We start from the raw sequence: 56490 nt of genomic DNA, 5'->3' as shown, positions 1-56490 counted from the left end.
AAAGGCGCGTTTAATCCACGACAAGTGGCCTGGCCGGTCTTGATACCTGCCTGGCGTTTGGTCCCGCGGGAACAGCTTCGTATTCGGACCGGACGGCGCACTGTACGTGTCGGTGTTCTGCGCGCTAAACAGGACCTTTGCCCCATTCGACCCTATTCCGCGCCGCCGACTACCCCCGTTTGAAAGTCATGCCGTACTCGCGCTGGGTGCGCTCGGTTCCCTCTGACATTTTCGCTCTCCTTGGAATAAAGCACGTAAGTGGCAACCTATTCCAGGACGGGAGACAGCCAAAAAAAAGCTCCCTTGCGGGAGCTTTTTTTTTAATACTGGCGGAGACGGTGAGATTCGAACTCACGATACGGGTATAAGCCGTATGCATCCTTAGCAGGGATGTGCCTTCGGCCACTCGGCCACGTCTCCATTCCTGGTCCAGCAACGCCAGATCAAGAGACCGGAATGTTACAGTTCACCAGCAGGTTTGGTCAAGGGAACCCGCGAAGTTTTTTGAAAAAAATTATTCTTTTTCCAAATCAAAGGCCTTGTGCAGCGCGCGCACTGCCAATTCCATGTATTTCTCGTCGATCAGCACCGAAATCTTGATTTCAGACGTAGAAATCATCAGGATGTTGATACCCTCTTCCGACAGCGTGCGGAACATTTGCGAGGCCACGCCTACGTGGCTGCGCATGCCCACGCCGACCACGGACACCTTCGAGACCTTGGCGTCGCCGGACACGCTGGCCGCGCCGATCTCGCTCTTGACGCCTTCCAGCACGCCCATCGCCTTCTGGTACTCGCCGCGCGAGACGGTGAAGGTGAAGTCGGTCTTGCCTTCTACCGACTGGTTCTGGATGATCATGTCGACTTCGATATTGGCGTCAGCCACCGGTCCCAGGATGTGATACGCCACGCCTGGCTTGTCCGGCACGCCCAGGATGGTGATCTTGGCTTCGTCGCGGTTGAATGCGATTCCCGAAATGACTGCTTGTTCCATTTTTGTATCTTCCTCAAACGAGATCAGGGTGCCCGAGCTGGCTTCTTCTTCAAGCGGCATCAGGGGATCGGTCAGCGACGACAGCACGCGCGTCGGTACGCGGTAGTTGCCTGCGAATTCGACGGAACGGCTCTGCAGGACTTTCGAGCCCAGCGACGCCAGTTCCAGCATTTCTTCAAACGTGATCGTCTTCAGGCGGCGCGCTTCTTCCACCACCCGCGGATCGGTCGTGTACACGCCGTCAACGTCGGTGTAGATCAGGCATTCGTCGGCTTTCATCGCAGCTGCAATCGCCACGGCCGAGGTGTCCGAACCGCCGCGGCCAAGGGTGGCGATGTTGTCTTCGTCATCGACGCCCTGGAAGCCGGTGATGATGACGATCTTGCCAGCGTCGAGGTCGGCGCGCACTTTTTCGTCGTCGATCGACTGGATACGTGCTTTCGTGAACGACGAGTCGGTCTTGATGGCGACCTGCCAGCCAGCGTAGGAAACAGCTTGTTTGCCGATCGCCAGCAGCGCCATCGCCAGCAGGCCAACGGAAACCTGCTCGCCGGTCGAGGCGATCATGTCCAGTTCGCGCGGATCGGGCTGGTCCATGATCTGTTTGGCCAGGCCGATCAGGCGGTTGGTCTCGCCCGACATTGCTGATGGCACGACGACGATTTGGTGCCCTGCGTCATGCCATTTGGCGACGCGAGCAGCAACGTTCTTGATGCGATCCGTCGAGCCCATCGACGTACCGCCGTATTTGTGGACGATTAATGCCATAAGTGTGAGGAAATCCGCGCAAAAGGTGTAGAAATGAAGAGCTTTACTCTACATGTTGCGCTGCAAAATCTCAAGTCATTAGGCGAATATTCCTATAACAAACTGGAATATACATATTTCAAAATCCAATTACTGGGATGGCTGCCAGCGCAGTTTGATGAGTTTGCCCGGGCCTTGCCGGACGTGATGGCAGTCCATGCCGATGCCTGCCGCAAACAGCAGCTCGCGTCCGGCGCTCACGATCGGCAACCTTCCGCGCTCCCACGCCGGCACGTTGCATGCCTGGTAGTGGTACTTGAGTCCGCGTGTTGGCCGGTTGTGCGCCGGCTTCAGGCGCTCGCCGCCTTTACGGAAATCGATCGTCAGTTGTTGCCCGCGCAACCACTCGGCATCGAAACCCTCCTCCGCCTCATCGAAATGCAGGGTTCCGCCGTAATCGGGGAACTCGATCTGCGCCTCGCCGCTCCAACGGAACAGCTGCCCTGCCTTCACGATGATGCCTTCATCGTCCGGGTCGCGCATGCCTGCTAGATCTGGCAATTTCGGCGTGATGTAGAGGCGGTCGCGGTGGCGGCGGATGTAGCAGTCGGGGTGCGTAACCAGCAGCTGGGCGTCGTGGCGGGCTTCCACCAGTTGCGTCACCATCTCGGCAAGCCATGCTGTCGATGGCATGCGCAGCGCGCGCGTGTGGAACCAGTGGCGCAGCATGTTGTAGGCGCGGTCCTGGCTCATCGTGCGCAGCTTGGCCACGTCGATCGAGTCGCCTTCGAGGCACTGCGACAGGTCTTGCACGGCCAGTTCGTTCAGCAGGCGTTGTGCCGACTGGGCGTGGGACGCGCTGCGCGCGAAGCGTTCCTGGAATCCAGGGAAGGCTTGCGCCAGCGCTGGCATCACCTGGTGCCGCAAGGCGTTGCGCGCGTAGCGTGGATGGGTGTTGGATTCGTCTTCGACGTAGCTGATGGCGTGCCCGGAGACATAGGCCTCAAGCTCAGCGCGCGAGACAGGCAGCAGCGGACGCGCCATCACAAGGTCGGGGTTGCCGAGCAGTTCGGGCGCAGCGTTGGCGCTGTCCATGCCTGACAGACCTGCCGTGCCGGAACCGCGCAGCAGTTGCAGCAGAACGGTTTCGGCCTGGTCGTCGAGGTGGTGCGCCGTCAGCATCAGGCGCACGCCATGCTCGCGCGCCATGTCGCCGAGTGCGGCGTAACGCAGCTTGCGGGCTGCGGCTTCGACGCCGGATTTGGTCTTTGCCAGCGTGACGCGGCGGGTGGCGAACCGGACGCCCAACGCTGCGCAGGCCTGTTCGCAGTGCGCCAGCCATGCATCCGCGTTCTCGCTGATGCCGTGGTGGACATGGAAAGCGTGCAGCGCAATGCCGTGCTCGCGCGCATACGCATGCGCCACGTGCAGCAGCGCCGACGAATCGAGGCCGCCGCTGTAGGCGATTGCGATGGAGGGGGTAACGACATCCGCGCGCAGCGCATCGAGCGCCCGCGCGAACGTTAGCGGGAGAGTTCCCGTTTGCTGCCGGCTCACTCTTCTGCCGGCGTCGTTTCTTTGAATTTGCCGTAGCTCATCAGCTTCTGATGACGGGCTTCGATCAGGTCCTTGGTCTTCATGCCATGGAACTGGCGCAGCGAATCGGCCAGTGCGCGCTTGAGCAGCACGCCCATCTGCTTCGGATCGCGGTGCGCACCACCCAGCGGCTCGCTGACGATCTTGTCGATCAGGCCCATTGCCTTCAGGCGATGCGCGGTCAGGCCCAGCGCGTCGGCTGCGTCGGATGCGCGCTCGGAGGTTTTCCAGAGGATCGATGCGCAGCCTTCCGGCGAGATCACCGAATAGGTTGCGTATTGCAGCATCAGCACGGAGTCGCCCACGGCAATTGCCAGCGCGCCGCCGGAGCCGCCTTCGCCGATGATGGTGGCGATCAGCGGCACTTTCAGTTCAGCCATCACGTACAGGTTGTGGCCGATCGCTTCCGACTGGCCGCGCTCTTCCGCGTCGATGCCTGGGAATGCGCCGGGAGTGTCGACAAAGGTGAAGATCGGCAGGCCGAATTTTTCAGCCAGCTTCATCAGGCGCATCGCCTTGCGGTAGCCTTCCGGCTTCGGCATGCCGAAGTTGCGCATGGCGCGTTCTTTGGTGTCGCGGCCCTTCTGGTGACCGATGACCATGCAAGCCTGGCCGTTGAAGCGCGCCAGGCCGCCGACGATCGACAGGTCGTCCGCATAGGAGCGGTCGCCGTGCAGTTCGTGGAAGTCGGTGAAGATCTCGTTCACGTAGTCCATCGTGTACGGACGCTGCGGGTGACGGGCGATCTGCGAAACTTGCCACGGCGTAAGCTTGGCGTAAATGTCTTTGGTCAGCTGCTGGCTCTTCTTGGCCAGGCGGTCGATCTCTTCGGAGATGTCGACGGCCGAGTCGTCCTGGACGAAGCGCAGCTCTTCAATCTTTGAATCGAGCTCTGCGATTGGCTGTTCAAAATTGAGGAAAGTTGTTTTAGTCATTATTACTCCGTGTTATTTCCAGGCCGACGCCGATACCTCGGGCGGCCGATTTTTCGCTATTCTACCGGAACCGGATCCAAACTACGCCATAAATACCACGTAGCAACTGTCCGCCATGGCTCCCAGTTGGCCGACACTTCGCGCGCATCGCTGCGGGAAACCGGTTCACCCGAGAAATAGTTCTGGCTGATGCCCTGGATCAGGCCGGGGTCGTCGAGCGGCAGGACATTTGGCCGGAGCAGATTAAATATCAGGAACATCTCCGCTGTCCAGCGTCCGATGCCGCGAATCTGGACCAGCTCGGCAATGACAGCCTCGTCTTCCATCTGGTCCCACTGGTTGGCATGCACGCGCTTGGCCTTGAAATGGTCGGCCAGGTCGAGGATGTATTCGGTCTTGCGCTTGGACAGGCCGCAGGCCGACAGCTGCTCGGCGCCAGCCTTGATGACTTGCGCCGGGGTGATTTTCGGGCAGACGATCAGCAGCTTGTTCCAGGCCGCGTCGGCGGCGCGCGCGGTCACCTGCTGGCCGACGACAGAACGGGCCAGCGTGGTGAACGGGTCGCCATGGCCGACCAGGTGCAGGTCGCCAAACTGGGGAATCAGCTTCTTCATGATGCGGTCGCGCTTCATGAGTTCGGCTTTCGCTTCCTCCCAGTACGGCGGCACTTCGAGAATCAGCGAGGTCGTGCCCGCTGTGTCCTTATGTAGCGCCATCATGCGCGGCGCCAGTTGGTCGTGCCATCCGGCTTGTCTTCCAGGACGATGCCGGCCGCCAGCAAGTCGGCGCGGATCTTGTCGGACTCGGCGAAGTTGCGCGCCTTCTTGGCGGCGGCGCGTTGCTCGATCATGGCAGCGATGGCAGCTTCCTTCAGGCCGCCCTCTTCCGCCACGCCAGCCTGCAGGAACTGCTGCGCAGTACGGCCAAGCAGGCCGATCACGCCGGCAAGCGCCTTGAACTGGCGAGCCAGTGCTGGCGACTTCGACTTGTTAACTTCCGAAGCCAGGTCAAACAGCGCTGCCACCGCGAGCGGCGTATTGAAGTCGTCATCCATCGCTTCGCGGAAGCGGACGGCATGCGCCTCTTCCCAATCAACGATGCATTCGCCCGAACCGATATCGACATCCGACAGCGCGGTGTAGAGGCGCGTCAGCGCCATGCGCGCGTCGTCCAGATGGGCGTCGGAATAATTGAGCGGGCTGCGGTAATGCGCGCGCAGGATAAAGAAGCGCACCACTTCGGCGTCGTACTTTTTCAGCACATCGCGGATCGTGAAGAAGTTACCAAGCGACTTGGACATCTTCTCGTTATCGACGCGCACGAAGCCGTTATGGATCCAGTAATTGGTCATCGGCTGGCCGAACGCGCCTTCCGACTGGGCGATCTCGTTTTCGTGGTGCGGGAACTGCAGGTCGGCGCCGCCGCCATGGATGTCGAAATGCTGGCCGAGCGTCGCGCACGACATCGCCGAGCATTCGATATGCCAGCCCGGACGGCCGCTGCCCCATTTCGATGGCCATTTCACTTCGTCCGGTTCGGATTCCTTCGACGACTTCCACAGCACGAAGTCGAGCGGGTCGCGCTTGCCGGTGTTAACGTCAACGCGCTCGCCCGCGCGCAGGTCGTCGAGCGATTTGCCCGACAGCTTGCCGTAGCCTGGGAAATTGCGGACGGCGTAATTGACGTCGCCGTCTTCGCCCTGGTATGCCAGGCCTTTTTGTTCGAGCAGTTCGATAATGCCCAGCATTTGCGGGACATAGTCGGTCGCATGCGGGACGACGTCGGGCGGCAGGATGCCCAGCGCGGTCGTATCCTCGTCCATGAACTTCTCGAAGCGCGAGACCAGTTGGGTAATCGATTCGCCGTTTTCCACTGCGCGCTTGATGATCTTGTCGTCGATGTCGGTGACATTGCGTACGTACTTGACCTCATAACCGGAGGCCTTGAGCCAGCGATAAATCACGTCGAAGGCCATCATCATCCGCGCGTGGCCGATGTGGCAGTAGTCATAGACCGTCATGCCGCATACGTACATGTTGACCTTACCGGCCTCGATCGGGATGAAAATCTGCTTGTCACGCGCCAGCGTGTTATAGATCTTTAATTGGCTCATCGGACTTTGCTTTACCGTGCTGTTTGTCGAGAGTGCAGGACGTTCGGGCAATAACGAAACCGGGCGCAGTCACCGCATGGGCGTGCGCCGGTAAAACGTGGCTTGCGTCGAGATCGTCAGTACCCTCTGTATTGTTCTTCTTGATAGAATGGGACGTTCTGCGCAAAGTATAGCATTGATAAAATACCGACTGGCCGCAACCGGGGCAGGTTTATTTTTCCGTGAAAGGCTTGACAGCCCACACGCGCCGCTGCAGCCCGCACCTCAACTGAAGGAAAACAAAATGCAAAAGACCCTGATGTTCCGCACGCCACTGCTGTCGCGCCTTGCCTTGTTCTGCGCCGGTATCACGCTCGCCGGCGCCGCGCTGGCCGCACCGGCGCCGCAGGTATCGATCAAAACCACGATGGGCGAAATCGTGATTGAGCTGGACCAGGAAAAAGCGCCTAAGTCGGTCGCCAACTTCCTCGGCTATGTCAAAAGCGGCTTCTATAAAGGCACCATCTTCCACCGCGTGATCGACGGCTTCATGATCCAGGCCGGCGGCTACGACGCCAAGCTGCAGCCCAAGCGCACCCGCAATGCGATTCCGCTCGAATCGAAGAACGGCCTGTCGAACGTGACCTATTCGGTGGCGATGGCGCGCGGCGACCGTCCAAATTCGGCCACCTCGCAGTTCTTCATCAACGTGGCCGACAATACGGGACTCGACTATCCGGGCTCGGACGGCAATGGGTATGCCGTGTTCGGCAAGGTCGTCAAAGGACAGGAAGTGGTCGACAAGATCAAGGGCGTGCTGGTCGACGACAAGCCAGGCTTCGAGAACGTTCCGGTGATTCCGGTGGTTATCGAATCGGCCAAAGTCGTCAAGGCTGTAAAATAACGCCTCAGCGCAGTATTCACCGAATAATAATTCAACTCACAGGAAAAACATCATGGCCGTACTGATCAAGACCAACATGGGCAACATTACTGTCGAACTCGACGCGGAAAAAGCACCGAAATCGGTTGCCAACTTCCTCGACTACGCCAAGAAGGGCCACTACAACAACACGATCTTCCATCGCGTTATCGGCAACTTCATGATCCAGGGCGGCGGTTTCGAGCCAGGCATGAAGCAGAAGCCTGCCGACCAGACCGTCGAGAACGAAGCCAAGAACGGCCTGAAGAACGAAGCCTACACGCTGGCAATGGCCCGCACCTCCGACCCGCACTCGGCATCGGCGCAGTTCTTCATCAACGTCACCAACAACAGCTTCCTCGACTATCCAGGCCAGGACGGCTGGGGCTACGCCGTGTTCGGCAAAGTTACCGAAGGCAAGGAAGTCGTCGACCAGATCAAGAAGGTCAAGACCAGCCGCAGCGGCATGTTCTCGGACGTACCGGTCGAGCCAGTCATCATCGAAAGCGTAGAAGTCATCTAAATGAGGTTCGGGCATTTGAATCGGGCAGCGTCGCGATGACAATGCCCCGCACGCTAGCGCTGTTCGTTTCAGACCTGCACCTGCAGCCCTCGCACCCTCGCAACGCCGAAGCGTTCCACCGCTTTTTGGCCGAGCGTGCGATGGGCTCGCAATCGCTGTACCTGCTCGGCGATCTGTTCGAGTACTGGGCCGGCGACGACGACCTCGACGCCCCCTTCCATCAATCCATCATTGCCGCCCTGCGCGCCGTCAGCGACGCCGGCGTTGCCGTGTATTGGATAGCGGGCAACCGCGACTTCCTGGTCGGCCAGGCATTTGCCGAGGCAGCCGGCCTCACCTTGCTGCCCGAGCCGCATGTCACCGACATCGGCGGCCAGCGCATCACGCTCGTGCACGGCGACGCCGAATGCACGGCGGACACCAAATACATGGAATTCCGCGCCCAGGTAAGGCAGCCGGCGTGGCAACAGCAGTTCCTCGCAATGCCGCTGGCGCAGCGCAAAGCCATCATCGCGGGCCTTCGCGAAGGCAGCCGCGAAGCGCAAGGCGCCAAGTCGTACGAGATCATGGATGTCACGCCCGATGCCGTGAGCGACTTGTTCGACCGCACTGGCAGCAACGTCATCATCCACGGCCACACCCACCGCCCCGCCCTGCACCAGCAAGGCCAGCGCCGCCGCTTCGTGCTGCCGGACTGGGAAGTGGACGCCGAACCGCCGCGCGGAGGCTGGATTTCCATCGATAGCGAAGGCGCGATCAGGCGTCACGGACTGGACGGCAAGCCCCTGGATTGATCAAAAACCCCGTGCGATGATAATGATTATCATTTATCATTGAGGTTCGATACTTCATCCATCAGGGTTAGCCATGAACATGTTCCGACTCGGCGCCATCGCCGCCCTCTTTGCGGCCAGCGCAAACGCAGCCTTCGCACAGCAAAACGAACTCAACCTCTATTCGGCCCGTCACTACCAGACTGACGAAGCGCTGTACTCGAACTTCACCAAGCAGACCGGCATCAAGATCAACCGCATCGAAGCGGGCGAAAACGAACTGCTGGAACGGATCAAGACCGAAGGCGCCAACAGCCCGGCCGATGTGTTCATCACGGTGGACGCGGCGCGCCTGGCAAAGGCAGACGAACTGCAGCTGTTCACGCCGTGGAAATCGAAAGCGCTAGAATCGCGCATCCCAGCACACCTGCGTACCGAGGACTGGATCGCTTTTTCGACGCGTGCGCGGGTAATCGTCTACAACAAGGCCACGGTGAATCCGGCCGATGTGCAGACTTACGAGGACCTCGCCAATCCAAAGTTAAAGGGCAAGGTATGCGTGCGGTCCGGATCGCATCCATACAACCTGTCGCTGGGCGCAGCACTGATTGAACATATCGGCGCCGAGAAGACCGAGGCCTGGGCCAAGGGCCTGGTGGCCAACTTCGCGCGCTCGCCGAAGGGCGGCGACACCGACCAGATCAAATCCGTCGCTGCCGGTGAATGCGGCGTGGCGCTGGCCAACAGCTACTACGTCGCGCGCATGCTGCGCTCCGAGAAGCCAGAGGATAAAAAGATCGCCGCCAATTTCGGCGTCGTGTGGCCGAACCAGAAGAGCACTGGCGCGCATATCAATGTGTCGGGCGGCGGCATCCTGAAGCACGCTCCGCACAAGGAAGCAGCGATCAAGTTCCTTGAATACCTGGCGTCGGACCAGGCGCAGGTCTACTTCGCGGACGGGAATAACGAGTGGCCGGTCGTGCCGAACGTGAAGGTAAAAAATCCGGGGCTGGAAGCGATGGGCGCGTTCAAGGCAGACACGATCCACGTCGGCAAGCTGGCGAAGAACCAGGCCGCGGTGCAGAAGATCTTTGACCGGGCCGGCTGGAAGTAAAAACCGCCGCGGTTTTACCCAGGGCGGATAAGCGGAGGCTCGGCGCCCCCGCTTATCCGCCCTAAGTTTTCCTGCTCCGCGCGATCTGCCACGACATCAGGACCAGCGGCAGCACGCCCACCCCGACAATGGCCAGGGCCGCCGTCGACGCCTCCGCCAGGCGCTCGTCCGACGCCAGCGTAAAGGCCTGCGTGGCCAGCGTATCGAAGTTAAACGGCCGCATGACCAATGTGGCCGGCAGCTCCTTCATCACATCCACAAACACCAGCAGCCCCGCAGTCAGCAAGCTCCCGCGCAGCAGCGGCAGGTGAATCTTGCGCAGCGTGGCCGCGTGCCCGAAACCGAGCGAGCGCGAGGCATCGTCCATGGTCGGCGTGATCTTCGCCAGGCTGGTCTCCACGGTCTGCAGCGACACCGCCAGGAAACGCACCAGATACGCATACACCAGCGCTCCTATGCCGCCGGTCAGCAGCAAGCCCGGCGCGTACCCGGTCAGGGCCTGCACCTGTCCGGACAGCCATGTATCGAGCCGCGTCACCGGAATCAGAATCCCGACCGCGATCACCGATCCCGGCACCGCATAGCCAAGGCCGACAAAGCGGTTGATCACCTTCGGCAGCAAGGCGCCGGTCAGGCGCGCCGAATAGGCCAGCAGCACGGCCACCACCACCGCCGCAAATGCGGTTACCGCCGCCAGCACGAAGCTGTTGCGCGACAGCTGGATGAAGCGTTCGCCAAACTGCGCATCGCCCTCGGACAGCGCCATATGCAGCAAGGCGCCGCCGGGAATCAGGAATCCGAGCGCAAGCGGCAGCAGGCACACAAGCACGGCGCCTGCCGCCCGCATGCCATGCAGCCGGTAGCCCGGCATCGGCCGGTTGCGTCCAGTCGTGTTATGGAAGCGCGCGCGCCCGCGCGACAGCCGTTCGAAGAACAGCACCATCGCCACAAACCCGAGCAGCAGTGCCGCCAGCTGGGCCGCCGCAACGCGGTCGCCCAGCGAGAACCACGCGCGGTAGATACCGCTGGTGAAAGTCGGCACGCCGAAATAGGTGACCGCGCCGAAGTCGGCCAGTGTCTCCATCAGCGCCAGCGCGGCGCCGGCCGCAATCGCAGGCCGCGCCAGCGGCAGGGAAACGCGGAAGAAGTTCGCCCACGGCCCGAGCCCGAGCGAGCGCCCTGCTTCGAGCATGCCGCTTGCACGCTCAAGGAAGGCGGCGCGCGCCAGCAGGTAGACATACGGGTAAAGCACGAACACGAACACCAGGCAGGCGCCGCCAACGGTACGGATGTCGGGGAACCAGTACTGGCCGGGAACGAGCTCGAAGGTCTCGCGCAGCCATGTTTGCACGGGCCCGACAAACTGCAGCAGGTCGGTGTAGGCATACGCCATCACGTAGGCCGGCACGGCCAGCGGCAGCACCAGCGCCCATTCGAAAATGCGGCGCCCCGGAAAATCGTGGATGCTGACCAGCCAGGCGGTCGATACGCCCACCACGATCACGCCGATGCCGACGCCGGCGCACAGGATCAGGGTATTGACGATGTAATCGGGAAGGACAGTAGACGCCAGGTGGCTCCACGTGTCCCCGGCGCCTGCCAGCAGCAGGTTGGCGGTGACGCTCAGGATCGGCACCGCGATCAGCGCGGCAACGAGCATGGCAGCGACAACCAGCGCCGGAAATCCGCGGCGCATGTGACGCTTCATGTTGAAAAGCCCAGGTGTGTGCAAGGTCAATCCTGAAAATGAGAATTATAATTGATTACTCGCCAACACCGGACCCGCCATGCCCCTGCTCGAACTGAAAGACATCTCATATGCCCACGGCGCCCACGTGGTGGTCGACCACCTGTCGTTCCAGCTGGAGCCTGGGCAGATCGGCTGCCTGCTCGGCCCCTCGGGCTGCGGCAAGACCACGGTACTGCGCTGCATCGCCGGTTTCGAGCATGCCAGCGCGGGCGAGATCTTCCTGGCCGGCAGCCTGATTGGCAGTGTGGACAGGCATGTGCCGGCCGAGCAGCGTTGCATCGGCATGGTCTTCCAGGACTATGCGCTGTTCCCGCACCTGAGCGTCGCGGCCAACGTCGGATTCGGACTGAGCGAGCTGGGCGCAGAGGCGCGGAGCGAGCGCGTCGCCGGACTGCTTGAAACGGTCGGCCTTGCGGGACAGGACCAGAAGTACCCGCACGAACTGTCCGGTGGCCAGCAGCAGCGCGTGGCGCTGGCGCGCGCGCTGGCGCCGCGTCCGCGCTTGCTGCTGCTGGACGAGCCGTTTTCGAACCTCGACGTCGACCTGCGCGAGCGCCTGGCGATCGAGGTGCGCGACATCCTGAAGGCCGAGGGCACCACGGCCATCCTCGTCACGCACGACCAACACGAAGCGTTTGCCCTGGCCGACCAGATCGGGGTGATGTACGAGGGCCGCATCCAGCAGTGGGACGCGCCGTACAACCTGTATCACCGGCCGGTAAACCGCTTTGTCGCCGACTTTGTCGGCCAAGGCGTGTTTTTGCCGGGCACCGTCGTTGAACCCGGCAAGATCCAGGTTGAACTTGGGGTGCTGCCATCGGATACCGGCACGGCCGAAGTCGGCGCGATGGTCAGGGTGCTGCTGCGGCCTGACGATGTGGTGCATGACGACGCCAGCGAGCAGAAGGCCGAGGTGGTCGCCAAGGCCTTCCGCGGCGCCGAGTTCATGTACACCCTCAAACTGCCGAGCGGCGAGCAGTTGCTGTCGCTGGTGCCGAGCCATCATAACCACGCCATCGGCGAGCAGATCGGCATCCGCCTCGCCATCGACCACGTGGTCGCCTTCCCTGCGCCGCCGCTGGACTAGTCGCGAGGTCACAGACAGCAATCGGCGGATGACGCTGCGCTCTTCCGCCCTACGTGATCGTGGACCGTAGGGCGGAAGAGCGAAGCGTCATCCGCCGAATTTGCGCATTCCTCCTGTTCAAAAATAAGTTGACAAGCTTTTTTCTAGTGTTATAGTTCACTACAACACCACTTAATCACAACACCTCAGCACTGGAGGAATCATGGTTCACCAAGCTGCAACCCCACCAAGGAGAGTCGGCAATGACTATCGGCTGGAATGACAACACACCTATCTACCGCCAGCTCAAGGAGCGGGTCGTCGGCATGATGCTTGACGGCGTCCTCAAGGCTGGCGACGCCCTGCCCTCCGTGCGCCAGATCGCCGCGGAATACCAGCTCAACCCAATCACCGTTTCGAAGGCATACCAGGAACTGGTGGACGATAACCTAGTAGAAAAAAGAAGGGGAATTGGCATGTACGTTACCGAAGGTGCAAGTGAAAAACTGCTCGCCAGCGAGCGTGAACGCTTCCTGAGCGAAGAATGGCCAGCCATGGTCGAGCGCATCCGCCGCCTTGGCCTGAACCTGGAGCAGTTGCTGCTGCCAACAGCGCCGGGAGGTGCGGCATGACTGCCGTGATGTCGGCGCGCGGCATGACCAAGCGCTACGGCAAGCGGGTGGCGGTCGATGACATCAGCTTCGACATTCCAGCCGGCCGCATCGTCGGCCTGATCGGCCCTAACGGCTCAGGCAAAACCACCACCCTGAAGGCGGCGCTGGGCCTGGTGCCGTTCGAAGGCCAGCTGTCGGTCCTCGGCCTCGACCCGCGCACCCAGCGCGATGAACTGATGCAGGACGTGTGCTTCATCGCCGACGTGGCGATCCTGCCGAAGTGGCTGCGAGTGCGCGAAGCGATCGACTTTGTGGAAGGCGTGCACCCGCGCTTCAACCGCGAGAAGGCCGAACGCTACATCGCCGCCACCAAGCTGACGCCCGACATGAAGGTCAAATCCATGTCGAAAGGGATGATCGTCCAGCTGCACCTGGCGCTGGTGATGGCGATCGACGCCAAGCTGCTGGTGCTCGATGAGCCGACCCTGGGCCTGGACATCATGTACCGCAAGCAGTTCTACCAGAACCTGCTGGAAGATTACTTCGACGAGCACAAGACGATCGTCATCACGACGCACCAGGTGGAAGAAGTCGAGCACATCCTGACCGACCTGATGTTCATCCGCGAAGGGAAGATCGTGCTGGCAGCGTCGATGGACGAAGTTGGCGAGCGCTATACCGAAGTGATGGTCCCCGGCGACAAGCTCAATGCGGCCAACGCGCTGCAGCCGATCGACCAGCGCACCGTGTTCGGCAAGTCGGTGATGCTGTTCGACGGCGTGCCGCGCCAGCAGCTCGCCGCCCTCGGTGAAACCCGTAACCCAAGCGTCGCCGACCTGTTCGTAGCGACCATGAAAGGAAGCTACGCATGAAAACGATGAAATGGCTGGTCCAGCGCGAGTTCTGGGAACATAAAGGCGCGATCTTCTGGGCGCCGATCGTGGTCGCCGGCGCGATCGTGCTGTTCATCGGGGGCACCATCATGTACGCCATCAGCATGGGCAAGTTTGGCGGCGAGATCACCATCAACGGCCGCGAGGCCAACATGACGATGGCGTTCAACAGCTTGTCGCCGCAGGACCAGGAGATGTTTGTCAACGCGATGTCGACCGGGTACATGGCCGCAGCCGCGCCGCTCTACATCATGCTGAGTGTGGTGGTCTTCTTCTACTGCCTGAGCGCGATGTTCGAGGAACGCCGCGACCGCAGCATCCTGTTCTGGAAATCGCTGCCGGTGTCGGACCAGCAGACCGTGCTGTCGAAGGTCGCGACCGCCCTGATCGTCGCCCCGCTGATCACGATTGGCGTCGCCAGCTTCGCGTCGGTACTGATCCTGCTGATCACCTGCGCTGCGATGGGCTTCAACGGCATCAACCTGTTCGGTGCGGTCTTGTCTTCCCCGCAGGTCTACCTGGCGCCGCTGCAGGTGCTCGGGATGCTGCCGGTGTATGCGCTGTGGGCGCTGCCGACAGTCGGCTGGCTGCTGATGGTGTCGGCCTGGGCGAAATCGAAGGTTTTCCTGTGGGCGGTCGGTACGCCGGTCATCGCGATCATCATCGTCAAATGGGCTGAGAAGCTGCTTGGCACGGGGATGAATGCCGACTGGTTCATCCAGAACGTGGTCGCCCGCGGCCTGCTTGGCCTGCTGCCTGGCGCATGGTTCGGCTTCGAACAGGTTCAGCCTGAGCTGCTGACCGCTGGCCGCACGATGAGCTTCGGTAACGTCTTTGCGCAGTCGTGGACGACGCTGGCCGCACCGAGCGTCTGGATCGGCGTCCTCGTAGGTGGCTTGATGATCTTCGCAGCGATGCGCCTGCGCCGCTGGAAGGACGAAGGCTAAGCCGTCTGCCAAAAACGCGTCGTTCCCGCGTATGCGGGAACCCATACCAGGCCGGCCTGGTGGCTTGAGTCGCTTCCTGACTGGTCGTCCGAGCTATGGGTTCCCGCTTACGCGGGAACGACGTTGTACAGGTTTTTTTATTCGAACTGGCGTTTGAAGTTTTCGAACTGTGCCTTCAACTCGTCCACCTCGCTGCGCAAGGCGGCCACTTCCTGCTCAAGCTGCGCGGTCCGGCCTCCCGATGCGGGCGCCGAGATCGAGCCGAACGCCGACTCCTCCCGCGCAAGCGCAGCTTCCCCACCGAGCAGCTGGCCATAGCGCGGCTCCTTGGTTCCAGGCGCCAGCGCGAGGCGCGCGACGACCGGCGGGTATTTATCGATCAGGAACTGCAGCGCCGATTCGACTTCCGCCACAGATTTGAATTCGTGGATACGGCCGCTGCGGGTTCGGATTTCGCCCGCCGTTTGCGGCCCGCGCAGCATCAGGATCGTCAGCACGGCAAGCTTGTCCTGCTCCAGCGTCCACTTGATGCGCATGCGGTGCTCATACTTGGTCACGCGCGCACCGGCCTGGGTGATGCCGTTGACGTACTTGCGCTGCATGAGCCGCTGCAGCACTTCGGCCACCGTCTCTTCCGACAAGTGCATCACCGGGTCGCGGCTGGACAGCTGGTTGCAGCCGTTGGTCAGCGCATTGAGCGACATCGGGTAGTTGTCAGGCGTGAGGGCTTCTTTTTCGGCGAGTACCGCCAGGACGCGGATCTCGAACGGATCCAGCTCGGCGGCGCTGTCCGCGCCGCCAGTTGATTCTTCAGTAGTCATCGATGTCCTTATTCGACCAGTTTGTTCAACTCTGCCGAATCCAATTTATCACACTCGGGCATCTGTGGGCAGGCGATCCCGGCCGCCTTCAGGGTCGCCATCATGCGTTCCATCAGGTCGTCCTGGCGTGCGGCGTGGTTGATCAGGCCGTGCAAGGCCTTGGACAGCGGGTCGTCGCCATTCGGCGTGACGCCGTAGGCCGAGAACATGTGGGCGCTGCGCACGTTGTCGTCCTTGCGCACGATGTGTGCCGGATTGCCCACCGCGGTCGCGCCTGGCGGCACCGGCTTGATGACCACCGCGTTCGACCCGACCTTGGCGTATTCGCCGACGGTGAACGCGCCCAGCACCTTGGCGCCGGCGCCAATGATCACGCCGCGCTCAAGCGTCGGGTGGCGCTTGGTTCCGCTGTGCAGCGAGGTGCCGCCCAGCGTGACGCCCTGGTAGATGGTGCAGTCGTCGCCGATGACTGCGGTCTCGCCGATCACCACGCCGAAGCCATGGTCGATGAAGACGCGGCGGCCGATAGTGGCGCCGGGGTGGATCTCAATGCCGGTGATGATCCGCGCCAGGTAGGACGTGAAACGGCCCAGCCACTTGAGGTTGGCGCGCCAGAAAGCGTGTGCCCAGCCGTGCATCATGATGGCCTGGAAGCCCGGATAACAAGTGATCACTTCCCATGCGTTGCGGGCGGCAGGGTCACGTTCAATGATGCTCTTGATATCGTCGCGGAGCTTGGAAAACATAGGAGGAAGGACAGAAAATGTTGCGATGCAATCATGGTAGCGCATTCGCTCCATGCTTGCTTACGAGGGGTCAAGAATGGCCGCCCCGTCACTCCCGCGCAGGCGGGAATGACGCTCAGGGCAGCGGGCGCGGCGCGATTGCCTAGCCTTCTTTGCCCATCCGCTGGCGGCGTGCCTCGTACAGGCAGACGCCCGAAGCGACAGACACGTTCAGGCTCTCGACCGAGCCGAACATCGGGATGCTGACGAGAACGTCGCAGGTCTCGCGGGTCAGGCGGCGCATGCCCTCGCCTTCCGAACCCATCACCAGCGCCGCAGGGCCGGTGAAGTCGGCTTCGTACAGGCCGCGGTCCGCATCGTCGGACGTGCCGATCAGCAAGATGTCGCGCTCTTTCAGCTCACGCATGGTGCGCGCGAGGTTGGTAACGGTGATGTAAGGCACGGTTTCGGCAGCGCCGCTGGCGACTTTGGCCGCGGTGGCGTTCAGTCCGACCGCGCGGTCTTTCGGCACGATCACCGCGTGCGCGCCGACGCCGTCGGCAACGCGCAGGCAGGCGCCCAGGTTGTGCGGGTCGGTGATGCCGTCGAGGATCAGCAGCAGCGGCGGACCTTCGATGGCATCGAGCAGTTCGTCCAGGTTGCGCGCGAGCGCCAGCTGGCTGGCGAACGCGATCACGCCCTGGTGGCGGCGGGTTCCGACGATCTTGTCGAGGCGTGCCGAATCAACCGGCATCACGCGCACGCCGGCCGCCTTGGCGCCGGCGATCAGGTCGTGCATGCGGCGGTCATTGCGGCCCGCATCGACAAAGATCTCTTCCACCGATGAAGCCTCGTGACGCAAACGCGAGGTCACCGCATGGAACCCGAAAATCATTTTGTTTTTCATTTCTTGTTATCGCTTCTTATTGCTAGTTTTGGATGCTGCTTTTTTTGCTGGACGCTCTGCTGCCTTCTTTGCCGCCGGCGCTGCTGCTTTCGCGCGCTTCTTTGGCTTGGCTGGCGCCTGTTCTGGTTCTTCTGCTTCAACGAGCTGGTAGCGCGACGAATTATCGCCGCCCTGCTTGCGCGACTTGGCCGGCTTGGCGTCAAGCGCCTTGTGCGCGGCGCTCTTCGGCTTGCCCACCCCCGTGTCGGCAGTGGCGCTCGAACCTGCGAGCACCAGGTCGATCTTGCGAGCCTCAAGGTCAACGCGCGAGACCTGCACGGTGACGCGGTCGGTCAACTGGAAGCGCTTGCCGGTGCGTTCACCGCGCAGCTCATGGCGCGCTTCGTCGTACTGGAAGTAGTCGCCACCGAGTTCGGTGATGTGCACCAGCCCTTCAACGTACAGCGCATCGAGCTGCACGAAGATGCCGAAGGTGGTCACGCCCGAGACGACGCCGGTGAATTCCTCGCCCAGCTTGTCCTTGATGAAGAAGCACTTGAGCCATGCTTCGACATCGCGCGAGGCTTCGTCGGCGCGGCGTTCGTTGGCCGAGCAGTGCACGCCAAGGGCGTCCCAGATGGTCAGGTCTTTTTCCTGCTTCTGCGTGCCGGCCGCCTTGTCCTTGGCCTGCTGCTTGCGCGTGGCGTTCGATACGGTGGTGTTCAGGCCGGCCAGGTCGATGCCTTTCGGCTCGTACTTCTTGCCGAGCAAAATGGCCTTGATGGCGCGGTGCGTCAGCAAGTCCGGGTAGCGGCGGATCGGGCTGGTGAAGTGGGCGTAAGCCTCGTACGCCAGGCCGAAATGGCCGATGTTGTCGGGGCTGTAGACCGCCTGCTGCATCGAGCGCAGCAGCATGGTTTGCAGCAGCGGCGCGTCCGGGCGCTCCTTCACCTGCTTCATCAGTTCGGCGTAGTCGTTCGCGGTCGGCTTGTCGCCGCCATTCAGGTTCAGGCCAACCTGCTTGAGGAAGGTGCGGACCTGGGTCAGCTTCTCTTTGGTCGGCGACGCGTGGATGCGGTAGGTGCCCGGATGCTTGTGGCGTTCCAGCAGGTCCGCCGCGCAGACGTTCGCCGCCAGCATGCATTCTTCGATCAGGCGGTGCGCATCGTTGCGGGTGCGCGGGATGATCTTTTCGATCTTGCCCAGCGAGTTGCAGACGATGTAGGTTTCTGTGGTCTCGAAATCGATCGCGCCGCGTGCGGTACGTGCCTTGAGCAGCGCGTGGAACACGTCGTTCAGGTTCAGCAGGTGCGGCACGATGGCCGGACGGCGCGCCGCCTCGGGGCCAGCGGTATTGCCGAGGATGTCCGCGACTTCGTTGTACGTCAGGCGTGCAGCCGAGTGAATGACCGCCGGGTAGAACTGGTAAGCCTGGATCTCGCCCTGGCTCGAAATGACCGCGTCGCACACGAGCGTCAGGCGGTCGACCGCAGGGTTCAGCGAGCACAGGCCGTTCGACAGCTTCTCGGGCAGCATCGGGATCACGCGGCGCGGGAAGTACACCGAGGTGCTGCGCTCAAGCGCATCGGCATCGAGTGCATCGTTCGGCTTGACGTAGTGGCTGACGTCGGCAATCGCGACGATCAGGCGGAAGCCGTTGTCTTTGCCCAGCTGGACCGGCTCGCAGTAGACCGCATCGTCGAAGTCGCGCGCGTCTTCGCCGTCGATGGTCACCATCGGCACGTCGCGCAGGTCGACACGGTCGGCCAGGTCGGCGTCGCGCACTTCGGATGGCAGCTTGTTGGCGGACTTCAGCGCGGCGGCCGAGAAGATGTGCGGCACGCCGAACTTGCGCACGGCGATTTCGATTTCCATGCCGGGGTCGTCAAGCTCACCCAGCACTTCAACGATTTTGCCGACCGGCTGCTTGAAGCGGGCCGGCTGTTCCAGCAATTCGACGCTGACGACCTGCCCTGCCTTGGCCTTGCCAGTCGAGCCCGATACCAGGATGTCCTGGCCGATGCGCTTGTCTTCCGGCGCGACGACCCAGGCATCGTTCTCCTTGAGCAGGCGGCCGATGACGTGGGTGTTGGCGCGGGTGACGACTTCGACGATGGTGCCTTCAAGGCGGCCGCGGCGGTCAGTGCCGGTGACTTTCGCGAGTACGCGGTCGCCGTGCAGGACCTTCTGCATTTCTTTGTCGCTCAGGAACAGGTCTTCGCCCGGGGCATCCGGGATCACGAAACCGTAACCGTCGCGGTGCGCGCTGACCTTGCCGCTGATGAAGCCGGACTGGTCTGCCAGCACATAAGTGCCGTCTTCTGAAGAGCGGATCTGGCCGTCGCGTTCCATTGCGTTGAGGCGGCGCGAAAGCACGCCCAGTGCGGACGACTTTACCTTGAGCATGCTGGCGATCGAATCGACGTCGAGCGCGGCAACTGCGGAACGGAAAATGCCGAGAATTTCCTCGCGGCTAGGAATGGTATGTGTAGGTTGGTTCAAATCGTTTTCTGTAATTATTTTTGGCGGCAGCGGCGCAGCATGCGCAGTGGTTGCCGACACAGTGAATATATTGACACGGTGATATGCGTAGTGTAACGGAAGGCCGCAGGATTCGCCTAACGAAGCGTGCTCGAAAAATACCGTGGCGAGAGCTTTGACATTTCAAATTGTTCCGCCTATAATTTTGGTCTTTCGCGGCGACGGTAACGTTGCAAGCGAAGAGCAGCAGGAGTATCAGGCGGTAGCAGCGCGGCGATAACGAAAGTTAATCTGGCGCAAAACTGCAAAGCCTAGTATGATAGCACAAGTCGGCGGCAACGCCGGATGTAGCAAAGCAGCAGCAGTGCCCACGTGGCGGAATTGGTAGACGCGCATGGTTCAGGTCCATGTGCCGCAAGGTGTGGGGGTTCGAGTCCCTCCGTGGGCACCACTCTACCGGATGTATTTCCGTAGTCTTGCTCTTGCGCCGTGATCATCGGATTACGGCGTTTTAGTTTGGCGATAAATAATGCTGTTGTTGATGTCGTAGTATCAGTGCCCACGTGGCGGAATTGGTAGACGCGCATGGTTCAGGTCCATGTGCCGCAAGGTGTGGGGGTTCGAGTCCCTCCGTGGGCACCACTCTACCGGATGTATATTCCGAATTTGTATGCCGCAAAACGCCGTAATCTTTGTAAAAGGATTACGGCGTTTTGCGTTGCGCCGTCCAATCCGCATGAACCGCCTTGTGCCGTACGCTTGACTTGAATCACAGACAGGCTATGCTCAGCAACATGAAACCCCTCATTCGCACTTGTCTTGCCTTGCTGACCGCCAGCCTGGCTGCGGCCGCACTGGCTGCGCCGGCGCCATGGTTCCAGTGGCGCAGCAAGCTCGACGGCAAACTGGTTTGCTCGCAGACCCCGCTTGGCCCGGGCTGGGAGAAAGCCACCGGTCCTTATCGTGACAGCCATTGCACAAAGTTAATCGCCGGTAAATAATAGAAAAAACGTATTGGAGAAAACAGAAAGTCGTCGTCCCGCCGCATCAATCAACCGAGGAGAAGTTAATGTTTACGAATCCCGAACAATTTGCATCCGCCACCAAGACGCTTTTCGAACTCCAGATGACCACTTTTAACGCGCTGACCAGCAAGGCGGTCGATGGCGTGGAGCAGGTCCTCGCGCTCAACATGGCTACCGCAAAGAACTCGGTCCAGGGTTCCATGGCTGCCGGTAAGGAAATCAGCGAAGCCAAAGACCCGAAAGCGGCAATGGATGCAGCCGCTTCGCAGGTCCAGCCGGCCGTCGGCGGCGCGGTCGCCTACGGCGAACAGCTGAAGGTCATCATCGACGACATCCACAAGGAGTTCACCGAGGCGGCCGACCATCACATGGCCGAAGCGAAGAACACCCTGTCGGCGCTGATCTACGACGTCACCAAGAACGTCAAGCCCGGGTCCGAAAATGCGGTCGACGTCATCAAGGCCGCCATCGACAATGCCTTCAAGGGCTACGAGGAAGTCACCAAAGCGACGCGCGAAGCGGTGAAAACCGTGGAACAGGAAATCGCCAAGGCCACCGCGCAAGTGAACGCCGCAAAGACAGACAAGCAGGCATAACAGCACCCTGCCATCCCCGCAGCGAATGAAAACGCGGGCCGCCCTTCGGGACGGTCCGCGTTGTCGCATGCGGGCACATAAAACAACAACAAGGAGACTGCATGAGCAATTTCATTACGCTGCTACCGACGCTGCTGATCGGCGCCCTCGCCCTGATCATGTTCGGCCTCGGGCTGTCGCTCACCATTGGCGACTTCCGCCGGCTGCTTGGCCACCCTAAAGCCGTAATCCTGGCCTTGGTGCTGCAGGCGGTGGTGCTACCGGCGATCTGCTACGGCCTGATCGTGGGGCTGGGCGTGGCGCCGGTGTTCGCGGTCGGCCTGATGCTGCTGGCCGCCTCGCCGGGCGGCGTATCGGCCAACCTGTTCAGTCATCTGTTCGGCGGCAACGTGGCGATGAATATCTCGCTCACTGCCATCAATACCCTGCTCTCCATCGTCAGCCTGCCACTGATCGCGAACTTCGCCATCGAGACCTTTGCCAAATCTGGCCAGGTGGTGCCGATGCAGACCGGTAAGGTGATCGAAGTAATCGGCATCGTGCTGGTGCCGGTCGCCGTCGGCATGTTCGTCAAGAGCCGCGCGCCCGCATTCGCCGCGCGCATGGATGCGCCGATGAAGCGTTTTTCGATGGTGGTCCTGGCCGCGCTGGCGATCATTGCCATCGCCAAGGAATGGACCGCGATGACGACATCATTCGCCTCGATCGGACTGGCAGTGGTAGCGTTCAACGCCATCAGCCTGGGCATGGGTTACTACGTGCCGCGCCTGATGGGCCTCGACAAGCCGAATGCCATCGCGATCGGCTATGAGATCGGCATCCATAATTCCACGCTGGCGATTTTCGTGGCGCTGTCGGTGCTGGGCGACTTCCAGCTGATGCTGCCGGCTGCGATTTACTCGGTCAGCATGTATGTGCTGGCGACCGCGTTCGGCTTCCTTGTTCTGGGCAGGAAGCGCGCCGTGGTTGGGGCGCCTGCTTAATTCCTTTGTAACCCGAGCAGTTCCTCGATGTGGGCAAACGCGGATTCGTCCTTGATGACGCCGCGTAGCCATACATGGAGCGGCTGCTCGCCCCACGCCGCCGCCTTGTCCGCCAGGTAGGCCACGGGGCTGTGCGGTTCGGTGCGGCGGAAGTACTCGGCCACCTGCCGCAGCTGCGCGATGGCGTGGGCGCGGGTGTGAAGCGGGCCTTGTCCGAGCTGGCTTTCATGCGTGGCCGGCGCCATCGCCATTGTCCTGTCGGAGGCCTGCCCTGCCACACCGGCTGACGGCCCTAAAGAATGAATGACGCTGTCGAGCGCTGACCGGGCTGCCGAAAAGCCGGGGCCATCGGCGCCGAGGCGCTCGTCCACGACCTTTTCCAGCCGGCCGACCGCCTCGGCACAGTGCGCGACTGAAGCCGCGTCCGGGTCCGGCATGTCCTTCACCAGCTGCGGCAGGCGCGCGGCAATCCAGCACAGGTTACCGATACGCTGCTCGAAGGAGCCCTCGTCCGGCAACGGATGCAAATGGTGCCAATAGCGTTCGCACAGCGCCGCCACCAGCATCAGGCTGTCGCCCAGTCCCTGGAACGACGACGTCCTGGCTGACGCCTCGGCCAGCCACACCGCCAGCCGCAAGTCCTTGCTGCTTTTCTCGATCAGCTGGGCGCAGCGCGCCGCCACAAACTTCCAGTCGGCTTCTTTCAGGCTGGTGACCCAGGCACCCTGCTCCAAGGTCGGGTCATCGGCCTGCCGCGCCTTCGACACCGCATCGACCTCGGGCGAGAATGCGATGTCCTCGCCGCATGGCGACTCGTCGCTGATCGGCGCGAGCAGCTGCTCGATATTGAGCATGGCTTTCTCCTTACGCTGGTTCGACGGCGTACTTGAACTTGCCGGCCTTGGTGGCGCCCACTTTGATGGCCGACATCGCCCTGCCTTCTGCCATCCGCGCCAGCACGGTGCCGGCAATTTCGGGCAGCAGCGTGCCGTTCAGGATGGTGTCGACATTGCGTGCGCCCGAATCGACTTCGGTGCACCGGGCAAGGACCGCCTCGATCAGCGAATCGTCGTAGCGGAACTCGGCCTGGTGGTTGCTGGCCACGCGGCGCTTGATGTGGTCCAGCTTGAGCCGGATGATATTGGCCAGCACATCGTCCGGAATCGGATAGAACGGCACCACGGTCAGGCGCCCCAGGAAAGCGGGCTTGAAGTGCTTGACCAGCTGCGGGCGGATCAGCTCCGCCAGTTGATCCGGGCCAGGCACCTCCGATGAGCTTTTGTTCAGGCAGGCCTGCATGATCTGCGATGACGCAGCATTCGACGTACAGATGATGATCGTGTTGCGGAAGTCGATTTCGCGCCCTTCGGCATCGTCCAGCACACCTTTGTCGAACACCTGGAAAAACAGTTCGAGCACGTCAGGGTGGGCCTTTTCGATTTCGTCGAGCAGCACCACGCTATACGGATTGCGGCGCACGGCCTCGGTCAGAACTCCGCCCTCGCCGTAGCCGACGTAGCCCGGCGGCGAACCTTTCAGGCCCGAGACGCTGTGCGCTTCCTGGTACTCGCTCATATTGATGGTGATGAGCTTGCGCTCCCCGCCATACAACAGGTCGGCCAGCGCCAGCGCGGTTTCGGTCTTGCCCACGCCCGAGGTGCCGACGAACAGGAACACGCCTTTCGGTTTGTTCGGGTCGTCCAGGTTGGCGCGCGAGGTGCGCACGCGCTGGGCGACGACGGCGCTGGCGTGCGCCTGGCCGAGGATGCGTTCATCCAGCAGTCCCTGTAAATTCATCACCGTTTTGATCTCATCCTTGACCATGCGGCCGAGCGGGATGCCGGTCCAGCTGGCGATGATCTCCGCCACTACGTGTCCGTCGACCTGCACCGGCACCAGCGGCGCTTCGCCCTGCACCGCGCGCAGTTCTTCGACCAGATTGCGCAGCGCGCCGGTGTCGCCCCTGCCGCCGCTTTCCTCCAGCCGGCTGCGCAGGCGCTTGATCTCGGCGCAGATCGACTGCTCCTTCTCCCAGCGTGCGCGCTGGCGGTCCTGCTCTTCGGTCGCCTCGACCCGCCGGGCGCGCAGCAGCGCGAGCTTGGGGCCGTGGTCTGCGCCGGCCGCTTCCTCGCGCGCCAGCGCCGCGGCTTCGGCGTCGATCCGCTCAAGCATGCGCATGCCAGTTTCGATCAATGCCGGCGTCGCGTTCTGGCCCAGCGCCACCTTGGCACAGGCGGTATCGAGCACGCTGATCGCCTTGTCCGGCAGCTGGCGTCCGCTGATGTAGCGGTGCGACAGGCGAACAGCTTCGGTGATGGCGTCGTCGTAGACGCGCACGTTGAAGTGTTTCTCCATCAGCGGCGCCATCCCGCGCAGCATCGCGCAGGCGGTCTCCTCGCTCGGCTCCTCCACCTTGATCACCTGGAAGCGGCGCGCCAGCGCGGCGTCCTTCTCAAAGTACTTCTTGTATTCGCCCCAGGTGGTGGCAGCCACGGTGCGCAGTTCGCCGCGCGCCAGCGCAGGCTTGAGCAGGTTGGCCGCATCGTTCTGGCCGGCCGCACCGCCGGCGCCGATCATCGTGTGCGCCTCGTCGATGAACAGGATGATCGCGCGAGGGCTCTTTTTCACCTCGTCGATCACGTTCTTCAGGCGGTTTTCGAAATCGCCCTTGACGCTGGCGCCGGCCTGCAGCAGGCCCATGTCGAGCGTGTGGATCTCGGTTTCGCGCAGCACTTCCGGCACGTCGCCGCTGGCAATGCGCAGCGCCAGGCCCTCGACCACGGCGGTTTTGCCGACGCCCGCTTCGCCGGTCAGGATCGGATTGTTCTGGCGCCGGCGCATCAGGATGTCGATCGCCTGGCGGATCTCCGGATCGCGGCCGATCACCGGATCGAGCTTGCCGTCGCGCGCCCGCTGGGTGAGGCAGGTGGTGAACTGGTCCAGCGCAGGCGTCTTGCCCGGTTCGGTCGCGGCCAGTTCGCCCACCGGGTCTGCCCCGCCCTGCTGCTGCGATTCGGGCCGCGACTCGCTTGACCCGCGGGTCAGCTTGTCGAAGTCGTGCTTCAGGCGGTCGAGCGGAATCTGCGCAAACAGGCGCGAGCCGCGGTGCGCCAGCTGCGACAGTTCCGGCTCGGTCAGCAGCGCCAGCAGCAGGTGGCCGCTGCGGATCTGGTTCGGCTGGCCGTTGCCGAGGGAGGCAATCAGCCAGGCGTGTTCAAACAGGGTTGGCAGGTGGCGCGAGAACACGGGGGTGCGCGCGCTGCCGGCCTGGAAGCGGCCGATCTCGTTGCGCAGGTCGGTCTCCAGCCCGGTCAGGCTGATGCCGCATTGGTACACGATGCGCACGAAGTCGCTGTTTTGCTGCTCCAGCAGCGCAAGGAACAGGTGCTCGACATCGACTTCGTACTGGCCCAGTCCGACACAGATGTTCGCCGCTCGCGTCGCCGCAGTACGCGTCGTGTCATTCAGCTTGCCGATCAGGGTTTTCAGGTTGATGTCCATCGCGGGGAGGTCCTTATGGGAGAGCGTTGGTGACGGCGCCGCCGATGACGACGGCGAGAAGGCCGATCAGCGTTAGGTACTTCTTCATGCGCACCCGTTCGAGGATGTCACGCGTAAGAGTTCTCATGGGGGTTCCAGGCGCGCCCGCACGTCCGCGGCTGTGATTGTCGCGGACGCGCGGGCGCATGATCAGGCGATTTTGTTTGACGACAGGTCCCAGCCGCCCGAGGTGTTGCCACCGGAGCCGCCGCCGACCTTTTGCTGGGTGTATTTCCACTTCACTTTCGAGAACTTGATGCCGAGCTGCTCGGTCAGGATGTCGCCCTCGCCCACCGCCGGGCTGACGTCGCCGATCAGGACATTCTCCAGCTCGATCTCGAAATACTTGATGCGTTCGCCCTGGCCGTCCGCGCGCATGAATTCAAGCTTGGCGCGCGGGATGGTCTTGCCCGACGAACAGGTCTGCAGCAGGATCGGCGTGGCCAGGTCGGCCAGTTTCGCGACCTGGATCTCGCTGTGCTCGCAGCGTTCGGCCGTGTGGCCCCCGCCCGTCGATGCCGTGGCCGACTTTGGCTGGCTCACGCTCCAGGACACCGATTTGCACTCGATCCAGTCGCGGTGTTTGTCGTCGGTCGACTCGCCCTTGATGCCATCGATCTGCAGATATACGTCAATTGCCATGTTGAACTCCTAATGTGGGTGGGATGGTTCAGTTTTTGGTCGACTGCGGCAACTCCGCGACCAGTCGGAGCGAAACGGACAGCTCGTCGAGCTGGAAATGCGGACGCAGGAAGGAGACGGCGCGGTAGACGCCCGGTCGGCCCGGCACCTCGCTGACCTGCACGCTCGCTTCGCGCAGCGGGAACTGGGCCTTCTGGTCCTGGCTCGCGTTGTCGTCAAGCAGCACGTACTGGGTCAGCCAGCGGTTGAGGAATTCTTCGACGTTCGATGCGGCCGAGAAGCTGCCGATCTTGTCGCGCATCATGGCTTTCATGTAATGCGCGATGCGCGAGACGGCGAAGATGTATTGCAGCTGCGACGACAGCACGGCGTTGGCGTTGGCCGCCTCGTTGGCGTATTTGCGCGCCTTCTGTGCGGACTGGGCGCCGAAGAAGGCCGCGTAGGCCGTGTTCTTGCAATGGACCAGCGAGATGAAGCCGAGGTCGGACAATTCTTTCTCGCGGCGGTCGGTGATCGCCAGTTCCGTCGGGCACTTGAGCGCCACTTCGCCTTCGTCGGTCTTGAAGGTGTGGGTCGGCAGGTTTTCGACCAGCCCGCCGCCTTCGACGCCGCGGATGGCCGCGCACCAGCCGTAGTTTTCGAACGCGCTGGTCAGCTTGGTGGCGAAGGCATACGCCGCGTTACACCAGAGGTATTTGTGGTGGTCGGTGCCGTCGACGTCTTCGACGTAATTGAAACCCTCGGTAGTGATCCCGTCGACCGGGTTGAACGGCAGGCGACCGAGGAAGCGCGGCAGGGTCAGGCCGACATAGCGCGAGTCTTCCGATTCGCGGAAGGCCTTCCACTTTGCGTATTCGACCGTATCGAACACCTTGGCCAGGTCGCGCGGCTTGCTCAGGTCGCCGTAGCTTTCCAGGCCGAACAGCTCCGGCGAGGCCGAGGTGATGAAGGGCGCGTGCGCGGCGGCGGCGACGTGCGACATCTGCTCGATAAAATACATGTCTTCCGGCTGGCGCGAGATCTCGAAATCACCGATCAGCGTGCCGTAGGGCGCGCCGCCGAAGGTGCCGAATTCCTCTTCGTAGACCTTCTTGAAAATCGTGCTCTGGTCAAATTCGAGCGCGGACTGGAAGTCTTTCACCAGTTCCTTCTTGGTCGCATTCATCATGCGGATCTGCTGGTTGGCGCCGGTGGTCGAGTTCTGGACCAGGTAATGCAGGCCGGCCCAGCTGCGTTCGAGCTTCTGGAACTCGGGCGCGTGCATGATCGCGCTGAGCTGCTCGGAGATCATGCGGTCGATCTCGGCCACACGCGCGTCGAGCGTGGCCGACAGGTTGTTCGACATGACGACGGTGCCATCCATCACCTGGCTGACCAGCTCCGAGATGAGGTCGCGCGCACGCTCATGTTCGCTGGTCGACTTGGCCACGCGGCTCTGTTCGACGATCTGGTCGAGCAGGCTGGTGTCGAGCTCAACGGCCTGGGCGGATTTGGTATCCTGGAGGACGGCTGACATTATTTGCCCTCCGCAGGTTTTGCCTTGCGCAGGCCGTCGAGTTTCTCGGTATTGCTAAGCACATCGCTGAGGATGTCTTCCAGCTTGTCATTGCCGGCGAGCTTGTTGCGCAGGTCGGCAAGCTTGGTGCGCGCTTCAAGCAAGCCCTTTAGCGGAGCAACCTGCTGGACGACGGATTCAGGACGGAAGTCGGCCATCTCGCGGAACTGGAGCTTGACGGCGAACTCGCCGCCCTCCCCGCTCAGCTGGTTCGGCACGCGGAACTGGGCGACCGGGGCCACGCCGCCCAGCACTTCGTCGAAGTTGCTGGCGTCGACGTTGACGAAGTTGCGGTCCTTCAGGCGCTTTCTCTCGACATCGGGATTGTTGCCGAAGTCACCCAGCACGCCAGTGACGAACGGCAGCTCCTTGTTTTCGATGGCGTCGCCGACTTCGACGTCGTAGGTCATCTGCACGCGGGGCGCGCGCACTTTTTGCAGACGCTTCTGCACACTATCATTTTTGGCCATGACAACTCCGAGGGGTGGCTGGAAAGTGGCCGGCACTTCGGCCGGCCCGGCGTGGAACTACTTCAGGCCTTCGAACGGGTCGTCGCTCGAAGTCTTCTTTTGTGCGGAGGAGGAAGTTACGGGAGTTTGTGGCGGCCTCTTTTGCGGAGCGGCGGCAGCGGAGCGTCCCTTCTGGCCGCCTGGCACCAGCACCTCTTCCCCGAGCGCAGCGCGCAACAGCTTGGCGAGATCCTGGGCTTCGGAGCGGATCGTTCCACTCAAATTGTTCTTGCGAGTCATTTCTGCCAGCGCCTTGCTGGCCACGCGCAAGCCGCTGACCGCGGTAATGCTGTGCGCCAGGGTGTCGTCGGCGTCGCGCTGCAGCGCCTGTTGGGCAAGCACGATCGCCTGGCCGTAGTCGTCGGCATCGTAACGGATCTGCGCCATGCGGACCCATGGGGTCTTGTCGGCCGGATGGGCCTGGGCGGCGCCCTGCAGGATCGCGATAGCCTTGTCGTTCTGCCCGGCTTTGGCGGCAGCGTTCGCAGAAGCGACCGCGTCTGCGACGGAGCCGTGCGACCTGGCCGCCGACGAGGGTTCGGTGGTGGCGCAGGCCGACAACAAGGCGACAACTGCAAGGCCGGGAATCAGTCGTTTCAACATGCTTGCTCTCCAGTACCGTTTGTCCAGCCGCTATTATTGGACAGCGGAAATCCAGCAAATTGCGAAGAGTCAATAGAAGCTGGTTTCGCGATTGCATAACAAAATGTCGGGCGAAGTTGCGTAAGGTCACGGGTGGGCGATGCGCTTGGCTTTAAATAGGCGTTTCGGTTTCTCAACATTTGAAGGATGACCATGGCGAAGACCTGCCTGCTCCCCATGCTATTTGCCGGTTTTGTGCTGGCCGGATGTGCCGGAGGCTCGGCACTGGAGACGATTGGATTGCGCAAGCCACCCGAGCTTGCCGATGCGCTCAAGCCCGCGCGTAACGTCCCGATCCGGCTGCATGCGGCCAGCAGCTTGAACGTCGATGCGCAAGGCAGGCCGCTGGCGGTGGTTGCGCGCATCTACAAGCTGCGCCAGCAAGCGGCATTCGAGCAGGCGCCCTACGACGCCTTCCTCAGTCCGCAGAAGGAAAAGGACGCGTTCGGCGCAGACCTGGTGGATGTCAAGGAAGTCATGCTGGTGCCTGGACAGCGCTACGAGGCGGTCGAGAAGGTCAGCCGCGAGGCGTATTTCGTCGGCGTGGTTGCGCTGTTCCACTCGCCCGCGCCGCAACGCTGGCGGCTGGCTTACGCGGCCGCCGATGCCGCGCAAAACGGCATCACGGTCGGCGTCCACGGCTGCGCGCTCAGCAGCGGCGCCGGCGCCAGCGCGGTCGGAACGGCGGCAAAGCTGCACTCCCCTGTGCCCTGTCAATAAGCCGCACAACATTTCCTGCAAGCTAGATCCTGAGTTCACTCGCAGAATGAGGCAATCATGGAATCGAACCCGATGACACAGGTGACCGCATGACGCCGCATGTGGAACGGCGCGCGGCGCGTGAACCGGCCCGCGCCGATGCCGCCGGCCCGCGCACGCTGGTCGACCTGATGTACGAAGGCTTTTATGCGCTGTTCCTGCTGAAGAACGGTAGCGGCCCGCACGACAAGGCAGGATTCGTCGACCACATCACCCAGTTCCTCGGCGAGGTGGACCGGCGCGCCAAGCAGATCGGCGTTCCGCCGGAGGATATCGAGGCGGCGAAATATGCGTACTGCGCCGCGGTCGACGAGATCATCCTGCGGTCGCAGTACGACATCCGCGAAGCCTGGGAAACCCGGCCGCTGCAGCTCAGGCTGTTTGGCGACCAGCTCGCCGGCGAGCATTTTTTCCAAAAGCTGGAGGAACTGCGTACCCGCGGCATCGTGCACCTGCAGTCGCTGGAAGTCTTCCACATGTGCCTGCTGCTGGGATTCCAGGGCAGGTACGCGCTCGACGCTCCTGACAAGCTGAACTATTTGTGCTCGCGGCTGGGAGACGAGATCGCCCGCATGCGCGGCAAGAGCCGCGGCTTCGCACCGCACGCCGACCGCCCGGACCAGATTGCCAACAAGCTGCGTACCGACTTGTCGCTGTGGGTACTGACGTCGGTGTTCGCCCTCGCCGGGCTTGGGGCCTACCTCGGTTTCAATGCCATGCTCGGCAGCGACACCGACAAGGCCATGGCCGCCTACAACGACCTGGTAAAGCTGCCGCCGCGCGCCGCCAATGTCACGATCACGCTGCCTTGACAGTTGGCACCTTACTGGGCGACCTTGAATTCAATGCGGCGGTTGCGGGCGCGCCCATCAGGGGCGCGGTTATCTGCTACCGGCCGGTCAGGGCCTTCGCCCGAGACCGCGATCGATTCGGCGTCGATCCCCTTCGTGACGAGATAGGCTTTCACCGCCTCCGCCCGCGCCTGGCTTAAGGACAGGTTGCTGGCGCGCGAGCCGGAGTTGTCGGTGTGCCCGATCACGTCAACCTTCTTGTTCTTCAGCTTGAGCAGCACGGCGCTCATCTGGTCGAGGATCGCCATGCCCGATTCGGTCAGCGTCGCCTTACCGGACTCAAACTCGATGATGCGGTCGGCCAGCGCGGCGTCGAGCAGGCTTTGTTCGGACGCGGCCACCCGCAGGCCGTTGTTGACTGTGTAGGTCGGATTCAGGCTGGTCGCGATGTCGCTGGCGATGCGCTGCCGCTGCGCCTCGTTGGCGACGTCGCCGCGCAGGCTGACCGCGTTCCCATCGACCTTGAGCTGGCCGCGCGTGATCATTTTAAGGTTGGGGCCAATCAGCCGCTGCAGGTAACTGTCCCAGTTCGCAGGCGCGGCCACCATGCCGACGGCGACCTGGTCGACCACACGCTCGGCGCCATACACTTCGCGCAGGCGCGCCAGCAATCCAGCCTTGCTTGCTTCGTCGGCCACGGTTCCCGAGACGACCACCGGCGCGTTGTCGGGCGAGGCCAGGCAGCCGGCAGCCACTAGCCAGGCGCCGGCGAACAGGATAGGCTTTTTCACGTTGGGCCTCCGATGAAGGTCTGCAGGAACAGCTGGCGTGCGAGCTTGAGCGGCAATTGCGGCTGGTCGAGGTAGCTGGCGAGCGCGCGCACGTCGATGTCGACGCCCTCCTGCTCGTCGACCCAGCTGGTGTCGGCGAAACTGATCTGCTGTTCCCGGGCGATCAGCGGGTCGATGATCGCGTGCAGCGTGCTGGCGGCCGCGCCGCTGAAACCGACGACCAGCACCGGCTTGAATTCAATCTGCGTGATGAACAGCGCCAGCTCGAAATCGGCCCTGGCGAGGAAGGGCGCGATCAACTCCAGCCAGAAGGCGGCCACTGCGTAGCGTGCGTCGTCGTTGAGGGGCAGCGGCAGGACCAGGCTTTTCTGCAGGTCTGCCGCACCGCTTTGCATCACCGGCTGCAGCAGGAGGCCGAGCCCGAGGACCAGCTGCTTGACATCCGTGCGGCACAGCAGCGCGCCCAGCGAACTGACCGTACCGGTAGCCAGAAAGGTGGACAGTGCGTTACCGCTTTGTTCGTCGAGGTCGATCACCGTCTCCGGAATAGCCTGCAGCTGCGGTGACGGATCGGCCGAACCGATCACCTCTTGCGCCAGCTGTTGCAAGCGGCTCCACAAGGGTTCGAGCACCAGCGGGCAGCGCGACACGAACTGCGCCGGGTCATTCACTTCGAGGGTGCGCATCATCAGGAACGGAAAGCGCCGCCCGGACTGGTCGCTGCTGGCCACCAGATGGCCGGCTATCGCGTGCTTGCGGCGCGGTCCGACGAAGGCGAAACTGACCGGCGCCAGCGCGTCGTAGTTGATTTTCCAGCGGGCGTCCGCGGGCAACTGGCTCATCACCTGGGCCATCCAGTTGTCGAGGACGCCGATCAGCGGCGTGTCCTGCGCAGCCTTGATAAAGTCGCTGCGTGTCGGGATTTTGCCGATGTAGCCGATCCGGCCGGGCGCCGGCGCGCGCATCATTGCATCGCTCCCGCCGATACGGCGGCCACCGCCGGCGCGGCTGTCTCCATCGTCCGGCCGACGATCGTTTCGGGCAACCGCATGCCATGGAAGCCGCGCCCCGGTGACCCCGTCTCGCCGTCGGGGAAACTGCGGCTGCTGGTTATCTTGAGGTCGACCGCTACCGCCACGTTGCCGTTCGCCCAGCGCAGTTCGAACACGCCGCCTTCCTTGCGCTTGCGGCTCGCCGCATCGATCATGCGTTTCAGGCCGAACTGCCCTGCTTCGTTGAACAGCTCCACCGTGCGGCCGTCGAACGTCACCGCAGTGATCCGCACTCCGGGCGCGCCAGCTGGGCTGGGGTGGACCATGTTCGTCCACGCCGGCGGCGTGTTCCGGTAGCGCAGTACCTGGCCGTCGATGTCGATCGTGTATTCGGTGATGCCCGGCGCCGGCAGCGGCTGCAGCTGGAAAACGGTTTGCGGTCCGCTCGACGCCGCCACGCCATTTGCCGACAGCGGCGCGACCCATGCGGGGAATGCAGCAACCGCTTGCGGCGCCAAGGTGATGCCCATGTTTGCCCAGGTGCGCGGCGCCAGCACGTCGCCGCGCCTGATAATCAATGGCCCCATCGACGTGTTGACGAATTTGGCAACCGTACCCTCGGGGCCAAAGAACTGGCCAATCTCGGCGGGACTCGCTTCGACCTTCGACGATGGGGTGAACGGGTATTTGGCCACCAGCGACTTCTGGAACGGCTCGAACACCTGTACCTGCCAGGTCTTGTTGATCTCCGATTCGCTTGGACCGACGATGACGGCGAATACCTGGATCAACGGACGCACGAGGATCGGACGCAGGGCCATTTTCTGCGTGTCGGTCATCCCGACCAGCATCTGCTCGTCGACGAACTTCAGGCCGTCGGACAGCTCGGAGCCGGTGCCTTCCAGCGTCTGCTGCATGAACTGCCTGGCGCCGGGACCGGGATCGCCCTGGTTTTTCAGCTGGTTCAGGCGCGAGCGCAGCCGGGACAGGGTGTCGAGGTAGCCGGTCATCAGGGATGCGTCCTTCTCCTTCAAGCCCACCAGGCGGGCCACGCCGGCGAACTCACGTCCGACCGGGCCCATCGCCGGCGCCGCCGCGACCGACTGGTCGATCACTGTCCGCGCTTCGCTCGGTGCGCGGCGCAGCACAGATTCCTTGAACCACGCGAATACGCCCTTCTCGACCTTGGCCATCGGGCCAGCGGCCCCCGGGTTGTCCCACGATGTCTGCTGGTGGATCGTCGAGAGCAGCCTGGCGATCGGCGAATTCTGCGGGTCGCCAAGCCGGTTCATCGCGCGCACGCTGGCATCGAAGCCGTTCAGGTCGGGGATCGTCACGCCCTGCACGAATTTGAGCCACTCTTTGGCATACTCGTTCTTGTACATCTCGACCAGGTTCTTCTGGATCTGCTCCGGGCTGCCTTCCAGGGTCAGGTCGTTCTGCGACACGGTCTTGAGCACCCAGTCCGTGCTTTGCAGTTCCTTGTTCGATGCCTCCCTGATCGCGCCCGCGACGAACTTGTCCCACGCCTCGCGCGTGAAAGCACCCGGGACCGCATGGCTGCCATTGAGCAGCTGGTGGTCGGGCTCGCCCACGATGCGCGCCACCGTGACCGACGGATAGCGGGTCGATGCGCGCGCCTTGATGTCCGCGTACACCCGCTCACGCGCCGGGGTGCCGCGCACCACGCGGCGCAGGTTCTCGCGCGCGGTGTCGAGCAGCCCGAGTTTCAATGTCACCTGTGGCCAGGCCTGGTCTTCGACCTGTCCCAGGTAGAAAGTCATCAAGCGCTCGGCGCTGCGGATCATCTGCTCGCGCGGCATCGTGCCCCGGTTGGATTCAAGCCAGCCGCGCCAGTAGCGCGTCATCTGGTCGTTCAGGTGGCTTGGCTCGGCACGCGTTTTGTCGCCCAACATCAGGTAGCTCTTGAGCGCGCCGTAAGCGTCGGCCACGTTGGTCGGCGACGCATCCTGGTATGGCTGGCCCGGTTTGGCCGGCGCCGCCGCAGGCGTGGCACTCGTTTGCGGCTGGAGCTGCGCCGCATTGGCGTTCATCTCAGTCAGCAGGGCTTCGATGCCTGCGACGACCGGTTCAACCATCACCGCGCGCACCCCTGCGAAATATTCGTCGCGCAGCTTGCGTTCCAGCGTATCGCCCTGGTACAGGCCAAACGACAGCATCAGTGGCTGGCTGCTGCGGTACTGCTCGAGCTGCGTGATGCGGTCCTGCAGGATGTCGAGGCCTTCGAGGCCCGATTGCAGGTCGATGCGCTTGTCCTGCAGCTTGACCACCTTGTCGAGGTCCGCCTGGACATTGGCCACCAGCTGGACATTGCCCATGTATGACCAGCTCCACGCTGCCAGCGAGCCGCCAAGCAGCAGGGTCGCGGCGAAGAATGCGCCGTACTTGATGCGCTGGGCGTAAGGACTGGTGTAGCGGGCGACGAGGTCCTTGTCGGCGAAGATCACCTTGCGGAACAGGTCGAGCAGGAAGTAGCCGGATTGTTCATCCGCCTGCGCCCCGCCCTTTTCTTCACGCAGCTCGAGGTCGAAACGGCTGGCGACGCGTTTGGACGACAGGTTCTGCACCTGCCCCTCCTGCAGCGCGCTGGTGAAGTAAAACCCGCGGAATACCGGCTTGAACTGGTAGGTATTCTCTTCAAATAGCGTGGCGAGGAAGGCGCGCAGCGGGCTCTTGATCGATGCGAATTCGAGCGGGAAGGTAAACACGCCGGGGCGCATCGGGGCGGTGCGGTTGCCGGCCATGCTGGCCAGGCTCATTTCCTTCAGGCCGTCGTGCAGCTCGTCGAAGTGCTCGTCGAAGAATCCCAGCACATCCTGGTGCGTGCGGCGGCGGTTGTAGCGGATCGTCGCGCCCCACACGCGGTCGCGCTCAGTGCGGCCGGTATCGTGGAAAAAATCGCTGAAGCCCGCTATCAGGTCGGCCTTGGTGAAGATGACGTATACCGGCGCGTGCACGCCTAGCCGCTCGGTCAGTTCCTGCACACGGGTACGCAGGCTTTTCGCGAGGTCGGCCGCTTTTTCGGCATGCTCGCCGGTGAGCTCGGACACGCTGACGGCGATCAGGATGCCGTTGATCGGCGCGCGGCTGCGGTGTTTTTTCAGCAGGTCGAGGAAGGAGAACCATTCGGCGCGGTCCGCCGCTTCGACCGAATAGCGGCCCGCGGTATCGAGCAGGATGCCGTCGGTGGTAAAGAACCAGTCGCAGTTCCGGGTGCCGGCCACGCCACGCACAGCCTTGCTGCCGGCGATCGGGAACTGGAGGCCCGAATGGCCAATAGCGCTGCTTTTGCCTGCTGCCGGGTTCCCAATGATCATGTACCACGGCAGTTCGTACAGCGCGGCACTGCCGCTGACGAGGCCCAGTTTCGACGTCTTGATCGTGGTGATCGCCTCCAACATGCTCTTGCGCAGGGTCGCCACTTCGCTGGCGCCGGCCGAGACTTTTGCCGCGGCGGCTTCCTCGCCGGCCGGCATGATGCTCTCGCCCAGTTTTGCCGCCGCGCGCTTGCGGTACTGGTAGCGCGCGCCCCAGAAAATGCCCCAGCCGAGCAGCAACGCGAGCGCTGCGGCCCCAACCCAGATTGCGCCGATCTCCAGGGTATCGGCGCCAAGGAACATGAATGCCGCCAGCGCGGCCAGTCCGATAATGCCCAGCACGCGGCTATCGGTGAGGAATTGCCATAGTCGGCGCATAGTGGGAATGGTCTCGAGGGTTGGAAAGATAAGTCCGGCAGGCAATGTTGGCACCATTCCCGCGGCGGAAATTTGATGGTGGACAATAATCCGCCAGCCCTCGATGGCGGCTACCTGCGCATCACGCCCTTGACGCGCAGCTCGGTGTGGCCGAAATCCATCATCGTCCAGCGCCCGCCCCAGGTCAGTCCCAGCGACTCGGCCACTTCGCCGTAGAGGCGGTAGCCACGCATCGCCCACGGGTCTTTTTCCGAAATGATCAGTTGTCCGTCACGCCAGAATGCGCAGTCCGCCGCCAGCCCGTACTGGTGCCAGCTCTGGAAGGCGCGCGCGTTGGTGACCTGGCTGCCGATGCTGGCGAGCAGGTCCTGGCGCGCGGGGCTGCGGTAGCCTTCGAGCAAAGCCATCTCGTAGCCGTGCTTTTCTTTCATGATCTTGAAGGCCAGCAGCAGGCGCTGGTGGAAGTCGGGATGCAGCAGGCCCCAGTTGCGGCTGGCGTTGACCAGCATTGGACGCACCAGTTCGACCTCGCGCGTGGTAAAGGCCATCGGCGGCAGCGCGGCCGGCGGCGCCAGGTTTTCGCCGGCCAGCAGCGCGAGCACCTTGGGGTCTGGCGGCAGCTCGGCGGACTCGTAGCCGGGCAGGGTGTCCGGCCTGCCCATGACCAGCACGACGACCATTGGAACCACGATGGCGACGCAACCGGCGCCAAGCCAGAGGTAATGGCGGCGCACAAACTTCATTTGCCGGGCCAGCAGCCGCCCTGCCCCGTGCCTTAGCTCGGCCACCTCGCGTATGCCTGAATGGTGCAGGCTGGCAAGGCGCTGGTCCACACGCGCCCACCTTCCGCTAATGATTTGCGCAACAAATTCCCTGCCCGAAGGAAAAACGACCAGCCAAATCACGCTGCAAGCCAAACAAAAGTACAGAAATGCGATAAAGATCAGCATCGGATTCCCCAGTTTGTTTCTAATCAGAATGGCGAAGCCCCATCATAGGAGTTATACCGTGCGCCCTTCAGACGAAAATCAAAACGGGTCAACAAGGCCGAATCTCATGTCCCCTTCGCGCCGCTCGGCGGCTTCCGAGGACAGCATCCTGGCATCGCTTGAGCGCGGGCCCTCCAGCACGCGGACGCACCGGGGCTGGCTGATCATCGGCGGCTCTGCGGCAGCGGTGCTGACCCTGATGATCGCGTGGCTGGCGTATGGCAACGCAACCAGCGTGCGGGCGCTGCCGCCGTCGGCGGTCAAACGGCCGGCAGCGCCGCCGGTCGACAACGGCATGCTGAACCAGTCGCTCCCATCGATCAGTATTCCGGCGCCGCAATCGGCCGCCATCATCGACGAACCAGCGGCTGAAGCACCCGCCAGGCCGGCCCTGGTAATGCTGCCAAAGGAAGCGATGCCAGCCCTTGACGAACGCACGCCCGTGGCGGCATTGCCGCAGGAGGAACGCGTCTCACGGCCTGCTCCCGCCGTCAAAACGATTCCGGCCAAGCCTTCGGCCGCGCCCCGCCAGATTGCGAAAACTGTAAAGGTAGCAGCCACCAAGGCCGGTGCCAGGAAAGCGAAAGCGCCAGCTCCATCGCCGGTTGCCACCCCGGAAGTCGACAGCGATGTCGCCTTGCTCAGCGCCATCCTTGCCCACTCGACGCGCCACGCGACCGAGCGCGCCCAGCAGGAGAAATGCCACGGCAAAAAATGCGCCGTCAAGCCCTCAACCCAGCCGTAAATACCCGTAAAAACCACGTTCCGCACGGGGTAAGGCCGAATTTCCTGTGCCTTGGAGCCCACAGACGATATACTGTATGCATGCACAGTAATTACTGTTTCCAGCGCCACGGCAAGCAGGCAAGTCCGGCAGTTCCCCATGATCAAAGTTCTTGAAAATCCCTTCTATTACCTGGACAACTTTCACCAGGTGCTGGAGTGGATCGGCGAACGCTACAGCGATTTGCTGACCGACGAGGAACGCGCATTCATGGAAGCGTTCCCCTCGCTTCCGCAGGCCTCGCGCGCCCTGTTCGTGCGCATGGTGATGCGCAAGGGCACGCTGTTCCGGGCCAGCAAGCTCAGCTATGCCGAGATCGGCTGCACGGTCGAGGCCGCCCGGAATCTGCTGCCCACAGGCTGGATCGAGCACGATCCCGTCATCACCATCGACCAGTTGTTCGACCTGCTGTCCAAGCCGGAAATCGGCACGGTATTCGGGCTGGCCCAGCACAGCAAAAACGCGCGCAAGGCCGAGCAGCTGGAAGCGCTGCGTTCGGCCTTTGGCGACGCGCGCGCGTTCTCCAGCTGGTACCGAGATTCGGGCGACGCCGTCTTCAGCATCATGATCAAGCCGCTGTGCGACCGCCTGCGCCTGATCTTCTTCGGTAACCTGCGCCAGGACTGGACCGAGTTCGTGCTGTCCGACCTGGGCGTCTACAAGTACGAGCAGGTCGAGTTCTCGGCGTCGTCGCGCGGCTTTCGCACCCGGCGCGACATCGACCATTACCTTGAACTCCACAGCTGCAAGGAGCGCTTCGAAGCGAGCGAACCGCTCGACGAGGTGCTGCGCACGGTGCCGGAGGCGACGTTCGAAAACGACTGGCTGAACAGCCGGCGTGCGCGCCTGCTGTTCCAGATCGGCCAGCAGTGCGAGCGCCAGAAGGACTGGGACAACGCCTACCGCGTCTACTCGCGCTGCACTTTCCCCGGCGCGCGGGCGCGGGCCATCCGCGTGCTCGAAAAGAACGAGCAGTTCAAGGAAGCGTTCGAGCTGCTGTCGGCCGCGAAGCTGGCGCCGGAGAGCGACGCAGAACACCAGCAGCTGCTGCGCATCGCACCAAGGCTGGCGCGCAAACTTGGCCACGTCAAGCCGGCTTCGCGCCGCAACCCTTCTGTTGCACGCCTCGACCTGTGCCTGCCGATGCCGCAGGAGGACTGGTGGGTCGAGGGTGTTGTGCGCGACCACCTGGCGCGTGAGGACGCACCCGTCTACTACGTCGAGAACGCGCTGATCAACGGCTTGTTTGGCCTGCTGTGCTGGCGCGCCGTGTTCTGCGCGATTCCCGGCGCGTTCTTCCACCCGTTCCACCGCGGCCCGGCGGACCTGTTCAGCGCCGACTTCTTCCAGCGCCGCGAAGCGCTGTTCCGTAGCTGCCTCGACCAGCTCGAGACGGGCGAATATGTCGGAACGATCCGCAGCACCTTCAACGAGAAGCGCGGTTTGCAGTCGCCCTTCGTGTTCTGGGAAGCCCTCAGCGAAGAACTCGTCGACATTGCGCTGGCGTGTATCCCCGCCTCCCACCTGCGCAAATCGTTCGAGCGCATCCTGCTCGACGTAAAAGCCAACCGCACCGGCTTCCCCGACCTGATCCAGTTCTGGCCGGCCGAGCGGCGCTACAACATGATCGAGGTGAAGGGCCCGGGCGACCGGCTGCAGGACAACCAGCTGCGCTGGATCGAGTACTGCGCCGAGCACCAGATGCCCATCTCCGTGTGCTACCTGCAGTGGGCGGAGCAAAGCGCGTGAGTTACGTCGTCGCCGTGCGCGGGCTGTGCGAGTTCGCCGCCAAGCAGGGCGACCTCGACCTGCGCTTCACGCCCTCGCCCACCGCGCAGGAAGGCATTGCGGGCCATGCGCTTGTCACCGGGCGCCGCGGCCCCTCCTACCGCACCGAGGTCAGCCTGGCGGGCGACTACGGCCCGCTGCATGTGCGCGGGCGCGCGGACGGCTATGACCCTGGCCAGAACCTGATCGAGGAAATCAAAACCTACCGCGGCGACCTGGCGTCGATGCCGGACAACCACCGCCACCTGCACTGGGCGCAGGTGCGCGTCTACGGACACCTGCTGTGCCAACAGCTGGGCATGCAGGAAGTGAACCTCGCGCTGGTCTACTTCGACATCGGACGGCAAACCGAAACCGTGCTGCGCGAGACCCAGTCGGCCGAATCGCTTGCCCAGGTGTTCGCACAGTTGTGCGAGCGCTTCGTGGCGTGGGCGCAGCAGGAAATGGCGCATCGCGAAGCGCGCGACGAGGCGCTGGCAACACTGCAATTCCCCTACCCCGGCTTCCGCCCCGGCCAGCGCGACCTGGCCGAGACAATCTTCAAGGCCAACGCCAGCCGCAGGTGCGTGCTGGCGCAGGCGCCGACCGGCATTGGCAAGACTGTCGGCAGCCTGTTCCCAGTGCTGAAGGCAGCGCCGCAGCAGCAGCTCGACAAGGTGTTCTACCTGGCGGCCAAGACGCCGGGGCGCCAGCTCGCCCTCGATGCGACCAATACCATCCGCACCTCGGGCAAGGTGATCCCGCTGCGCGTCCTGGAGATGGTCGCCCGCGACAAGGCGTGCGAGCACCCGGACAAGGCCTGCCACGGCGATTCGTGCCCGCTCGCCAAAGGCTTCTACGACCGTTTGCCAGCGGCCCGCAGCGCCGCGGTCAAGGAGCCAACCCTCGACCGCGCCGCGCTGCGCGACGTGGCGCTCGCCCATGACATCTGTCCGTATTACCTCGCTAGCGAGATGGCGCGGTGGAGCGATGTGGTCATTGGTGACTACAACTACTACTTCGACCTGGGGGGCATGCTGTACGGCCTGACGCTGGCCAATCAATGGAAGGTCAGCGTGCTGGTCGACGAGGCCCACAACATGGTGTCGCGCGCGCGCAAGATGTATTCGGCCGAACTCGATCGGGCAGCCTTGCGCGCCGCGCGCACGGCCGCACCCGCACTGGTCAGGAAATCGCTGGAAAAGGTCGGCCGCTGCTGGACAGAACTTGACCGCGACATCAGCGCGTCCTACCAGGTGCTGCCAGGGCTGCCCGACAAGCTGCTGGCGGCGCTGCAAAACGCCGGCAGCACCATTACCGACTATCTCGCAGAGAACCCGGGGCCGATGGACGCGGCGCTCCAGCGCTTCTATTTCGATGCGCTGCATCTTGCGAAGCTGGCCGAATCCTTCGGGTCGCATTCGCTGTTCGACGTCACCCGGGCCGATGCACGCACAACCCAGCTATGCATCCGCAATATCGTGCCTGCGCCTTTCCTCAAGCCGCGCTTCGGCCTGGCTCATTCCAGCGCGCTGTTCTCCGCCACCCTCAGTCCGTGGCACTACTACAGCGACCTGCTTGGACTGCCGGCCGACACCGCATGGGTCGATGTCGCCTCGCCCTTCGAAGCGAAGCAGCTCGAGGTGCACGTCGTTACGCAGATCTCGACCCGGTTCCAGCACCGCGCCCGCTCGGCCGCGCCGATTGCGGAGCTGATGGCGCGCCAGTACAACGCTGCGCCGGGCAATTACCTCGCGTTCTTCAGCAGCTTCGATTACCTCGAACAGGTTGCAAACGAATTCGCGCAGCGCCACCCCGGCGTTCCAGCATGGCAGCAGTCGCGCCGCATGCAGGAGGACGAACGCGCGCAGTTCCTTGGCCGTTTTACGCTGGAAAGCCGGGGCATCGGCTTTGCGGTGCTGGGCGGCTCGTTCGGCGAAGGCATCGACCTGCCCGGGGCGCGCCTGATCGGCGCTTTTATCGCCACGCTCGGCCTGCCGCAGATGAACGCCGTGAACGACCAGCTGCGCCAGCGGATGCAGGAGATGTTCGGCGCGGGCTACGACTACACCTATCTCTATCCCGGCATGCAGAAAGTGGTGCAGGCCGCCGGCCGCGTCATCAGGACCCAGCACGATGAAGGCGTGGTCTACCTGATCGACGACCGCTTTGCCCAGCCCGAGGTCAGCGAACTGCTGCCCGGGTGGTGGAAGCTTACTGGATAAGGTTCCTTACCTTCTGGTAGCCGGTGCGGCTGATCGGGACGCGCGCGCCGTCCTTCAAAATGGCGATGTGGCTGTCCTTGCCGGCCTGTTCGATGCGGCTGATGCGCTCAACGTTGACGATGTACGAGCGGTGGATGCGCAGGAATGCCTGCGGATCGAGCTGGTTTTCCAGCTCGGACAGGCGCTGGGTCTTGAGCCAGGATTTGCCCTCGGCGCTGATGCTGACGTAATCGTCCTGCGCTTCGATAAAGTCGATTTTATCGGCAGCGATCACATGTACCTTCGCGCCGTCCCGGATCAGCACACGCTCCAGCGGCTTGGTGCGCTGCACCGCTTCGCTGATGGCGGCGGCAAGGCCCGGCTGGCTGCCCATGCTCGAACGCGCGTGCGCCAGCGCCTCGTCCAGCCGTTTCTGGCTGAATGGCTTGAGCAGGTAATCGATGGCGTGGATCTCGAAGGCCTTGAGCGCGTACTGGTCGTAAGCGGTGACGAAGATGTAGCGCGCCTTGCGGCCCGCCAGCTCCACTACTTCAAAGCCGTCAAGCTTTGGCATCTGGATGTCGAGCAAAACCAGGTCCGGTTCGAGCTCGGCGATGGCCTTGACCGCCTCGAACCCGTTGGCGCATTCGGCCACAATCTCAACGTCGGCGTGCGGGGCCAGGTACTCGCGCACGACGCCGCGCGCCAGCTCTTCATCGTCAACGATTATCACGCGCATTTCATGGCTCCGTTATTGTGCGGGCGGGCAGTGTCAGCTCGACCCGGTATTTATTGTCGCGGCGCGCGTGGTGGACGCCGCCTTCATGTCCGTAGGCCGTGGCCAGCCGCTGCTGCACGTTCACCAGCCCTATTCCGTTGCCAGGCAAGCCGGTGTCCTGGTCTTCGTCGACATCGTTCTCTACGCTGATGCGCAACAGCGATGCATCGCGCCGCGCGACGATGCTCACCAGCCCTCCGCCCGTCAGCCCGCCGATGCCATGCTTGACCGCGTTTTCCACCAGTGGCTGGAGGATCATCGGCGGCAGCAGGCAGGCCTTCGCTTCCTCGTCGATGTCGCACTCCACAAGCAGCCGCGCGCCGAAGCGGACTTTTTCAATCGACAGGAAATCGCGCACCAGCGTGATTTCATCGTCGACCGTCGCCTGCGTGTGCGCTTCGAGGCCCAGCGTGTGGCGGAAAAAGTCCGCCACTTCCAGGGTCATTTCGCGCGCGCGGCCAGGGTCGATCGAGGTCAGCGCGCTGATGGAATTGAGGCTGTTGAACAGGAAGTGCGGATCGATCTGGGTGCGCAGCATGCGCAGTTCGGCTTCCTGCGCCATCAGCTTCGATTCCAGTTCGCGCCGTTCGGCCACGCGGGCACGGTCAAACTCGATCGCCAGGTAGTGGGCGACTGCGGACAGCCCGTACAGGATAACGCCAAGGCCGAAGATCATCGCCTTGAGCGCCGGGGGCATCTCCAGGCCCGCCCAGCTTACTTCCAGCGCGCGCAACACGCCGTTGAAGCCCAGCCCTGCCCCCATCCACAGCGTGCCGGACACCAGCGCCGCCAGTCCAAGCACCAGCACAATAGCGCCCACCCTTTTCTGGGCCAGCGGATACGCGCGGCACAGGTAGTAGGCAGAAAAGCCCGCGGCGAAGGCGTAGACCATCGTCATCGGCAGCGCGAACAGCAGCGCGTTTGTCCACCCGGCTCCGGTGGCGACGACCACCAGCCCCGCCAGCACAAGGCCCAGCATGAGCCAGGCCGGCAGGAACAGCGCCAGCGAACGCCGGATGGACAGGGGGCCCTGCATCAGTTGCGCACTTCCACGCCGCCCATGATGGCGTGGCCCTTGACGATCAGGCGCTTCGAGGCGTCCGGCGGCGCATTGGTCTTCTCGTCGAAGCCGCCCATGATTGGCGTGCCGTGCAGGACCACCGTCCAGTCACGCGGCACCTTGATCGAGATGCCGCCAAATACGGCGAACACGTTGATGACTGCTTCGCCCTTGATCGACGAGTCGCGCATATCGAGCTCGCAGCCGCCCATGACGGCGGTGATCTCGCCGCCGCGGAAGTCCTGGGTGACGATGCGGCGCTCGAAGCCGCCGAGGATGGCGGTGATGTCGACCACCGAGTCGTCGCTCTCGCCTGCCTTCAGTCCCGGCACGACGTCGGCGCGGTTACGCCGCGCCAGCGCCTTGAAGATGATGAAGCCGCCCACGCCGATCAGGAACAGCGGCCACATGGTGCGGATGTTGAAGTAGATGTAGCCAAGGCGGTGCAGGATCATCAGCACGCCGACGGTGGCCAGCGCGCCGCCGATCAGGTAGCCGCTGGAGGTGCGCGAGTCCCAGATCTTGACCAGGCCGATGACGATCAGGATGGTCGGCCAGAAGTGGATCGCGTGGCGGAAGTCCCAGATATCGAGGTTATCGAGCAGGAACACGATGCCGAAAGCGATGGCGATCGCGCCCATGATGACCTGGCTGGACAGGCTGCGGTTCTTCATGTCACTTTTCATCGCGAGGCTCCTGGTGGGATGGAAAACGTTGTTGGATGATAGGCTCGATCACCAGCGTGATGCCCCAGGCGATGAACAGGATCGGCCAGCTGTTACGCCAGGTCAGGCCAAACATGTTTTCGAAGGTTGCGAACAGCCAGATGCCGAGGAATCCCAGCCACAGCCCGTTGGAGAAATGCTTCGCGGTCGGATAGCCGATCATCTTGTTGATCCCGATCACGACCAGGATCAGCGGCCAATAATGCCACACTGTATCGATGTCGAACAGGTCGAGGCGGTCGAGGAAAAAGGCGACGCCAAGGCCGATCAGAACCAGTCCCCATAACAATTGTCGGCGCCACTCGTAGGATTTTTCGGTATTCACTTTGCCTCCCGTTGAAAGAACAGCTTCACGATACAACGGGTCCCTGCGCCGCGAAACCGCTTTTCGGTGAACTGCGGCTGGCGCCCGGTGAACGGCGAATTATCCGGCCAGCTGCGGCGGCCGTCGCATGGATTCCCGCTTTTGCGGGAACGACGAAAGGCAAGCACGAAAAAAAGCCCGCATCGGCAAGGATGCGGGCTTTTGGCTAAACGGTTGAAACTCAGGCGGGTGGCGCGGACTGGTGAGGCGCCGGCTGGTTCTTGACCTGGTTGCGGTATTTGGCGCTAGCGGTAGCCTTCTTGACGGCTTCGCGTGCGATGTTGGTGCGCTTGGTTTCCAGCTTCTCTTGTTTGCTGCGCTGCTGGGCTTCGTCTTTGTTGCCGATACGTTTGGTCATGCGTTTCTCCTGTTGGCGGTGTTTCTTAAATTATCTATGCCGTGTGCAAAACGGCATATAGGACGACGCGAGATCGCGCTGTAGGACTCGGTGAAGATCAGCTACGGCGCGCAGGCAGTTTCACCTGCGGCATCAACATTTCCCATCCAAGCTGGCGACGGATTTCTTCCGGCGTCGGCGGCGGCCCTGCGGCGCGCTTGCGGCGCTGGAGATATTCGCGAACAAGGTGTTTCGGTGGATGGGTAAATGCCGACATGATGTCCTCCGCTTCCTGTCAGGAATTGGCCAGCACACGCAAAGGCGGCGCTGGCGCTCAAATCTGGTGCCGGTCCTCGAGGCGACCGGCTAACCTGCTGAGGCAGCAGCTCCCTTGGGTCTACCGCAGGGCGCTCACTCACACAGGTTCATCTTAAGCGCGCGGCAACAACACAACCGTTCGGTGACGCACATTCGCCAACAAACGCGGTAAGCAATAAAAAAACGGGGAGCTTGCGCTCCCCGTTTCGTTTCAGGCCAGACAGCTATCAGAACTTGTATTTCAGGTTCAGGTAGTACTGGCGGCCGCTGACGTCCAGCTTCTGCTGCTCTTCTTCGCTGTAGCGATACTGGGCGCGCTTGGCGTTGGTCAGGTTGGTCGCGTCGAACGACAGGATCAGGTGGTCGTTGATGTTGTAGCTCGCCGAGAAGGCCAGGGTGGTAACCGGCGCTGCCATCGTCGGCGCGGTTGGCATCGCGACACCGTTGATCACCGACAGGCCCTGGCTGTTGGCCGTAGGCGATGGTGCGGTGCTGCTGTTCACGTACTTGCCGCGGTAGTTGGCGACCAGGCGTGCCGAGACCTTGTCGTTCTCGAAGTAGCCACCGAGGTTACCTGCCCACTCGGATGCACCGACCATCGGACGGCCATCGTCAACCTTGGTCTTGGCGCGGCTGACGTTGGACGTGAAGCCGAAGCCGGTCTCGCCGAACGGCTGCTCGTAGGACAGCTCGATGCCGCTGATCTTCGCGCCCTGCTGCGACGAGGTGTTGATGAAGAAGGTCTTCACGGTCTGGTCGCGCGGGTCGAGCAGGTCGACGGTCGAGCTGCCTACCGTACCGGTCTTCACATAGCCATCGATCTTCGAGTGGAAGACGTTGGCCGCAACCATCGAGCGGCGTGCGAAGTACCAGGCCCACGACAGGTCGACGTTGTCGGAGGTCAGTGGCTTCAGGTCTGGATTCGGGCCGGTCACGCGGCAGCCGTTGGCGTCGCAGGTCGGGGTGCCGAAGCCGGTGCCAAGCACGTTGTAGTTCTGGCGGCCGATGGTGCGGCTGGCGCCGAAGCGTACGATCATGTCCTTGTCCATCTCGTAGCGCAGGTTCATGCTAGGAAGGGCATTGTTGAAGGTACGGTCGGTCGGCGTCTTGTAGTACATGATGCCCGACTTCGGATTGAACGGCACGCCATCGTAGTAGCTCTGCGCGTCGCCGGCGGTGGTGATTGCGCCCGGATATTTGGCGCAGGTGGTCGCAGGCTTGCCCGGTTCGGTACGGTCGCAGGAGCCGGCCGGAATCGGGGTCGAGATCTGCGCGTTGACCTGGGTGCGGACAAAGCGCACGCCGGCGTTACCCGACCACTTGTCCCATTCGAGGTTGGCCATCACGTACGCCGAAGTCTGGCGCTCGCGCATGTCGATCTCGGAATTGACGCGGCGTTCCCACTCAGGCGTGGTTTCCTTGGTTTCCGCATCGAAGTAGGCGCGCACCACGTCCGGCGAATAGGTGAAGCCGGTGTTGTCCCAGTTGCCGCCGCCCAGGCCGTCACCGAAGTCGGCTGGGTAAGGCATCACGCCGTTGGTGCCCTGGAGCGTCAGGGTGCTGCTGCGGAACGCCGGGCCGTTGCGGCCGCTGACGCGCTTGTGGTCGGCGTAGCGCACGCCGGTTTCCATCGACTGGACGATACCCTTGTCGAGGCGGTATTCAGCGTCGAACTGCAGGCTCTTTTCCTTGTCGGTGGTCTTGATACCGGACGCAGCGCGGCCCACCATCTTGTAGCCGCTGCCGTCGGCGTTCATCACCGGCAGGTTCTCGCCGGCGCCGATGTAGCGCGAGTCCGGCGCGTCGTGCAGGCCGTTCAGGGCATACGAGAAGCCGGTGCCGTAGCGGGCGAAGGTGGTGCCGGCGTCGCGCGCGGTCTCGCCCACGCCGCGGGTGATGCTGGCGAGCGCCTTGACGGTCAGGTCTTCGTTGACGCGGTACTTGCCGTCCAGGTCGAGGAAGGAGCTGGTGGCGTTGGCGCCGTCGCGGTAGAAGCCTTCCGAGTTACCGACGAACTGAGGCGTGGTACCGGCCGGGAACACGATGTCGGCCGCCTTCAGCACGCGCAGGTCGTGGCCGTAGATGGTCTTTTCGTTGACGATGACCGGGTTGCGGATCTGGGCAAACACCTGCTGGCCGTTGGAGTTGGTGTTGATCGCCGATGCCGAGGTGCCGCCCAGCGGATCGTTCTTACCCAGCAGCATCGAGTACATGCCGCCCGAGGTCAGCCGGCCGTGGTTATTCGCGTTCATCTTCGAGTGGAAACCCGTCATGTTCACGTCGAGGTCCTGGTTCGGCTTGAATTGCAGGGCGAACATGCCGCCTTTGCGGTCACGGACCGATTCAACGAATTCCGAGCTCATCGAGCCTGGCATGCGCACGCCGTTCAGGTCGGCTGCCTTGTAGCCGGTGCCGGCCAGCGATTCGTCGGTGATGCCCTTCATGGTCGTGGTGTTGATCACGTCCCAGCCGCTGCTGGTGCCGTAAGCGAAGCGCGATACGGAATCGCGGCGCACATAGCGTTTTTCAGCGAAGCCCTGGACGATCACGCCGAAGGTGCCGGCGTCGTTCTTCCAGTTGACGGTGGCGGTGGTGTCAGGCGCGCTCTTGCCTGGCAGGTCGGCATAGCTGGCGCCGACGCTGACCACGCCGCCCAGTTTTTCTTTCTGGGCCAGCGGCTTGCGGGTGGTCACGTTGACGGTACCGGCCAGGCCGCCGTCGACGATGTTAGCTTGCGAGGTCTTGTAGACGATGGCCTGGTTCAGGACCGACGACGGCATCAGCGACAGGCTGGTCGAACGCGAGCTCGAGCCCTGGTCGGACACGTACCAGTCGCCGCCGGAAACGGTGTGGCCGTTGAACAGGATCAGCGACATGTCCGGGTTGGTGCCGCGCATCGACACTTTTTCGGCTTCGTCGTAGTCGGTACGCACTGCAACACCGGCGAGGCGCTGGAGCGAGTCGGCCAGGTTCTTGTCCGGCATCTTGCCGACGTCTTCGGCGGTGATGACTTCAACGTTGGCGGTAGCGTCCTTCTTTACGCCCAGCGACTTGGCCATCGACGCGCGGATACCGGTCACATGCACCGTCTGCATCTGTTCGCCGGTAGGCTGCGCCTGCTGCGCAAAGGCTGGCATGGCCGCCAGGCTCCACAGTGCCAAAGATACAGCGGCCGCTACTGGCTTCTGCTTGAACATCATCGTGATCTCTCCTGTTATATATGTATGCGTTGGCAAGGTGTACCTTGCCATCTTCGGGAGTATTCATGATTTGTGGAATGTCCGAAAATCACTTATGTTATTTAATCCATAACCGGGTGGAATGACTTGGCAAACAACAGCTGGTTATGGCAGCGTCAAAAATTTTCATTGTCAAAACGCGCCAAGCCGCGTTAGCGTGCTGTTTTCCTTTCCAGGCATCTCCCATGCGCCTCATTGCCCTGCTTCTCGCCGCCTCCGCCCTGGCCGGCTGCGCCACCCAGCCCATCCCTTCCGGTACCCCTGCGCCCGGGCCAGTCCCCATGGAAAGGCTGCTGGAGAAGCAGGTCTACCAGATGAGCCCGCAGGAAGTGCACCGCTACATCGCCCACATGCAAACGGCCGAACCGGACTTACGCAAGCGCATCACCGCGATCGGGCGCAAGAACATCGGCCAGCCGTACAAGCTCCACCTGCTGGGCGAATATCCGTTCGAACTGCACGATTCCCTGCCCATGTTCAGCCTGGAGAACAGCGATTGTGTGGTGTTTGCGGAACACACTTACGCCATGGCACTGTCGAAATCCTGGGAAGAGTTCTTCTGGATGCTGCAGCGTATCCGCTACAAGGACGGGGTGATCGGCGTCGCGTCGCGCAATCACTACACCGAAGTGGACTGGAACCTGAACAACAACTGGCTGGTGAGCGACATCAGCATGGCGCTTGCCGGCCCGTCCGGACCGTCGTATGAGCTGACGGTTGACCGCGCCACATTCCTGAAAACGCGCCACCAGACAGAGCGCGACATTCCGGTCCAGAACAGCCGCGAATATTTCCTGCAAGCGGACCGGGTGGCCGAGGTGGCGGCCCAGTTGCAGGACGGCGATTTCGTGAACGTGGTGTCGACCCGCGATGGCGGCTACTGGGTGTCGCATGTGGGGCTGGTGGCGACCGGGCCGGATGGCGCGCGGCGCTTCCTGCATTCATCCGAACCGCAGGTGCGCGAGGAATCGTTCGACGCCTTCATTGCCCGTGCGCGCGAGCGCGAGCAACGCAATGCGCGCGAAGGCAAGAACGGCCAGAAGCTGGCCGGCTTCAAGTTCCTGCGCCTGAACGACAACATCGTGGTGCCGCCGATGGCGCCGCAACCGCGTCCCGGCTTTGCAGCGGCGCCGTAAGCCGGCTTAGTTCCACAACAGCCTGGCCTGGCGCAGCCATTCCTGGCGCTCGACGAAACCGGTGGTGCCGCCGTTGATGCGGCGGGTGATCTGTTCGAGGTCGTCGGCGTCGGCCAGCTGGTTGCAGCCGCGGCTGGACCACTCCCCGGCCGCCACCGCCAGGCACCATGCCGGGGCCAGCACGGCGTCCGGATCCTTTGCAAAATCTGGCCCCGACGGCATGCAGCGGCGCACCCGCGCGGTCGCAGCCACGTAATTCCCCTTCCCTGTCAGCTGCAGCAAGCCGCGCCCGCGGTAGATATAACCGTCCTGCGGGCCCGTGTTGCCCATCCGTCCGCCGTAGACTTCATTGGCCAGCTTGCGGGCGTTGTGGGCGTAAGCCTCCGGATCGAGCGGCCCGTGCGGCTTGAAGCGCCACGGCCACACCTGCACCAGCCGGCGCGCACTGTAATTCAGGTTTTCATATTCCTTCGTCAGCGCCCCCGACTCGTGCATCAGCTGGGCAATGAAATGCGCCATCCGCAGCGGCGATGCGGCGATGCCGAAATCGTCCAGCAACTGCTGGCCGCCGGCAAACGCGTCCGCATACGCGGGGCGCACGCCGGGCGCCAGCTTGTTGATCTGCTCAAGGGTAACCAGGACTGCCATGGCGCTTCTCCACGCTGAAACTCACTTCATCGTAGGCGCGGGGGAAGCGTGCACATCCATCTGAATCAATCGTCAACAAAATAGCTGCCGGGCCGGCCTGTCCGGGCGCGACAGCACCGCGGCCGGAACGCTCCCGCTAGAGCGCCCCTTACCGGAACGCGTCAATCCCGGCGTACGCCGCCGCCACATCCGGAACTGTGGCGCAGCTTGCCACTCCAAAAATGAGCTCGCCTGCATTCACGGTGCTGAATCCGCGCCAGTTTTCCATATTGTATTTATTTTAACTGTAAAACTAAATATATTCTCGAGATTAATAAATATAAGCCGGAAATATTATGGAAGTCAGCAATTGATAGTTATCAAACCAGCTAATTGAACGTACCCCGATAATAAACTTACGCCGCGATAAGTCATCTAAGCGCACCCATCAATGGCGAACGGAATTTGTTTCACGAATGATATTAAATTATTAATTCGCGATTTTCATTTATTAATAACAGAAAAAATAAACGCCACCCCAAGCGCTCCTCCTGCCATGTCGACTTCCCACACCAGCGTCATCAGCCAATTTTGCGTCGACATGATTTCCATGCATCGAACGGCAAAGATCGCGCTGGCTGTCGGCGTCGACCTGATTGCCCTTCCGTTCTGCTTCCTAATCGCCATGCTGCTGCGGGTCGGGGATGTCACGCTGGCGATGCGCTACGGCGCCAGCACCTATGTCGTGGTGGCGCTGGTGACCATCGTGGCCTTTTCGCTGTCGGACCTGTACCGGGCCGTCATCCGCTTTATCGACCAGCGCCTGCTTGCCGCCACCGGCTTCGCGCTGGGGCTGGCCGTGCTGTGCGTCTACCTGGTGCTGCTGGCAGTTAACGACGAGGGATTCCCGCGCAGTGCGCTGGCAATCTACTGGTTCATCGTGTTTTCCTACGTTGTCACCTCGCGTCTCATGGTGCGCAACTTCCTGCGCAACCACATCAGTGAACGGCGCAACAGCGACGCGGTCGCCATCTACGGCGCCGGCGAGCCAGGCGCCCAGCTGGCGCTTACCATGCGCACCAGCAACGAATACCGGCCCGTCTGCTTCTTCGACGACAAGCACGTGCTGCACGAACGCACCATCGCCGGCCTGCGCGTGTTCCACACCGACCGCCTGGTCGAGATGGTCAACTCGCTGTGCATCCGCTCGATCATCATCGCGATCCCCCAGGTCTCGCCTGAACGCCTGCGCAACATCATGCATCGCATGGCAGAGGCTGGCGTGACAACAAAAATCCTGAGCCGCCTGCTCGACCTTGCCGACGAGGAGAAAACGCCGATGGAAGCGATACGCGAACTCAAGTTCGAGGACTTGCTCGGACGCGCGCCGGTGCCGCCCCGGGTCGACCTGTTTGCACGCTGCGTACGCAGCAAAACCGTGCTGGTGACCGGCGCCGGCGGCTCCATCGGCAGCGAACTGTGCCGGCAGATTGTCACCCTGTCGCCCAGCTGCCTGCACCTGCTCGACCACTCCGAGTTCGGCCTGTACACCATCAAGCAGGAGCTGCAGGCGCGCTTCCCCACCCTGCCCATCGTGGCCCACCTCGGCTCGGTCTGCAATGCGGCCCTGGTCGAGCGCATCCTGCAGGAAAGCCGCATCGACACCATTTACCATGCTGCAGCCTACAAGCACGTGCCGCTGGTGGAAGCCAATATCGTCGAAGGCCTGCGCAACAACGTGCTGGGCGCGCAGGTGCTGGCGGCCGGCGCCGGGCGCCACAAGGTGGAAACCTGCGTGCTGATTTCCAGCGACAAGGCGGTACGGCCCACCAACATCATGGGCGCCAGCAAGCGCATCGCGGAGCTGATTTTCCAGGCCGCCGCTGTCACGCACGGGCCCGAAACGACGTTCTGCATGGTGCGTTTTGGCAACGTACTGGGATCGTCGGGCTCGGTGATCCCCCTGTTCCAGCGCCAGATCGCCCATGGCGGGCCGCTTACCGTGACCCATCCGGAAGTCACCCGCTACTTCATGCTGATTACCGAGGCAGCCCAGCTGGTCATCCAGGCCGGCGCCATGGCCAAGGGCGGCGACGTGTTCGTGCTCGACATGGGCGACCCGGTCCGCATCGTCGACCTGGCGCGCACGATGATCATGATGTCCGGCCTGACCGAGAAAACCGCCGATTTCCCCGATGGCGATATTGAAATCAAGTTTATCGGCTTATTCCCGGGCGAGAAGCTCTATGAGGAGTTATTAACCGACGGGAAGGTATTCCCCAGCGAGCATCCGCGAATAATGCGCATGAAAGAAAGCGCCCTGCATCCGGGCGTGCTCGATACCTATATTACCTGCCTGATGATGGCGTGCGATACCAATGACCGCGGCATGATCGAATCGATGGTAAAAGCCATGGTGTCCGAATATACCCCCCAGCCAAATACCTCGCCCGGATTACCAATCGCCGGACCGGCTGCCGCCATCGAAAGGGCCAGCCTGGTCAAGAAAATCGTTTCTTATCGAATTTAAGCATCATTCATTAACACAGCGGAGAAACAAGAATATGCGCGACGCTCATAAACCAGGCCAACTGGCCCAGCTGGTTGGCAAATTCGAAGACCGTAGCGCGGTCATTGGCGTGATCGGCCTTGGCTATGTCGGGCTGCCGCTGTCGCTGCGCTACTCCGCGGTCGGCTTCCGGGTGCTGGGCATCGACATCGACGCCGGCAAGGTCGAGCGACTCAATGCGGGCAGCAGCTACATCGAACATATCGCGCACCAGAAAATCGCCACCGCCCGCGAGCGCGGCTTTGAGGCTACCTGCGACTTCAGCCGGGTGGCCGCGGCGGACGCCCTGATCATCTGCGTGCCGACCCCGCTCAATGTCTACCGCGAGCCGGACCTGTCGTTCGTGCTCGGCACGGTCGAAGCCCTGCTGCCGCACGTGCGCCCGGGCCAGGTGGTGTCGCTGGAAAGCACCACCTACCCCGGCACCACCGAGGAAGAACTGCGCCCGCGCCTCGAATCGCGCGGCCTGGCGATCGGCGAGGATGTGTTCCTGGTGTTTTCGCCCGAGCGCGAAGACCCCGGCAACCCGGACTTCGAAACCCGCACCATTCCCAAGGTCTGCGGCGGCTCGACCGAGGCCTGCCTGCAGGCCGGGCTTGCGCTGTACGGCCCCGCGATCGACCGGGTGGTGCCGGTCAGCTCGACCCGCGCCGCCGAGCTCACCAAGCTGCTCGAGAACATCCACCGCGCCGTCAACATCGGCCTCGTCAACGAGATGAAAATCATCGCCGACAAGATGGACATCGACATCCACGAGGTGATCCGCGCCGCCGCCACCAAGCCCTTCGGCTTCACGCCCTACTATCCCGGCCCCGGCCTGGGCGGCCACTGCATCCCGATCGACCCGTTCTACCTGACCTGGAAGGCGCGCCAGTACGGCGTGCACACCCGCTTCATCGAACTGGCCGGCGAGATCAACCGCGACATGCCTCAATGGGTGATCGGCAAGGTTACCGATGCGCTCAACGACCGCGGGCGCTCGCTCAAGGGCAGCCGCATCCTGGTGCTCGGCATCGCCTACAAAAAAGACGTGGAGGACATGCGCGAGTCGCCCTCGGTGGAACTGATGGAGCGGCTGCGCGCCAAAGGGGCGCTGGTCGATTACTCCGACCCCCACGTGCCGCATTTCCCGCGCATGCGCGAACACCGCTTCGAGCTGTCCAGCGTGGCGCTGACGCCGGAGGCGATTGCCTCGTACGACGTGCTGCTGGTGGCCACCAGCCACAGCGCCTTCGACTACGAGCTGGTGCGCCAGCATGCGCAGCTGGTCATCGACACCCGGGGCGTCTACCGCGAGCGCCTGCCGAACGTCGTGAAAGCCTGAACCATCGCGTCCCACACAGAGGGAAACACCATGCGCTACTTTCCGCCAGCGGTACTCGACCGCCGCATCCGTTTCGCCCTGGTCGGCTGCGGCCGCATCGCCGCCAACCATTTCGCCGCCATCGACAAGCACAGCGAACGCTGCGAACTGGTCGGGGTGGCCGACGTCGACCAGCGCCGCGCCACCGAGGCCGCGGCTGCGACGGGCGCCCGGCCCTACGCCAGCCTGACCGAGATGCTGGCCAAGTGCGACGCCGACGCCGTCATCGTCGCCACGCCGTCCGGCCTGCACCCGGAGCAGTCGATCGAGATCGCCCGCGCCGGGCGCCACGTGATCACCGAGAAGCCGATGGCCACGCGCTGGGACGACGGCAAGCGCATGGTCGGCGCCTGCGACGCGGCCGGGGTGCGCATGTTCGTCGTCAAGCAGAACCGCCGCAACGCCACCTTGCAGCTGCTCAAGCGCGCAGTCGAGAAAAAGCGTTTCGGCCGCATCTACATGGTCAACCTGAACGTATTCTGGACCCGCCCCGATTCGTACTACAGCAGCGCCAAGTGGCGCGGCACCTGGGAGTTCGACGGCGGCGCCTTCATGAACCAGGCCAGCCACTACGTCGACCTGCTCGACTGGATCGTCGGCCCGATCGAGAGCCTGCAAGCCTATACGGCCACGCTGGCGCGCGATATCGAGGTCGAGGACACCGGCGTCATCAGCCTGCGCTGGCGCAACGGCGCGCTCGGTTCGATGAACGTGACCATGCTGACCTGGCCGCGCAACCTGGAAGGCTCGATCACCATCCTCGGCGAGAAGGGCACGGTGCGCATCGGCGGCGTGGCGGTCAACGAGGTGCAGGAATGGAGCTTCGCCGACGCCGACGAGGACGATGAACTGGTGCGCGCGGCCAGCTACGAAACCACGTCGGTGTATGGCTATGGCCATCCGCTGTACTACGACAATGTCATCAAGGTGCTGCGCGGCGAAGCGGAGCCCGAAACCGATGGCCGCGAGGGACTCAAGTCGCTCGAAGTGCTGGTAGCGGCCTACATGTCGGCGCGCGATGGCCGCAGGGTCGCCCTGCCGCTGGAGTACTGACCATGAACGCCGCGATCCACCCCAGCGCGATCGTCGACGAAGGCGCACGCCTAGGCGAAGGCACCCGGGTCTGGCACTTTGCCCACGTGTGCGCGGGCGCCCAGGTCGGCGCGGGCTGCTCGCTGGGCCAGAACGTCTTTGTCTCCAACGACGTGCGCATCGGCGACCGGGTCAAGATCCAGAACAACGTCTCGGTGTACGACGCCGTCACGCTTGAGGACGAGGTGTTTTGCGGCCCGAGCATGGTATTTACCAACGTCTACAACCCGCGCGCGGCGGTGACCCGCAAGGACGAGTACCGGCGCACCCTGGTGCGGCGCGGGGCGACGCTGGGCGCCAACGCCACCATCGTGTGCGGCGTCACCATCGGCGAATACGCCTTCATCGCGGCCGGCGCAGTCGTCAACCGCGATGTACCCGCTTACGCCCTGGTGGCCGGGGTGCCGGCGCGCCGCATCGGCTGGATGAGCCGTCACGGCGAGCGCCTTGCCCTGCCTGCGAGCGGGCGCGCCGAAGCGCCGTGCCCGCACAGCGGCGACATGTACATGCTGGACGGCGAGCGCTGCACCCTGATGGCGGCGCGCACCTTCCCGATTCCCCCCTGACCTGAAACGGAAGCGACCATGGAATTCATCGACCTCAAAGCCCAGTACCAGGCCATGCGCGAGGGAATCGACGCGCGCATCCACGCCGTGCTCGACCACGGCCAGTACATCATGGGTCCCGAAGTGGCCGAACTGGAAGAGCGGCTGGCCGC

50 protein-coding genes and 3 tRNA genes (1 of these 53 running past the window's edge) are annotated in these 56490 nt (G+C 62.9%); 24 read left to right on the top strand and 29 right to left on the bottom strand.

What is annotated here, in order from left to right; genetic code table 11:
• Positions 1-327: 327 nt before the first annotated feature.
• The 6 genes from LMJ30_RS14870 to cysS form a co-directional block, all read right to left on the bottom strand.
• Positions 328-420: transfer RNA gene (locus LMJ30_RS14870), tRNA-Ser, on the bottom strand.
• 94 nt (positions 421-514) lie between these two features.
• A complete protein-coding gene (locus LMJ30_RS14865) occupies positions 515-1762 on the bottom strand; it encodes an aspartate kinase (protein ID WP_229433120.1) in 1248 nt (415 codons plus the stop codon).
• Positions 1763-1891: 129 nt separating this feature from the next.
• Positions 1892-3298 (bottom strand): tRNA lysidine(34) synthetase TilS, encoded by a 1407-nt coding sequence (tilS, locus tag LMJ30_RS14860; protein WP_229433119.1) that lies wholly within the window; start codon positions 3296-3298, stop codon positions 1892-1894.
• A complete protein-coding gene (locus LMJ30_RS14855; RefSeq protein WP_229433118.1) occupies positions 3295-4272 on the bottom strand; it encodes an acetyl-CoA carboxylase carboxyltransferase subunit alpha in 978 nt (325 codons plus the stop codon). The genes tilS and LMJ30_RS14855 overlap by 4 nt, the downstream gene beginning before the upstream one ends.
• A 56-nt stretch (positions 4273-4328) precedes the next feature.
• A complete protein-coding gene (locus LMJ30_RS14850; RefSeq protein WP_229433430.1) occupies positions 4329-4988 on the bottom strand; it encodes a DNA-3-methyladenine glycosylase family protein in 660 nt (219 codons plus the stop codon).
• Positions 4988-6385, bottom strand: coding sequence for a cysteine--tRNA ligase (gene cysS / locus LMJ30_RS14845; RefSeq protein ID WP_229433117.1), 1398 nt, complete (start codon positions 6383-6385; stop codon positions 4988-4990). Before cysS ends, LMJ30_RS14850 begins: the two co-directional genes overlap by 1 nt.
• A 283-nt stretch (positions 6386-6668) precedes the next feature.
• On the opposite strand from cysS, the gene LMJ30_RS14840 reads away from it, so the two are divergent.
• From LMJ30_RS14840 to LMJ30_RS14825, 4 genes are all read left to right on the top strand, one after another.
• Positions 6669-7268, top strand: coding sequence for a peptidylprolyl isomerase (locus LMJ30_RS14840; protein ID WP_307729345.1), 600 nt, complete (start codon positions 6669-6671; stop codon positions 7266-7268).
• A gap of 52 nt (positions 7269-7320) precedes the next feature.
• A complete protein-coding gene (locus tag LMJ30_RS14835; RefSeq protein ID WP_229433116.1) occupies positions 7321-7809 on the top strand; it encodes a peptidylprolyl isomerase in 489 nt (162 codons plus the stop codon).
• 35 nt (positions 7810-7844) lie between these two features.
• The gene (locus tag LMJ30_RS14830; RefSeq protein WP_371873021.1) at positions 7845-8603 is read left to right on the top strand and encodes a UDP-2,3-diacylglucosamine diphosphatase; all 759 of its coding nucleotides are present in this window, start codon (positions 7845-7847) and stop codon (positions 8601-8603) included.
• Positions 8604-8682: 79 nt separating this feature from the next.
• Positions 8683-9696 carry a Fe(3+) ABC transporter substrate-binding protein gene (locus tag LMJ30_RS14825; protein WP_229433426.1) on the top strand — a complete coding sequence of 338 codons (1014 nt, stop codon included), beginning with the start codon at positions 8683-8685 and terminating at the stop codon, positions 9694-9696.
• A gap of 61 nt (positions 9697-9757) precedes the next feature.
• Here LMJ30_RS14825 and LMJ30_RS14820 read toward each other — a convergent pair whose 3' ends face one another.
• Positions 9758-11392, bottom strand: a complete 1635-nt coding sequence (locus LMJ30_RS14820) for an ABC transporter permease (RefSeq protein ID WP_229433114.1) — start codon at positions 11390-11392, stop codon at positions 9758-9760.
• Positions 11393-11483: 91 nt separating this feature from the next.
• On the opposite strand from LMJ30_RS14820, the gene LMJ30_RS14815 reads away from it, so the two are divergent.
• The 4 genes from LMJ30_RS14815 to LMJ30_RS14800 all read left to right on the top strand — a co-directional run bounded on the left by LMJ30_RS14815 (position 11484) and on the right by LMJ30_RS14800 (position 14966).
• Entirely contained in the window at positions 11484-12533 is a 1050-nt protein-coding gene (locus tag LMJ30_RS14815) for an ABC transporter ATP-binding protein (RefSeq protein WP_229433113.1), read from the top strand.
• 242 nt (positions 12534-12775) lie between these two features.
• Entirely contained in the window at positions 12776-13144 is a 369-nt protein-coding gene (locus LMJ30_RS14810; protein WP_229433112.1) for a GntR family transcriptional regulator, read from the top strand.
• Positions 13141-13998, top strand: coding sequence for an ABC transporter ATP-binding protein (locus LMJ30_RS14805; protein WP_229433111.1), 858 nt, complete (start codon positions 13141-13143; stop codon positions 13996-13998). Before LMJ30_RS14810 ends, LMJ30_RS14805 begins: the two co-directional genes overlap by 4 nt.
• A complete protein-coding gene (locus LMJ30_RS14800) occupies positions 13995-14966 on the top strand; it encodes a hypothetical protein (RefSeq protein WP_229433110.1) in 972 nt (323 codons plus the stop codon). The genes LMJ30_RS14805 and LMJ30_RS14800 overlap by 4 nt, the downstream gene beginning before the upstream one ends.
• Before the next feature lie 137 nt (positions 14967-15103).
• Here the strand turns inward: LMJ30_RS14800 and LMJ30_RS14795 are convergent, their stop codons facing one another.
• The 4 genes from LMJ30_RS14795 to rnr form a co-directional block, all read right to left on the bottom strand.
• Positions 15104-15787, bottom strand: a complete 684-nt coding sequence (locus tag LMJ30_RS14795; RefSeq protein WP_229433109.1) for a YceH family protein — start codon at positions 15785-15787, stop codon at positions 15104-15106.
• Positions 15788-15795: 8 nt separating this feature from the next.
• Complete coding sequence (cysE, locus tag LMJ30_RS14790; RefSeq protein WP_229433108.1) at positions 15796-16533, bottom strand: serine O-acetyltransferase; 738 nt, start codon at positions 16531-16533, stop codon at positions 15796-15798.
• Positions 16534-16675: 142 nt separating this feature from the next.
• Positions 16676-17419, bottom strand: coding sequence for a 23S rRNA (guanosine(2251)-2'-O)-methyltransferase RlmB (rlmB, locus tag LMJ30_RS14785; protein WP_229433107.1), 744 nt, complete (start codon positions 17417-17419; stop codon positions 16676-16678).
• A 6-nt stretch (positions 17420-17425) separates the two neighbouring features.
• Positions 17426-19900 carry a ribonuclease R gene (gene rnr / locus LMJ30_RS14780; RefSeq protein WP_229433106.1) on the bottom strand — a complete coding sequence of 825 codons (2475 nt, stop codon included), beginning with the start codon at positions 19898-19900 and terminating at the stop codon, positions 17426-17428.
• Positions 19901-20245: 345 nt separating this feature from the next.
• On the opposite strand from rnr, the gene LMJ30_RS14775 reads away from it, so the two are divergent.
• The 5 genes from LMJ30_RS14775 (at position 20246) to LMJ30_RS14755 (ending at position 22483) form a co-directional block, all read left to right on the top strand.
• Positions 20246-20330, top strand: a tRNA-Leu gene (locus LMJ30_RS14775).
• A gap of 106 nt (positions 20331-20436) precedes the next feature.
• Positions 20437-20521: transfer RNA gene (locus LMJ30_RS14770), tRNA-Leu, on the top strand.
• A 152-nt stretch (positions 20522-20673) separates the two neighbouring features.
• Positions 20674-20880 carry a hypothetical protein gene (locus LMJ30_RS14765; RefSeq protein ID WP_229433105.1) on the top strand — a complete coding sequence of 69 codons (207 nt, stop codon included), beginning with the start codon at positions 20674-20676 and terminating at the stop codon, positions 20878-20880.
• Positions 20881-20948: 68 nt separating this feature from the next.
• Positions 20949-21500, top strand: a complete 552-nt coding sequence (locus tag LMJ30_RS14760; protein WP_229433104.1) for a phasin family protein — start codon at positions 20949-20951, stop codon at positions 21498-21500.
• 101 nt (positions 21501-21601) lie between these two features.
• A complete protein-coding gene (locus LMJ30_RS14755; protein ID WP_229433103.1) occupies positions 21602-22483 on the top strand; it encodes a bile acid:sodium symporter family protein in 882 nt (293 codons plus the stop codon).
• Here the strand turns inward: LMJ30_RS14755 and tssA are convergent.
• The 6 genes from tssA to LMJ30_RS14725 all read right to left on the bottom strand — a co-directional run bounded on the left by tssA (position 22480) and on the right by LMJ30_RS14725 (position 29332).
• The gene (tssA, locus tag LMJ30_RS14750; RefSeq protein ID WP_229433102.1) at positions 22480-23337 is read right to left on the bottom strand and encodes a type VI secretion system protein TssA; all 858 of its coding nucleotides are present in this window, start codon (positions 23335-23337) and stop codon (positions 22480-22482) included. The two genes, LMJ30_RS14755 and tssA, sit on opposite strands and share 4 nt — an antisense overlap.
• 10 nt (positions 23338-23347) lie before the next feature.
• On the bottom strand, positions 23348-25984 hold the full coding sequence (gene tssH / locus LMJ30_RS14745; RefSeq protein WP_229433101.1) for a type VI secretion system ATPase TssH: 2637 nt from the start codon (positions 25982-25984) through the stop codon (positions 23348-23350).
• A gap of 189 nt (positions 25985-26173) precedes the next feature.
• Entirely contained in the window at positions 26174-26665 is a 492-nt protein-coding gene (locus LMJ30_RS14740; RefSeq protein WP_229433100.1) for an Hcp family type VI secretion system effector, read from the bottom strand.
• Positions 26666-26693: 28 nt separating this feature from the next.
• A complete protein-coding gene (gene tssC, locus LMJ30_RS14735; protein ID WP_229433099.1) occupies positions 26694-28181 on the bottom strand; it encodes a type VI secretion system contractile sheath large subunit in 1488 nt (495 codons plus the stop codon).
• Entirely contained in the window at positions 28181-28690 is a 510-nt protein-coding gene (tssB, locus tag LMJ30_RS14730; RefSeq protein WP_229433098.1) for a type VI secretion system contractile sheath small subunit, read from the bottom strand. Before tssB ends, tssC begins: the two co-directional genes overlap by 1 nt.
• 57 nt (positions 28691-28747) lie before the next feature.
• Positions 28748-29332 (bottom strand): tetratricopeptide repeat protein, encoded by a 585-nt coding sequence (locus tag LMJ30_RS14725; protein ID WP_229433097.1) that lies wholly within the window; start codon positions 29330-29332, stop codon positions 28748-28750.
• Between the two features lie 192 nt (positions 29333-29524).
• Here LMJ30_RS14725 and tssJ point away from each other — a divergent pair, with 192 nt between their 5' ends.
• Together tssJ and icmH are read left to right on the top strand one after the other, a co-directional pair.
• Positions 29525-30091 (top strand): type VI secretion system lipoprotein TssJ, encoded by a 567-nt coding sequence (gene tssJ / locus LMJ30_RS14720; protein ID WP_229433096.1) that lies wholly within the window; start codon positions 29525-29527, stop codon positions 30089-30091.
• An 89-nt stretch (positions 30092-30180) separates the two neighbouring features.
• Complete coding sequence (gene icmH / locus LMJ30_RS14715) at positions 30181-30942, top strand: type IVB secretion system protein IcmH/DotU (RefSeq protein WP_229433095.1); 762 nt, start codon at positions 30181-30183, stop codon at positions 30940-30942.
• An 11-nt stretch (positions 30943-30953) separates the two neighbouring features.
• Here icmH and LMJ30_RS14710 read toward each other — a convergent pair whose 3' ends face one another.
• From LMJ30_RS14710 to LMJ30_RS14695, 4 genes are all read right to left on the bottom strand, one after another.
• Entirely contained in the window at positions 30954-31676 is a 723-nt protein-coding gene (locus LMJ30_RS14710) for an OmpA family protein (protein ID WP_371873028.1), read from the bottom strand.
• 32 nt (positions 31677-31708) lie between these two features.
• A complete protein-coding gene (tagF, locus tag LMJ30_RS14705) occupies positions 31709-32680 on the bottom strand; it encodes a type VI secretion system-associated protein TagF (RefSeq protein ID WP_307729344.1) in 972 nt (323 codons plus the stop codon).
• Positions 32677-36420, bottom strand: coding sequence for a type VI secretion system membrane subunit TssM (tssM, locus tag LMJ30_RS14700; protein WP_229433094.1), 3744 nt, complete (start codon positions 36418-36420; stop codon positions 32677-32679). Before tssM ends, tagF begins: the two co-directional genes overlap by 4 nt.
• A 110-nt stretch (positions 36421-36530) precedes the next feature.
• Positions 36531-37370 carry a M15 family metallopeptidase gene (locus LMJ30_RS14695; protein ID WP_229433093.1) on the bottom strand — a complete coding sequence of 280 codons (840 nt, stop codon included), beginning with the start codon at positions 37368-37370 and terminating at the stop codon, positions 36531-36533.
• Between the two features lie 106 nt (positions 37371-37476).
• On the opposite strand from LMJ30_RS14695, the gene LMJ30_RS14690 reads away from it, so the two are divergent.
• From LMJ30_RS14690 to LMJ30_RS14680, 3 genes are all read left to right on the top strand, one after another.
• Positions 37477-38154, top strand: a complete 678-nt coding sequence (locus LMJ30_RS14690) for a hypothetical protein (RefSeq protein ID WP_229433092.1) — start codon at positions 37477-37479, stop codon at positions 38152-38154.
• A 138-nt stretch (positions 38155-38292) separates the two neighbouring features.
• On the top strand, positions 38293-39942 hold the full coding sequence (locus LMJ30_RS14685) for a VRR-NUC domain-containing protein (protein ID WP_229433091.1): 1650 nt from the start codon (positions 38293-38295) through the stop codon (positions 39940-39942).
• A complete protein-coding gene (locus tag LMJ30_RS14680; protein ID WP_229433090.1) occupies positions 39939-42185 on the top strand; it encodes an ATP-dependent DNA helicase in 2247 nt (748 codons plus the stop codon). The genes LMJ30_RS14685 and LMJ30_RS14680 overlap by 4 nt, the downstream gene beginning before the upstream one ends.
• Here LMJ30_RS14680 and LMJ30_RS14675 read toward each other — a convergent pair.
• The 7 genes from LMJ30_RS14675 to LMJ30_RS14645 all read right to left on the bottom strand — a co-directional run bounded on the left by LMJ30_RS14675 (position 42175) and on the right by LMJ30_RS14645 (position 48946).
• Complete coding sequence (locus tag LMJ30_RS14675; RefSeq protein WP_229433089.1) at positions 42175-42903, bottom strand: LytR/AlgR family response regulator transcription factor; 729 nt, start codon at positions 42901-42903, stop codon at positions 42175-42177. The two genes, LMJ30_RS14680 and LMJ30_RS14675, sit on opposite strands and share 11 nt — an antisense overlap.
• 1 nt (position 42904) lies before the next feature.
• On the bottom strand, positions 42905-43978 hold the full coding sequence (locus LMJ30_RS14670; RefSeq protein WP_229433088.1) for a sensor histidine kinase: 1074 nt from the start codon (positions 43976-43978) through the stop codon (positions 42905-42907).
• Positions 43978-44688, bottom strand: a complete 711-nt coding sequence (locus LMJ30_RS14665; protein ID WP_229433087.1) for a LiaI-LiaF-like domain-containing protein — start codon at positions 44686-44688, stop codon at positions 43978-43980. The genes LMJ30_RS14670 and LMJ30_RS14665 overlap by 1 nt, the downstream gene beginning before the upstream one ends.
• Complete coding sequence (locus LMJ30_RS14660; protein WP_229433086.1) at positions 44678-45052, bottom strand: LiaF transmembrane domain-containing protein; 375 nt, start codon at positions 45050-45052, stop codon at positions 44678-44680. The genes LMJ30_RS14665 and LMJ30_RS14660 overlap by 11 nt, the downstream gene beginning before the upstream one ends.
• Before the next feature lie 220 nt (positions 45053-45272).
• On the bottom strand, positions 45273-45449 hold the full coding sequence (locus tag LMJ30_RS14655) for a hypothetical protein (protein WP_229433085.1): 177 nt from the start codon (positions 45447-45449) through the stop codon (positions 45273-45275).
• Positions 45450-45546: 97 nt separating this feature from the next.
• A complete protein-coding gene (locus tag LMJ30_RS14650; protein ID WP_229433084.1) occupies positions 45547-45705 on the bottom strand; it encodes a hypothetical protein in 159 nt (52 codons plus the stop codon).
• 268 nt (positions 45706-45973) lie between these two features.
• Entirely contained in the window at positions 45974-48946 is a 2973-nt protein-coding gene (locus LMJ30_RS14645) for a TonB-dependent receptor (RefSeq protein ID WP_229433083.1), read from the bottom strand.
• A gap of 224 nt (positions 48947-49170) precedes the next feature.
• Between LMJ30_RS14645 and LMJ30_RS14640 the strand changes: the two genes are divergently transcribed.
• The gene (locus LMJ30_RS14640) at positions 49171-50121 is read left to right on the top strand and encodes an N-acetylmuramoyl-L-alanine amidase-like domain-containing protein (protein WP_229433082.1); all 951 of its coding nucleotides are present in this window, start codon (positions 49171-49173) and stop codon (positions 50119-50121) included.
• 6 nt (positions 50122-50127) lie between these two features.
• Here LMJ30_RS14640 and LMJ30_RS14635 read toward each other — a convergent pair whose 3' ends face one another.
• A complete protein-coding gene (locus LMJ30_RS14635) occupies positions 50128-50769 on the bottom strand; it encodes a glycoside hydrolase family 19 protein (RefSeq protein WP_229433081.1) in 642 nt (213 codons plus the stop codon).
• Positions 50770-51358: 589 nt separating this feature from the next.
• On the opposite strand from LMJ30_RS14635, the gene LMJ30_RS14630 reads away from it, so the two are divergent.
• The 5 genes in view from LMJ30_RS14630 to LMJ30_RS14610 are tightly spaced (at most 34 nt apart) and all read left to right on the top strand, a layout consistent with a single transcriptional unit that may run on beyond the window.
• A complete protein-coding gene (locus tag LMJ30_RS14630; protein ID WP_229433080.1) occupies positions 51359-53278 on the top strand; it encodes a polysaccharide biosynthesis protein in 1920 nt (639 codons plus the stop codon).
• Between the two features lie 34 nt (positions 53279-53312).
• The gene (locus LMJ30_RS14625; protein ID WP_229433079.1) at positions 53313-54641 is read left to right on the top strand and encodes a nucleotide sugar dehydrogenase; all 1329 of its coding nucleotides are present in this window, start codon (positions 53313-53315) and stop codon (positions 54639-54641) included.
• A 30-nt stretch (positions 54642-54671) separates the two neighbouring features.
• Positions 54672-55733 carry a Gfo/Idh/MocA family protein gene (locus LMJ30_RS14620; RefSeq protein WP_229433078.1) on the top strand — a complete coding sequence of 354 codons (1062 nt, stop codon included), beginning with the start codon at positions 54672-54674 and terminating at the stop codon, positions 55731-55733.
• Positions 55734-55735: 2 nt separating this feature from the next.
• A complete protein-coding gene (locus tag LMJ30_RS14615) occupies positions 55736-56338 on the top strand; it encodes an acyltransferase (protein WP_229433077.1) in 603 nt (200 codons plus the stop codon).
• An 18-nt stretch (positions 56339-56356) separates the two neighbouring features.
• Positions 56357-56490, top strand: partial view of a DegT/DnrJ/EryC1/StrS family aminotransferase gene (locus LMJ30_RS14610; RefSeq protein ID WP_229433076.1) — the beginning only. Its footprint extends 997 nt past the window's final position; only the first 134 of its 1131 coding nucleotides appear in the window; it begins with the start codon at positions 56357-56359; its stop codon lies beyond the right edge, outside the window.

This window comes from Massilia agrisoli, assembly GCF_020831365.1.
Classification (GTDB): Bacteria; Pseudomonadota; Gammaproteobacteria; order Burkholderiales; family Burkholderiaceae_D; genus Telluria_A; species Telluria_A agrisoli.
Note: the sequence above shows the minus strand (reverse complement) of the source record. Positions and strands in the feature narration are given on the sequence as shown.

Excerpts from the sequence above, each read along its gene's own strand:
- LMJ30_RS14865 (WP_229433120.1), bottom strand. The coding sequence starts at position 1,762 with ATGGCATTAATCGTCCACAAATACGGCGGTACGTCGATGGGCTCGACG.
- LMJ30_RS14855 (WP_229433118.1), bottom strand. The coding sequence starts at position 4,272 with ATGACTAAAACAACTTTCCTCAATTTTGAACAGCCAATCGCAGAGCTC.
- LMJ30_RS14850 (WP_229433430.1), bottom strand. The coding sequence starts at position 4,988 with ATGGCGCTACATAAGGACACAGCGGGCACGACCTCGCTGATTCTCGAA.
- cysS (WP_229433117.1), bottom strand. The coding sequence starts at position 6,385 with ATGAGCCAATTAAAGATCTATAACACGCTGGCGCGTGACAAGCAGATT.
- LMJ30_RS14840 (WP_307729345.1), top strand. The coding sequence starts at position 6,669 with ATGCAAAAGACCCTGATGTTCCGCACGCCACTGCTGTCGCGCCTTGCC.
- LMJ30_RS14835 (WP_229433116.1), top strand. The coding sequence starts at position 7,321 with ATGGCCGTACTGATCAAGACCAACATGGGCAACATTACTGTCGAACTC.
- LMJ30_RS14830 (WP_371873021.1), top strand. The coding sequence starts at position 7,845 with ATGACAATGCCCCGCACGCTAGCGCTGTTCGTTTCAGACCTGCACCTG.
- LMJ30_RS14825 (WP_229433426.1), top strand. The coding sequence starts at position 8,683 with ATGTTCCGACTCGGCGCCATCGCCGCCCTCTTTGCGGCCAGCGCAAAC.
- LMJ30_RS14820 (WP_229433114.1), bottom strand. The coding sequence starts at position 11,392 with ATGCGCCGCGGATTTCCGGCGCTGGTTGTCGCTGCCATGCTCGTTGCC.
- LMJ30_RS14815 (WP_229433113.1), top strand. The coding sequence starts at position 11,484 with ATGCCCCTGCTCGAACTGAAAGACATCTCATATGCCCACGGCGCCCAC.
- LMJ30_RS14810 (WP_229433112.1), top strand. The coding sequence starts at position 12,776 with ATGACTATCGGCTGGAATGACAACACACCTATCTACCGCCAGCTCAAG.
- LMJ30_RS14805 (WP_229433111.1), top strand. The coding sequence starts at position 13,141 with ATGACTGCCGTGATGTCGGCGCGCGGCATGACCAAGCGCTACGGCAAG.
- LMJ30_RS14800 (WP_229433110.1), top strand. The coding sequence starts at position 13,995 with ATGAAAACGATGAAATGGCTGGTCCAGCGCGAGTTCTGGGAACATAAA.
- LMJ30_RS14795 (WP_229433109.1), bottom strand. The coding sequence starts at position 15,787 with ATGACTACTGAAGAATCAACTGGCGGCGCGGACAGCGCCGCCGAGCTG.
- cysE (WP_229433108.1), bottom strand. The coding sequence starts at position 16,533 with ATGTTTTCCAAGCTCCGCGACGATATCAAGAGCATCATTGAACGTGAC.
- rlmB (WP_229433107.1), bottom strand. The coding sequence starts at position 17,419 with ATGAAAAACAAAATGATTTTCGGGTTCCATGCGGTGACCTCGCGTTTG.
- LMJ30_RS14765 (WP_229433105.1), top strand. The coding sequence starts at position 20,674 with ATGAAACCCCTCATTCGCACTTGTCTTGCCTTGCTGACCGCCAGCCTG.
- LMJ30_RS14760 (WP_229433104.1), top strand. The coding sequence starts at position 20,949 with ATGTTTACGAATCCCGAACAATTTGCATCCGCCACCAAGACGCTTTTC.
- LMJ30_RS14755 (WP_229433103.1), top strand. The coding sequence starts at position 21,602 with ATGAGCAATTTCATTACGCTGCTACCGACGCTGCTGATCGGCGCCCTC.
- tssA (WP_229433102.1), bottom strand. The coding sequence starts at position 23,337 with ATGCTCAATATCGAGCAGCTGCTCGCGCCGATCAGCGACGAGTCGCCA.
- tssH (WP_229433101.1), bottom strand. The coding sequence starts at position 25,984 with ATGGACATCAACCTGAAAACCCTGATCGGCAAGCTGAATGACACGACG.
- LMJ30_RS14740 (WP_229433100.1), bottom strand. The coding sequence starts at position 26,665 with ATGGCAATTGACGTATATCTGCAGATCGATGGCATCAAGGGCGAGTCG.
- tssC (WP_229433099.1), bottom strand. The coding sequence starts at position 28,181 with ATGTCAGCCGTCCTCCAGGATACCAAATCCGCCCAGGCCGTTGAGCTC.
- tssB (WP_229433098.1), bottom strand. The coding sequence starts at position 28,690 with ATGGCCAAAAATGATAGTGTGCAGAAGCGTCTGCAAAAAGTGCGCGCG.
- LMJ30_RS14725 (WP_229433097.1), bottom strand. The coding sequence starts at position 29,332 with ATGTTGAAACGACTGATTCCCGGCCTTGCAGTTGTCGCCTTGTTGTCG.
- tssJ (WP_229433096.1), top strand. The coding sequence starts at position 29,525 with ATGGCGAAGACCTGCCTGCTCCCCATGCTATTTGCCGGTTTTGTGCTG.
- icmH (WP_229433095.1), top strand. The coding sequence starts at position 30,181 with ATGACGCCGCATGTGGAACGGCGCGCGGCGCGTGAACCGGCCCGCGCC.
- tagF (WP_307729344.1), bottom strand. The coding sequence starts at position 32,680 with ATGATGCGCGCGCCGGCGCCCGGCCGGATCGGCTACATCGGCAAAATC.
- tssM (WP_229433094.1), bottom strand. The coding sequence starts at position 36,420 with ATGCGCCGACTATGGCAATTCCTCACCGATAGCCGCGTGCTGGGCATT.
- LMJ30_RS14695 (WP_229433093.1), bottom strand. The coding sequence starts at position 37,370 with ATGCTGATCTTTATCGCATTTCTGTACTTTTGTTTGGCTTGCAGCGTG.
- LMJ30_RS14690 (WP_229433092.1), top strand. The coding sequence starts at position 37,477 with ATGTCCCCTTCGCGCCGCTCGGCGGCTTCCGAGGACAGCATCCTGGCA.
- LMJ30_RS14685 (WP_229433091.1), top strand. The coding sequence starts at position 38,293 with ATGATCAAAGTTCTTGAAAATCCCTTCTATTACCTGGACAACTTTCAC.
- LMJ30_RS14675 (WP_229433089.1), bottom strand. The coding sequence starts at position 42,903 with ATGCGCGTGATAATCGTTGACGATGAAGAGCTGGCGCGCGGCGTCGTG.
- LMJ30_RS14670 (WP_229433088.1), bottom strand. The coding sequence starts at position 43,978 with ATGCAGGGCCCCCTGTCCATCCGGCGTTCGCTGGCGCTGTTCCTGCCG.
- LMJ30_RS14665 (WP_229433087.1), bottom strand. The coding sequence starts at position 44,688 with ATGAAAAGTGACATGAAGAACCGCAGCCTGTCCAGCCAGGTCATCATG.
- LMJ30_RS14655 (WP_229433085.1), bottom strand. The coding sequence starts at position 45,449 with ATGACCAAACGTATCGGCAACAAAGACGAAGCCCAGCAGCGCAGCAAA.
- LMJ30_RS14650 (WP_229433084.1), bottom strand. The coding sequence starts at position 45,705 with ATGTCGGCATTTACCCATCCACCGAAACACCTTGTTCGCGAATATCTC.
- LMJ30_RS14645 (WP_229433083.1), bottom strand. The coding sequence starts at position 48,946 with ATGATGTTCAAGCAGAAGCCAGTAGCGGCCGCTGTATCTTTGGCACTG.
- LMJ30_RS14640 (WP_229433082.1), top strand. The coding sequence starts at position 49,171 with ATGCGCCTCATTGCCCTGCTTCTCGCCGCCTCCGCCCTGGCCGGCTGC.
- LMJ30_RS14635 (WP_229433081.1), bottom strand. The coding sequence starts at position 50,769 with ATGGCAGTCCTGGTTACCCTTGAGCAGATCAACAAGCTGGCGCCCGGC.
- LMJ30_RS14630 (WP_229433080.1), top strand. The coding sequence starts at position 51,359 with ATGCATCGAACGGCAAAGATCGCGCTGGCTGTCGGCGTCGACCTGATT.
- LMJ30_RS14625 (WP_229433079.1), top strand. The coding sequence starts at position 53,313 with ATGCGCGACGCTCATAAACCAGGCCAACTGGCCCAGCTGGTTGGCAAA.
- LMJ30_RS14620 (WP_229433078.1), top strand. The coding sequence starts at position 54,672 with ATGCGCTACTTTCCGCCAGCGGTACTCGACCGCCGCATCCGTTTCGCC.
- LMJ30_RS14615 (WP_229433077.1), top strand. The coding sequence starts at position 55,736 with ATGAACGCCGCGATCCACCCCAGCGCGATCGTCGACGAAGGCGCACGC.